General features: G+C 68.5%; 51 protein-coding genes and 1 tRNA gene (1 of these 52 cut by a window edge). 24 read left to right on the top strand and 28 right to left on the bottom strand.

The genetic code is table 11. The annotated features are described in order from the left end of the window. Window positions 1-53: the 3' end of a hypothetical protein gene (locus ACFVM3_RS00765; RefSeq protein ID WP_378434307.1), read on the top strand. Its footprint begins 1261 nt before the window's first position; 53 of the gene's 1314 nt are visible here — the last part of the coding sequence; its start codon lies off the left edge, out of view; the stop codon is at window positions 51-53. A gap of 70 nt (window positions 54-123) precedes the next feature. Here the strand turns inward: ACFVM3_RS00765 and ACFVM3_RS00760 are convergent, their stop codons facing one another. The 4 genes from ACFVM3_RS00760 to ACFVM3_RS00745 all read right to left on the bottom strand — a co-directional run bounded on the left by ACFVM3_RS00760 (window position 124) and on the right by ACFVM3_RS00745 (window position 4596). Beyond that, entirely contained in the window at window positions 124-1191 is a 1068-nt protein-coding gene (locus ACFVM3_RS00760) for a 2-oxoacid:ferredoxin oxidoreductase subunit beta (RefSeq protein WP_034310725.1), read from the bottom strand. Beyond that, on the bottom strand, window positions 1188-3095 hold the full coding sequence (locus ACFVM3_RS00755; RefSeq protein ID WP_378434305.1) for a 2-oxoacid:acceptor oxidoreductase subunit alpha: 1908 nt from the start codon (window positions 3093-3095) through the stop codon (window positions 1188-1190). The genes ACFVM3_RS00760 and ACFVM3_RS00755 overlap by 4 nt, the downstream gene beginning before the upstream one ends. A 288-nt stretch (window positions 3096-3383) precedes the next feature. Next, window positions 3384-4136, bottom strand: a complete 753-nt coding sequence (locus ACFVM3_RS00750) for an enoyl-CoA hydratase (protein WP_378434303.1) — start codon at window positions 4134-4136, stop codon at window positions 3384-3386. 13 nt (window positions 4137-4149) lie between these two features. Beyond that, window positions 4150-4596, bottom strand: coding sequence for an Lrp/AsnC family transcriptional regulator (locus ACFVM3_RS00745; protein WP_005151923.1), 447 nt, complete (start codon window positions 4594-4596; stop codon window positions 4150-4152). A 74-nt stretch (window positions 4597-4670) separates the two neighbouring features. Here ACFVM3_RS00745 and ddaH point away from each other — a divergent pair, with 74 nt between their 5' ends. The 3 genes from ddaH (at window position 4671) to ACFVM3_RS00730 (ending at window position 7033) form a co-directional block, all read left to right on the top strand. Next, complete coding sequence (gene ddaH / locus ACFVM3_RS00740; protein WP_378434301.1) at window positions 4671-5516, top strand: dimethylargininase; 846 nt, start codon at window positions 4671-4673, stop codon at window positions 5514-5516. Window positions 5517-5607: 91 nt separating this feature from the next. Beyond that, window positions 5608-6264: a polysaccharide deacetylase family protein gene (locus tag ACFVM3_RS00735; RefSeq protein WP_378434299.1), complete on the top strand. Its 657-nt coding sequence runs from the start codon at window positions 5608-5610 to the stop codon at window positions 6262-6264. Between the two features lie 106 nt (window positions 6265-6370). Next, window positions 6371-7033 (top strand): glycoside hydrolase family 75 protein, encoded by a 663-nt coding sequence (locus tag ACFVM3_RS00730; protein WP_378434297.1) that lies wholly within the window; start codon window positions 6371-6373, stop codon window positions 7031-7033. A gap of 67 nt (window positions 7034-7100) precedes the next feature. Here the strand turns inward: ACFVM3_RS00730 and ACFVM3_RS00725 are convergent, their stop codons facing one another. Then, a complete protein-coding gene (locus tag ACFVM3_RS00725) occupies window positions 7101-8507 on the bottom strand; it encodes a hypothetical protein (RefSeq protein WP_378434296.1) in 1407 nt (468 codons plus the stop codon). A gap of 297 nt (window positions 8508-8804) precedes the next feature. Between ACFVM3_RS00725 and ACFVM3_RS00720 the strand changes: the two genes are divergently transcribed. The 11 genes from ACFVM3_RS00720 to ACFVM3_RS00670 all read left to right on the top strand — a co-directional run bounded on the left by ACFVM3_RS00720 (window position 8805) and on the right by ACFVM3_RS00670 (window position 26058). Continuing rightward, entirely contained in the window at window positions 8805-10121 is a 1317-nt protein-coding gene (locus tag ACFVM3_RS00720; RefSeq protein WP_378434294.1) for a nucleotide sugar dehydrogenase, read from the top strand. After that, window positions 10102-11289, top strand: a complete 1188-nt coding sequence (locus tag ACFVM3_RS00715) for a glycosyltransferase family 4 protein (protein WP_378434292.1) — start codon at window positions 10102-10104, stop codon at window positions 11287-11289. The genes ACFVM3_RS00720 and ACFVM3_RS00715 overlap by 20 nt, the downstream gene beginning before the upstream one ends. A gap of 111 nt (window positions 11290-11400) precedes the next feature. Further along, entirely contained in the window at window positions 11401-12723 is a 1323-nt protein-coding gene (locus ACFVM3_RS00710) for an exopolysaccharide biosynthesis protein (RefSeq protein WP_378434290.1), read from the top strand. Beyond that, complete coding sequence (locus ACFVM3_RS00705) at window positions 12720-14324, top strand: Wzz/FepE/Etk N-terminal domain-containing protein (protein ID WP_378434288.1); 1605 nt, start codon at window positions 12720-12722, stop codon at window positions 14322-14324. Before ACFVM3_RS00710 ends, ACFVM3_RS00705 begins: the two co-directional genes overlap by 4 nt. A 156-nt stretch (window positions 14325-14480) precedes the next feature. Further along, window positions 14481-16382 (top strand): asparagine synthase (glutamine-hydrolyzing), encoded by a 1902-nt coding sequence (asnB, locus tag ACFVM3_RS00700; RefSeq protein WP_378434286.1) that lies wholly within the window; start codon window positions 14481-14483, stop codon window positions 16380-16382. A gap of 199 nt (window positions 16383-16581) precedes the next feature. After that, window positions 16582-18750: a bi-domain-containing oxidoreductase gene (locus ACFVM3_RS00695; RefSeq protein WP_378434284.1), complete on the top strand. Its 2169-nt coding sequence runs from the start codon at window positions 16582-16584 to the stop codon at window positions 18748-18750. Then, window positions 18750-20681 (top strand): alginate lyase family protein, encoded by a 1932-nt coding sequence (locus ACFVM3_RS00690; protein ID WP_378434283.1) that lies wholly within the window; start codon window positions 18750-18752, stop codon window positions 20679-20681. Before ACFVM3_RS00695 ends, ACFVM3_RS00690 begins: the two co-directional genes overlap by 1 nt. Beyond that, on the top strand, window positions 20678-22198 hold the full coding sequence (locus ACFVM3_RS00685) for a right-handed parallel beta-helix repeat-containing protein (protein ID WP_378434281.1): 1521 nt from the start codon (window positions 20678-20680) through the stop codon (window positions 22196-22198). The genes ACFVM3_RS00690 and ACFVM3_RS00685 overlap by 4 nt, the downstream gene beginning before the upstream one ends. 64 nt (window positions 22199-22262) lie before the next feature. Next, window positions 22263-23444, top strand: a complete 1182-nt coding sequence (locus ACFVM3_RS00680; RefSeq protein ID WP_378434586.1) for an O-antigen ligase family protein — start codon at window positions 22263-22265, stop codon at window positions 23442-23444. After that, window positions 23441-24634 (top strand): glycosyltransferase family 4 protein, encoded by a 1194-nt coding sequence (locus ACFVM3_RS00675; protein WP_378434279.1) that lies wholly within the window; start codon window positions 23441-23443, stop codon window positions 24632-24634. Before ACFVM3_RS00680 ends, ACFVM3_RS00675 begins: the two co-directional genes overlap by 4 nt. Next, on the top strand, window positions 24631-26058 hold the full coding sequence (locus tag ACFVM3_RS00670) for a methyltransferase domain-containing protein (protein WP_378434277.1): 1428 nt from the start codon (window positions 24631-24633) through the stop codon (window positions 26056-26058). Before ACFVM3_RS00675 ends, ACFVM3_RS00670 begins: the two co-directional genes overlap by 4 nt. A 449-nt stretch (window positions 26059-26507) precedes the next feature. Here ACFVM3_RS00670 and ACFVM3_RS00665 read toward each other — a convergent pair whose 3' ends face one another. The 15 genes from ACFVM3_RS00665 to ACFVM3_RS00595 all read right to left on the bottom strand — a co-directional run bounded on the left by ACFVM3_RS00665 (window position 26508) and on the right by ACFVM3_RS00595 (window position 43448). Continuing rightward, window positions 26508-27977: a right-handed parallel beta-helix repeat-containing protein gene (locus ACFVM3_RS00665; protein ID WP_378434275.1), complete on the bottom strand. Its 1470-nt coding sequence runs from the start codon at window positions 27975-27977 to the stop codon at window positions 26508-26510. A gap of 55 nt (window positions 27978-28032) precedes the next feature. Beyond that, window positions 28033-29343, bottom strand: coding sequence for a glutamate-1-semialdehyde 2,1-aminomutase (locus tag ACFVM3_RS00660; protein ID WP_378434273.1), 1311 nt, complete (start codon window positions 29341-29343; stop codon window positions 28033-28035). Window positions 29344-29347: 4 nt separating this feature from the next. Further along, window positions 29348-29896 (bottom strand): dTDP-4-dehydrorhamnose 3,5-epimerase family protein, encoded by a 549-nt coding sequence (locus tag ACFVM3_RS00655; protein WP_378434271.1) that lies wholly within the window; start codon window positions 29894-29896, stop codon window positions 29348-29350. Next, window positions 29893-31116 (bottom strand): polysaccharide pyruvyl transferase family protein, encoded by a 1224-nt coding sequence (locus ACFVM3_RS00650; RefSeq protein WP_378434269.1) that lies wholly within the window; start codon window positions 31114-31116, stop codon window positions 29893-29895. Before ACFVM3_RS00650 ends, ACFVM3_RS00655 begins: the two co-directional genes overlap by 4 nt. Then, window positions 31113-32054 (bottom strand): glycosyltransferase family 2 protein, encoded by a 942-nt coding sequence (locus tag ACFVM3_RS00645; RefSeq protein WP_378434267.1) that lies wholly within the window; start codon window positions 32052-32054, stop codon window positions 31113-31115. The genes ACFVM3_RS00650 and ACFVM3_RS00645 overlap by 4 nt, the downstream gene beginning before the upstream one ends. Continuing rightward, the gene (locus ACFVM3_RS00640) at window positions 32051-33301 is read right to left on the bottom strand and encodes a hypothetical protein (RefSeq protein WP_378434584.1); all 1251 of its coding nucleotides are present in this window, start codon (window positions 33299-33301) and stop codon (window positions 32051-32053) included. The genes ACFVM3_RS00645 and ACFVM3_RS00640 overlap by 4 nt, the downstream gene beginning before the upstream one ends. Before the next feature lie 56 nt (window positions 33302-33357). Then, entirely contained in the window at window positions 33358-34638 is a 1281-nt protein-coding gene (locus ACFVM3_RS00635) for a DUF4910 domain-containing protein (RefSeq protein WP_378434266.1), read from the bottom strand. Then, complete coding sequence (locus tag ACFVM3_RS00630) at window positions 34638-35660, bottom strand: NAD-dependent epimerase/dehydratase family protein (protein ID WP_378434264.1); 1023 nt, start codon at window positions 35658-35660, stop codon at window positions 34638-34640. Before ACFVM3_RS00630 ends, ACFVM3_RS00635 begins: the two co-directional genes overlap by 1 nt. Before the next feature lie 5 nt (window positions 35661-35665). Beyond that, entirely contained in the window at window positions 35666-36319 is a 654-nt protein-coding gene (locus ACFVM3_RS00625; protein WP_378434262.1) for a PIG-L deacetylase family protein, read from the bottom strand. Continuing rightward, window positions 36316-37113, bottom strand: coding sequence for a sugar phosphate nucleotidyltransferase (locus ACFVM3_RS00620; protein ID WP_378434260.1), 798 nt, complete (start codon window positions 37111-37113; stop codon window positions 36316-36318). The genes ACFVM3_RS00625 and ACFVM3_RS00620 overlap by 4 nt, the downstream gene beginning before the upstream one ends. Then, window positions 37110-38345 carry a class I SAM-dependent methyltransferase gene (locus ACFVM3_RS00615; protein ID WP_378434258.1) on the bottom strand — a complete coding sequence of 412 codons (1236 nt, stop codon included), beginning with the start codon at window positions 38343-38345 and terminating at the stop codon, window positions 37110-37112. The genes ACFVM3_RS00620 and ACFVM3_RS00615 overlap by 4 nt, the downstream gene beginning before the upstream one ends. A gap of 334 nt (window positions 38346-38679) precedes the next feature. Beyond that, window positions 38680-40605: a S8 family serine peptidase gene (locus ACFVM3_RS00610; protein WP_378434256.1), complete on the bottom strand. Its 1926-nt coding sequence runs from the start codon at window positions 40603-40605 to the stop codon at window positions 38680-38682. A 137-nt stretch (window positions 40606-40742) separates the two neighbouring features. Then, on the bottom strand, window positions 40743-41204 hold the full coding sequence (locus ACFVM3_RS00605; RefSeq protein WP_378434255.1) for an acyl-CoA thioesterase: 462 nt from the start codon (window positions 41202-41204) through the stop codon (window positions 40743-40745). A gap of 63 nt (window positions 41205-41267) precedes the next feature. Then, window positions 41268-42455, bottom strand: a complete 1188-nt coding sequence (locus ACFVM3_RS00600) for a BtrH N-terminal domain-containing protein (RefSeq protein WP_378434253.1) — start codon at window positions 42453-42455, stop codon at window positions 41268-41270. 24 nt (window positions 42456-42479) lie between these two features. After that, on the bottom strand, window positions 42480-43448 hold the full coding sequence (locus ACFVM3_RS00595) for a YncE family protein (protein WP_378434251.1): 969 nt from the start codon (window positions 43446-43448) through the stop codon (window positions 42480-42482). Window positions 43449-43581: 133 nt separating this feature from the next. Here ACFVM3_RS00595 and htpX point away from each other — a divergent pair, with 133 nt between their 5' ends. From htpX to ACFVM3_RS00580, 3 genes are all read left to right on the top strand, one after another. Continuing rightward, complete coding sequence (gene htpX, locus ACFVM3_RS00590) at window positions 43582-44448, top strand: zinc metalloprotease HtpX (RefSeq protein ID WP_378434249.1); 867 nt, start codon at window positions 43582-43584, stop codon at window positions 44446-44448. 276 nt (window positions 44449-44724) lie between these two features. Then, on the top strand, window positions 44725-45786 hold the full coding sequence (locus ACFVM3_RS00585; RefSeq protein WP_378434247.1) for an LLM class flavin-dependent oxidoreductase: 1062 nt from the start codon (window positions 44725-44727) through the stop codon (window positions 45784-45786). Window positions 45787-45789: 3 nt separating this feature from the next. Then, window positions 45790-47106 (top strand): NtaA/DmoA family FMN-dependent monooxygenase, encoded by a 1317-nt coding sequence (locus ACFVM3_RS00580; protein ID WP_378434245.1) that lies wholly within the window; start codon window positions 45790-45792, stop codon window positions 47104-47106. On the opposite strand, the gene rfbA is transcribed toward ACFVM3_RS00580, so the two are convergent. Both rfbA and ACFVM3_RS00570 read right to left on the bottom strand, forming a co-directional pair. Further along, the gene (rfbA, locus tag ACFVM3_RS00575) at window positions 47096-47977 is read right to left on the bottom strand and encodes a glucose-1-phosphate thymidylyltransferase RfbA (RefSeq protein ID WP_378434243.1); all 882 of its coding nucleotides are present in this window, start codon (window positions 47975-47977) and stop codon (window positions 47096-47098) included. The genes ACFVM3_RS00580 and rfbA overlap by 11 nt on opposite strands. Window positions 47978-48030: 53 nt before the next feature. Further along, window positions 48031-49179: a sialidase family protein gene (locus tag ACFVM3_RS00570; protein WP_378434241.1), complete on the bottom strand. Its 1149-nt coding sequence runs from the start codon at window positions 49177-49179 to the stop codon at window positions 48031-48033. A gap of 184 nt (window positions 49180-49363) precedes the next feature. Here ACFVM3_RS00570 and ACFVM3_RS00565 point away from each other — a divergent pair, with 184 nt between their 5' ends. After that, entirely contained in the window at window positions 49364-49990 is a 627-nt protein-coding gene (locus ACFVM3_RS00565; RefSeq protein WP_378434239.1) for a hypothetical protein, read from the top strand. A 49-nt stretch (window positions 49991-50039) separates the two neighbouring features. Here the strand turns inward: ACFVM3_RS00565 and ACFVM3_RS00560 are convergent, their stop codons facing one another. Beyond that, window positions 50040-50531, bottom strand: a complete 492-nt coding sequence (locus ACFVM3_RS00560) for a YajQ family cyclic di-GMP-binding protein (RefSeq protein WP_378434237.1) — start codon at window positions 50529-50531, stop codon at window positions 50040-50042. Window positions 50532-50650: 119 nt separating this feature from the next. On the opposite strand from ACFVM3_RS00560, the gene ACFVM3_RS00555 reads away from it, so the two are divergent. The 3 genes from ACFVM3_RS00555 (at window position 50651) to ACFVM3_RS00545 (ending at window position 52785) form a co-directional block, all read left to right on the top strand. Then, window positions 50651-50732 (top strand) — tRNA-Tyr (locus ACFVM3_RS00555). Between the two features lie 95 nt (window positions 50733-50827). Further along, entirely contained in the window at window positions 50828-51397 is a 570-nt protein-coding gene (locus tag ACFVM3_RS00550) for a TetR/AcrR family transcriptional regulator (protein WP_378434235.1), read from the top strand. Continuing rightward, a complete protein-coding gene (locus ACFVM3_RS00545; protein ID WP_378434233.1) occupies window positions 51394-52785 on the top strand; it encodes an MFS transporter in 1392 nt (463 codons plus the stop codon). The genes ACFVM3_RS00550 and ACFVM3_RS00545 overlap by 4 nt, the downstream gene beginning before the upstream one ends. On the opposite strand, the gene ACFVM3_RS00540 is transcribed toward ACFVM3_RS00545, so the two are convergent. From ACFVM3_RS00540 to ACFVM3_RS00520, 5 genes are read right to left on the bottom strand one after another with little or no spacing between them, the layout of a single operon-like run. Continuing rightward, window positions 52733-53494, bottom strand: coding sequence for a class I SAM-dependent DNA methyltransferase (locus ACFVM3_RS00540; RefSeq protein ID WP_378434231.1), 762 nt, complete (start codon window positions 53492-53494; stop codon window positions 52733-52735). The genes ACFVM3_RS00545 and ACFVM3_RS00540 overlap by 53 nt on opposite strands. A 34-nt stretch (window positions 53495-53528) precedes the next feature. Beyond that, window positions 53529-54107, bottom strand: coding sequence for a dihydrofolate reductase family protein (locus ACFVM3_RS00535; protein WP_378434229.1), 579 nt, complete (start codon window positions 54105-54107; stop codon window positions 53529-53531). 41 nt (window positions 54108-54148) lie between these two features. Continuing rightward, window positions 54149-54571 carry a PPOX class F420-dependent oxidoreductase gene (locus ACFVM3_RS00530; RefSeq protein WP_378434227.1) on the bottom strand — a complete coding sequence of 141 codons (423 nt, stop codon included), beginning with the start codon at window positions 54569-54571 and terminating at the stop codon, window positions 54149-54151. Further along, a complete protein-coding gene (locus tag ACFVM3_RS00525) occupies window positions 54568-55782 on the bottom strand; it encodes a DUF4241 domain-containing protein (RefSeq protein WP_378434226.1) in 1215 nt (404 codons plus the stop codon). The genes ACFVM3_RS00530 and ACFVM3_RS00525 overlap by 4 nt, the downstream gene beginning before the upstream one ends. Before the next feature lie 39 nt (window positions 55783-55821). Continuing rightward, the gene (locus tag ACFVM3_RS00520) at window positions 55822-56460 is read right to left on the bottom strand and encodes a TetR/AcrR family transcriptional regulator (protein ID WP_378434224.1); all 639 of its coding nucleotides are present in this window, start codon (window positions 56458-56460) and stop codon (window positions 55822-55824) included. Window positions 56461-56557: 97 nt separating this feature from the next. On the opposite strand from ACFVM3_RS00520, the gene ACFVM3_RS00515 reads away from it, so the two are divergent. After that, window positions 56558-56701: a hypothetical protein gene (locus ACFVM3_RS00515; RefSeq protein WP_158073309.1), complete on the top strand. Its 144-nt coding sequence runs from the start codon at window positions 56558-56560 to the stop codon at window positions 56699-56701. Window positions 56702-56748: 47 nt separating this feature from the next. Then, window positions 56749-57129 carry a VOC family protein gene (locus tag ACFVM3_RS00510; RefSeq protein ID WP_378434222.1) on the top strand — a complete coding sequence of 127 codons (381 nt, stop codon included), beginning with the start codon at window positions 56749-56751 and terminating at the stop codon, window positions 57127-57129. Window positions 57130-57272: the final 143 nt, after the last annotated feature.

Here is a 57272-nt window from a genome sequence, read left to right as displayed (position 1 = left end):
GGTTCCGGTCCGCCGCCGACGCGGAGCGCGTGGGTTTCCGTCCCCTCACCTGACAAACGCTATGAAAGGTCCTTTCCTTGCAAAATTTGCAAGGAAAGGACCTTTCATAGCGTTCGGGACCGGCTAGCTGACGACGGTCCAGGTGTCCTTGCCACGCAGCAGACCCTGCAGATCGGGCTTCCGGGCGGCCTGGGCCTCCGCGACCTGGGCACGCGCCTGGTCGTCGTAGGTGGGCCGCTCGACCTGCCGCAGGATGCCGGTCGGCACGTGGTTCAGGTTCTGGTCGCCGATCCGCGAGAGCGCGAACGCGTACGAGGTGTCCTCGATCGCCGGATCGTGCACGACGAGGTTCTCCTCGCCGATGTTCGCGACCTTCCCGACCTCGAGACCCGCCCAGCCGCTGCGCGTGACCCCGTATTCGCCCTGCGGCCCGAACTTGATCGGCTCGCCCGCCTTCAGCGGGATGAGCCGGGTCGCGGCCTCGTCCTTGTCCTTGAGGACGTCGAAGGCGCCGTCGTTGAAGATCGGGCAGTTCTGGTAGATCTCCACCAGCGCCGACCCGCGGTGTTTCGCGGCGGCCTCCAGCACCTCGGTCAGCCCCTTGCGGTCCGAGTCGAGCGCGCGGCCCACGAACGACGCCTCGGCGCCGATCGCCAGCGAAAGCGGGTTGAACGGGGTGTCGACCGAGCCCATCGGCGTGGACTTCGTGACCATGCCCGGCCCCGACGTCGGCGAGTACTGGCCCTTGGTGAGGCCGTAGATCCGGTTGTTGAACAGCAGGATCTTGATGTTCACGTTGCGCCGCAACGCGTGGATCAGGTGGTTGCCGCCGATGGACAGCGCGTCGCCGTCACCGGTGACGACCCACACCGACAGATCCGGCCGCGCGGTCGCGAGTCCGGTGGCGATCGACGGCGCCCGGCCGTGGATCGAGTGCATGCCGTAGGTGTTCAGGTAGTACGGGAACCGGGACGAGCACCCGATCCCCGAGATGAACACGATGTTCTCGCGCTTGAGGCCGAGCGTCGGCAGGAACGACTGCACGGCGTTGAGCACGACGTAGTCCCCGCAGCCGGGACACCAGCGGACCTCCTGGTCCGACTTGTAGTCCTTGGCCTTCTGCGGTTCGGTCTCGGTCGGCACAAGGTCCAGGCCGCCGAGGGTGGGGATCCCCAGATCGATCGCGGTCACTTCGTCCCCTCCGTACTGGTGATGATCTCCGTGAAGACGCCTTGCAGCTCCTCGGCTTTGAAGGGCAGCCCGGCGACCTTCGTGTACGACTTCACGTCGACGAGGTACTTGGCCCTCAGGAGCATCGAAAGCTGGCCGAGGTTCATTTCGGGGACGACGACGGTGTCGTACGAACGGAGTACGTCGCCGAGGTTGCCCGGGAACGGGTTGAGATGGCGCAGATGCGCCTGCGCGATCGGCATGCCGTCCTTGCGGACGCGGCGGCACGCGGCGCCGATGGGCCCGTAGGAGGAGCCCCAGCCGAGCGCCAGCACCCGTGCCTTGCCGCCGCTCGGATCGTCGACGACGAGGTCCGGGACGTCGACGCCGTCGATCTTGGCCTGGCGCAGACGGACCATCTTGTCGTGGTTGTCGGGGTCGTAGGAGATGTGGCCGGTCTTGTCGGCCTTCTCCAGCCCGCCGATGCGGTGCTGGAGGCCGGCGGCGCCCGGCACCGCCCACGCGCGGGCGAGGGTCTCGGGGTCACGCACATACGGCCAGAATTCCCCGGAATCGTCCTCGGCATTCGGCTCGGTGGCGAATTCCACGCGCAGATCCGGCAGGTCCTCGACGTCCGGGATCAGCCACGGCTCGGAGCCGTTCGCGATCGCGCCGTCCGACAGCAGGAACACCGGGGTGCGGTACTTCAGCGCGATCCGGGTGGCCTCCATCGCCGCGTCGAAGCAGTCGGCGGGGGACAGCGGCGCGACGATCGGCACCGGGGATTCCCCGTTGCGGCCGAACATCGCCTGCAGCAGGTCGGCCTGTTCGGTCTTGGTCGGCAGGCCGGTCGACGGGCCGCCGCGCTGGACGTCGACGACGACCAGCGGCAGCTCGGTCATCACCGCGAGACCGATGGCCTCGGACTTCAGCGCGACACCGGGCCCGGACGTCGAGGTGACGCCCAGCGCGCCGCCGTAGGAGGCGCCGAGCGCGGCGCCGATACCGGCGATCTCGTCCTCGGCCTGGAAGGTGAGGATGCCGTAGTTCTTGTGCTTGGACAGCTCGTGGAGGATGTCCGACGCCGGGGTGATCGGGTACGTGCCGAGCAGGATCTGCAGACCGGACTGCTGCCCCGCGGCGACCAGCCCGTACGCCAGCGCGGTGTTCCCGGTGATCTGGCGGTACGTGCCCTGGTTCAGCTTCGCGGGCGCGACCTCGTACGTCGTCGCGAACGACTCCGTCGTCTCGCCGTAGTTCCAGCCCGCGCGGAAGGCCAGGATGTTGGCCTCGGCGATGTCGGTCTTCTTCGCGAACTTCTCGCGCAGGAACCGTTCCGTGCCCTCGGTCGGCCGGTGGTACATCCAGGAGAGCAGCCCGAGCGCGAACATGTTCTTCGCGCGTTCGGCGTCCTTTTTGGACAGACCGGTCTCTTCGAGCGCGCCTCTGGTCAACGTCGACATGGCCACCCGGTGGACTTGATAGGCCGAAAGGGTGTCGTCGTCGAGGGGATCGTTCTCGAAGCCGACCTTGACCAGGTTCCGCTTCGTGAACTCGTCGGTATTGAGGATGATCGTCCCGCCGCTCGGGACGTCGGCGAGGTTCGCCTTCAGCGCGGCGGGGTTCATGGCGACCAGGACGTCCGGCCGGTCGCCCGGCGTCAGGATGTCGTAGTCGGCGAAGTGCACCTGGAAGCTCGAGACGCCGGGGATGGTGCCCTGCGGCGCGCGGATCTCCGCGGGGAAGTTCGGCATGGTCGACAGGTCGTTGCCGAAGGCGGCCGCTTCGGAGGTGAACCGGTCGCCCGTCAGCTGCATGCCGTCACCGGAGTCACCGGCGAACCGGATGACCACCCGGTCCAGCTTGGCGACCTCGGTGGGCCTGACGGCCGACAAGGAGCCGTTGCCGTTCGCACTCGTGCTCATAGGTCAGGGATTCCCTCTCTCCCGACGTGCGTCGTCCCCGGCCGTGCCGGGGATCGGCGTGCCTCGCCCGGCTGTCGGCCAGGTCACAGGTGCCATGTCCCGAGGTTAGTCCTCGGCACACTTTCCAGGTTGCCGTAAAAACGGCCTGGACCTACTCCTGGAGTGTCCTGAGCTCGCCGCTGAGCGGGGGTTATCCGGTTTATCTGTTACCGATGGTAACGGTCGGCGATGCGGCTCGATTGTGAGCCGTATCTCCTTCCAGCGTAGTGAAGTCCGGTCGAGGAACGGTCATTGGCCGGTGATCGAAGCCCTGAGCTTCGCCAGCCGTTCGGTGAAAGCGGGTGCGGTGAGTGACGCCAGTTGCGGTTCGATCTCGGCGTCGACGGCGGCCGAATGGTCGGTCAGCGACGAGGTGTGCCGGAGCGTGCGCTTCGTCGCGAGAAGGACGTCGCGCGGGGCGCCGACGGCGGGTTTCGCCAGTTCACGGGCCGCCTCGACCAGATCCCCATCGACGAGCCGGAGCGCCAGCCCACATCCGACGGCGGCTTCGGCGCCGACGATTTCACCGAAGAGCGTCATCGCCGCGGCCTTCTGCGGTCCGACGAGCCGCTGGATCATCCATGTCATCCCGCCGCCGGGATGGATGCCCAGATCGAGAAATCTGGCCACGAATTTGGCCTTCGGTCCCACGATGCGGACGTCCGCGGCGAGCGCGAGGTTCAGCCCGGCGCCCACGGCGGCACCGCCGACCGCGGCGATCGTGGGCAGGGAACACCGCGCAACCGAGAGGAATCCGTCGTAGATGGCGCGGAGCCCGTCCTCGCGGGCGCCGGCGAGCGTGTCCAGGTCCGCGCCGGCGCAGAAGGCGGGCGGCGCGCCGGTGATGACCAAAGCGTGGACACTTTCGTCGGCTTCGGCGCGCGAGACGGCCTCGGCGAGCTGCGCGGAGAGGTCGAGGGTCAGTGCGTTGCGGGTCGCGGGCGCGTCGATGGTGAGCACGGCGACGCCGCCGTCGTGGCTGGAGTGGATCTGATCGGTCACGGGGACGAGGGTGTCACGCTTCGGGTGTCGGCGGGCGCTCCAGCAACCGGGACAGGACGACGGTGGACACCGTGCGGTCGACGATCTCCAGCCCGCGCAGCCGTTCCAGCGCGGTCTCCAGATGATGGATGTCCGACGCGCGCAGATGGACGATCGCGTCGGCCGCGCCCGACACCGTGTACGCCGCGACGACCTCCGGCAACGGCTCCAGCCGGGCGCGGATCCGCGCCGGGGTGATGTTGCCGTTGCAGGTCATCTCGACGAACGCCTCGGTGCCCCAGCCCAGCGCCTCCGGGTCGACGACCGCGGTGAACCCGCGCAGGACCCCGGTTTCGAGGAGTCTGTCGACCCGCCGTTTCACCGCGGGCGCGGACAGGCCGACCACCTTGCCGATGTCGGCGTAGCTGGACCTCGCGTTGGCCATCAGGCATGAAACGATTCGCTGGTCGATGGTGTTCACACGCAATGTTTAGCAGGTATGTGCGCAGCGAACAGCGATTGATTGCGGAATTAGGTAAGCCTTACCCTTCGGGTATGCCGGAACTGGAGCAGCAGCCCCGTGTACCCACGACGCGCCGCTACCTCATGTGCCCGCCGCGGTACTTCGCGGTGGACTACGTCATCAACCCGTGGATGGACCCGTCGGTCCCGGTCAGCGTCGACACCGCGATGGCGCAATGGACCGAACTCCGCGACACCTATCGACGCCTCGGCCACACCGTCGAGGAGATCGAGCCTCAGCCCGGCCTGCCTGACATGGTGTTCGCCGCGAACTCCGGCACCGTCGTCGACGGCCGCGTCCTCGGCTCGCGGTTCCGCGCGCCGCAGCGCACCGCCGAGGCCGAGCACTTCCGCCGCTGGTTCGTCGAGCACGGCTACCGCGACATCACCATGCCCGAGAAGATCAACGAGGCCGAGGGCGATTTCGCGTGGACCGGCAAGGTCCTGCTCGCCGGCACCGGCTTCCGGACCGACCCGGCCGCGCACGCCGAAGCGCAGGAGGCCCTCGGTGTCCCGGTCGTGTCGCTGCGGCTGATCGACCCGAGCTACTACCACCTCGACACGGCGCTGTTCGTGCTCGCCGAGGCCACCGACACCACGTCCGCCCAGATCGCCTACTTCCCGGAAGCGTTCTCGGCCGGATCGCGGAAGGTGCTGGAGCGGATGTTCCCGGACGCGGTAATCGCGGACCGGGCCGACGCGGAGTGCTTCGGCCTGAACGGGGTGTCCGACGGACGCAACGTCGTTCTGCCGGTCGAGGCGACCGGATTGGCGGCACGGCTGACCGAACGCGGCTACGAAGTCGTCTTCCTGGACATCTCCGAGCTTCGGAAGGCGGGCGGCGGCCCGAAGTGCTGCACCCTGGAGATCCGCAAGTAATCCATTAGTGGACACCTTGCGGGATCGTGTAACTACTCCGTTCGCCAATTCGATTAATCGGGAAACACACTCGGTCCCGAATGAGGCGCGGATGGTGATCCTGGCGATAGGCGGCGTGGGCAAACCCGTGCGCGCGCTGGATCCTGGCGAGAACGAAACTTGGGTGACCGTCGAGCAGTTCGAGCGCGTGCTCGACACCGTGGCCGGGCGCGAAGACGTCGGGCTCACCTTCGACGACGGAAACTCCTCGGACGTCGAGATCGCGCTCCCCAGACTGGTGGAGCGCGATCTCACGGCCGAGTTCTTCCCACTGGCCGGCCGGATCGGGCAGCGGGGTTTCCTCGACGCCGACGGTCTCCGCGAGCTGGTCGAGGCGGGGATGTCGATCGGTTCGCACGGCTGGGAACACCGCGACTGGCGCCGGCTGGACGCCAGGAACGCCCGGCGTGAACTGGAAACCGCGCCGAAGCTGCTCGCGGACTTGAGCGGGAGACCCGTGCGCGCGTACGCGCCGCCGTTCGGCGCCTACGACCGGCGGGTGCTCAGCAGGCTCCGGCGTTCCGGCGCGACGCGGGTCTACACGACCGAAGGCGGCGGGGCTTCGCGCGACGGCTGGTTGCGGCCGCGGATCGAGGTCCGGCACGACGTCGATCAGGAATGGATCGACAGTGTGCTCGGTGAGCGGGAGGGCCTGTACCGCCGAGCGGGACGGCTCATGGCGCGGGTCGCCAGGCTTGCCCGCTTTTGACCGATTTTCTTTGTGCGGTGGGAAAATAACCCTTGAGCCGAACCGACGGCGAAGGCATTCTGAGCACCCTGGATAAAGAAGTCTTATTAACAAAGGGGTATTCGGTATGCGGAAATCGCTCCTGTTCTCGGCGATGGTCGTTGCGGCCGGGTTGGCTCCCGCGGCGACCGCCGCCGCATCACCGGAAGCCGCCCCGACCGCGCAGCAATTGCTGGCGAAGACCACCAGCTGCAAGCAGGTGTCGAACGGCAAGTACAAGACCGACGAGGAAACCGGCCGGACCATCGCGGTCTGCGACGCGGGGAGCGCCGTGTTCTGGAAGGCCGACATGGACATCGACTGCGACGGGCAACCGACCGCGCGGTGCAACAAGAACACGGACCCGTGGTTCCAGGACGGCACCGCGTACCCGCGCTCCGACGGCAAGGCGCTGATCGCCGACCAGACGCCGTATGTCGTCGTGCCGAGCATCAGCGGCACGTGGAACTTCGAAAAGGCCGGTCTCAAGGGCGCCGGTTCGTGCGCGGTGATCTACAACGACAAGGTGCTCTACACCGTCATCGGTGACACCGGCCCGAAGAACATCATCGGCGAAGCGTCCTATGCGGCCGCGAAGGCGCTGGGGATCAACCCGGACCCGAAGAACGGCGGCGTCGACTCGGGGGTCACGTACATCTGCTTCAAGAACTCGAAGGTGTCGCCGATCGAGGACCACGGGAAGTCGACCTCGGTCGGGCAGGGCCTGGCGGCGAAGTTCGTTCAGGGCTGACGGAAGTGCGCCCGATGTGGCAGGGGAGACGCTGAAGGTCTCCAATGCCACATTGGGCGCACTCAGCTCAGCGGGGCTCCATTTGCACCCACGAGTCCCACCCGTAGGGCGGCGCGACGTGCCGGACCGTCGAGTCGTGGACCGCCTTCCACGGTCCCGTCACACGGAACACGTATTCGCCGACGGCGACCCGTGGGAAGGTCACGAAGCCCTTGGCGTCGGTCTTGCCGAACGAAACCAGCCGGTTGTCCTTTGTGGACAGGGTGGCGGTGATGCCTGCCAAGCCTTCACCGTCGTCCGGCGTCCAGTTGCCGTTCTTGTCGACCCAGGCCAGGACGCGGGCGTCGGCCCGCTTGCCGGGCACCTTGGCTTCGGCGGACACCTGCGGACCGGACACGGAGGTCTTGCCGTTGAAGGAGCAGTAGAGGGACGTCTCGCCGAAGTACAACGCCTTTTCCGGCACCTGGGTGGTCAGGGTGAGCACCAGTCGCTGTCCCGGGGCCAGCGCGCCCGCCTGCGGGGAGCCGAACGCGCCCCACTGTTCCTGCGGGACCTTCAGTGCCGTTTCGGTGCCGTCGTCGCTGCATGTCACGAAGAGGCCGGAGAGCGGGTGGGCGCCGCTGTTCGTCAGCGTGACCGTCGCCTTCGCCGTCTCTCCAGGCGCATAACTCGTCTTGTCGAGTTCGAGCTTCGCTTGGAGCGCCTGGCTGAGCGGCTGCTGGCCCCGGATGCTCAGTGCTTCGTACTTACCGCTGCCATCGAGGCGCATCAAGGTGCTTTCCGGCAACAGCCAGCCGTCGGGCACGTTGTGGAAGTACACGATCCGGGTGGCGCCGACCGGGACGGCGTCGAAGGAGAACCGGCCGGCGGCGTCCGTGAGCACCGACAGTTCCGTCGGCAGTCCGGGGCCGCCCACCAGGGTCTTGATCCCCGCCAGTTCCTCACCTGGGGAAAGGACGCCGTCGCGGTTCTTGTCCCCGTAAACCTGGCCGGCGACGCGTTCGGTGGTCTCGGGTGGGATCACGTCCACCGGGACGTCGACCCTGTTGTCCCCGAAGTCGGTGTCGGCCGGGGTCGCCACGTCGAGTCTCACCACGGGATTGCCCGCTTCGGCACCCCAGATTCGACCGGTCAGGCGGTAGGTGCGGCTTTCGCCCGCCTGGAAGGTCGCTCCGGGCCCTTCGTGGCTCAGCTCTCCCCAGGTGTTCAGGTCGAACCCGTAGTAGGGGCCGGAGTAAGTACTTCCCTGCGCCTTGACCTCGGTCGCCGTGGCGTCGCCGATATTGGTGATCGTCAGGTCGATCGGAATGGTGTCGTCCCTCAGCCAGCGCCCGTCCGGCACGGCCGCCGTGACCTTGAGGTTCGGACCCGGATCGGCGTACGCGGGCACCGCGGACACCGTGCCGGCGAGGGCGAAGGCCAAGGTCAGTGCGCCGACGGCGCGAAGTGATCTTCTGGACAGGGTTCTACGCATCGGGCTCCCCAGGTGCTCGTCGTTGACGAAATCAACCTAAAAGTGGCGTCGACGGCCTGACCAGTACGGAACGTTCCGGAGTCGCCGGGAGGCAACCGCGAGGCCGTTTCGCGCGTGTACGACGGATCGAGACGAAACCCTTACGCGTCGCCTGTAGCGTTTCGCGCCCCGTGGACGATGAGTAATTCCCTTGCCGCACAGGCATTCCGCCAAAAGCAGGCGAACGACGGACAGCGGTAACGAACCCGGCCGTCCCGCCGACCAACGGGCAGCGGAACGCGGCTGGAGGAATTCGTCATGAAGATCAGTGTCTTCGGGCTCGGTTACGTCGGTTGCGTGTCCGCGGCGTGCCTTGCCGGGCGCGGGCACGAGGTCGTCGGGGTCGATGTGAACCCGGTGAAGATCGAACTCGTCTCCAGCGGCAAGGCGCCGGTGGTCGAAGAGCGGATCGGGGAACTGACCGCGGAGGTGGTCGCCCAAGGCAAACTGAGAGCGACGACCGACGTAAGACAGGCGATCGCGGACAGCGAGGTCTCCCTCATTTGCGTCGGTACCCCGTCGGCGCCGAACGGCAGCCTCTCGACGGCGTTCCTGGAGCGCGTCGCCGAGGAAATCGGCGAAGCGCTCAAGAACAAAACGCGAAGACACACGGTCGTCTTCCGCAGCACGATGCTCCCCGGCACCTGCCTGGACCTGCTCGTCCCCATCCTCGAGAAGTCGTCCGGCCGCACCGCTGGCGTCGACTTCGGGGTCGCGGTGAACCCCGAGTTCCTGCGCGAGGGGAGCAGCGTCAAAGACTTCTTCGACCCGCCCAAGACCGTCATCGGCGAGCTCGACGCCGCGAGCGGTGACGTCGTCGCGGCGCTTTACGAAGGGCTTCCCGGCGAGGTCTTCCGCGTCCCGATCCCGGTCGCCGAGATGACGAAGTACGCCGACAATTCCTTCCACGGGCTCAAGATCGGCTTCGCGAACGAGCTCGGCGCCATCTGCCGCGCGCTGGGGCTCGACTCGCATCAGGTGATCGACGTCTTCCTCGCCGACCGCAAGCTCAACATCAGCCCCGCCTACCTTCGCCCCGGATTCGCTTTCGGCGGCTCGTGCCTCCCCAAGGATCTGCGCGGCCTGGTCTACGCCGCGCACCGCGCGGACGTCGCCGTCCCGATCCTGTCGCATGTGCTGCCCTCCAACGACGAACACCTCCAGCGTGCCTTCGATCTGGTCGCGCGCACCGGGAAACGCAAGGTCGGACTGTTCGGCCTGTCGTTCAAACCCGGCACCGACGATCTGCGGGAGAGCCCGCTCGTCGAGCTTGCCGAGCGCCTGCTCGGCAAGGGATACGACCTCCGCATCTACGACGCCAACGTCAGCCTTTCGCGGCTGATGGGCGCGAACCGCGAGTACATCGAGGGCAGGTTGCCGCATCTCGGCCAGCTGCTCGCCGGCTCCGTCGGCGAGGTCGTCGACCACGCCGAGGTCTGCCTCATCGGCTGCACCGATCCGGACGTCCTCGCGGCGCTCCCGGCGGGTGGCGGCCACACCATCGTCGATCTCGTCCGCGTACCCGACGCCGACCGTCGCCGGGCTGAAGAGGGATATGTCGGTCTTGCCTGGTAAAGCTCTCATCCTCGTCGAGAACCTGTCCGTCCCCTTCGATCGCCGCGTCTGGCAGGAGTGCCAGACGCTCCGCGACGCCGGCTGGGAAGTCCACGTCATCTGTCCACAAGGGACGAAGCGGGACACCGAGGCCGAAGTCACCATCGACGGCGTCCACATCCTGCGGTACCCGCTGAAGGCCGCCACCGGTGGTCCGGCGGGGTACGTCCAGGAGTACGGCTCCGCGCTGTGGCACACGCTGCGCCTCGCCCGCAAGGTCGGCAGGGTCGACGTCGTGCACGCCTGCAACCCGCCGGACCTGCTGTTCCTCGTCGCGCTGTACCTCAAGCGCCAGGGCGCGAAGTTCATCTTCGACCAGCACGACCTCTGCCCCGAGCTGTACCTTTCGCGCTTCGACCGCGGCGAGGACTTCCTGTACCGCGCGGTCCGCGCGCTGGAGCGCCGCACCTACAAGACGGCCGACGTCGTCATCGCTACCAACGAGAGTTACAAGGACGTCGCCGTGAAGCGCGGCGGCAAGTCGCCGGACGACGTCTTCGTCGTGCGCAGCGCACCCGTGGTCGAGCGGTTCCACCTGGTCCCGGTCGAGCCCGAACTGAAGAAGGGCAAGCCGCATCTGCTGGCGTACCTCGGTGTGATGGGCCCGCAGGACGGCGTCGACTACGCCTTGCGCGCGCTCGCGTCGCTGCGTGACGAGGTCGGTCGCACCGACTGGCACGCCGTGTTCATCGGCTCCGGCGACGCGTTCGACGCCATGGTGGCGTTGTCCAAGGAGCTCAAGCTCGACGACCAGGTCGAGTTCACCGGCCGGATCTCCGACGAAGATCTGTTGCGCTACCTGTCCGCGGCCGACGTCTGTCTTTCGCCGGATCCGTTGAACCCGCTCAACGACGTGTCGACCATGAACAAGATCATGGAGTACATGGCGATGAGCCGTCCGATCGTTTCCTTCGAGCTGCGGGAGGCCAGGGTCTCGGCAGGAGAGGCCGCCCTTTACGCCCCGGCGAACGACGAGCCGGAGTTCGCGAAGCTGATCGCGCATCTGCTCGACTCGCCGGACCAGCGGACCGCCATGGGTGAGCTGGGACGGGCGCGCGTCGCCGGTCCGCTCTCGTGGGAGAACTCCCAGAAAGCCCTGCTCGCGGCCTACGCGGCCGCGGTCCGGTGATCGACTTCCCGGTCGCGTTTTGAACAAGAGTCGGGCAAGCCTGTAACCAACGCGGTGGCCGGTCCGACGGGATTCATGCACACCCCCACGCACCGGACGGAGATCCCGGCTTTGACTGACGACACGGTGCGCCTGTCCATGATCGGACAGGTCCTGCGCGGGCGGTGGCGGACCCTGGTGGCCCTCGCCGTCCTCGGCGCCCTGGTCGGCGCGGGATCGTCGGTGATCCTTTCCCCCGGTTACCGGACGACGTCGAACGTGCTGCTGCAGGGCCCGCGCGAGGCGGACGAACTGCTCACCCAGGCCGAGGTGGCGACCAGTTCGGTGGTGCTCGACCGGGCCGCCGCCGTCCTCGGCCGCGGGAGCGGCGCCGACCTGCGTGACCGGGTGAGCACCACGGTCGCGCAGGGCAACGTCATCACCATCGCCGCGACCGACGACTCCGCCGAGCACGCGCAGCAGGTCGCGGACCAGGTCGCCCAGGAATTCGTGAAGTACTCGACGCAGGTCCTCGCCAGTACCGGCGACGCCGCGGTCAAGGTGGCGCAGGAACGCCGCGAGACCCTGCGCCAGCAGGTCGCGCAGACGAACCAGCGGATCTCCGAGCTGGCGGAGAAGGTCTCCGACGGGACGACCTCGGTGGAGACCGTCCAGCTGCGTACCGAGCTGGCCGCGTTGCGCTCGTCGATCGAGCAGGCGATGTCCACCCTCAACGCCACCGACACCACGAGCGGCGGCCTCGGCAGCATGGTCGTCATGGGCGCGGCCGAGCGGCCGACTTCGGCGGCGGCGCCGACCTTGCCGCAGCTCGCCCTCGGCGGCGCGGCGCTGTTCTTCGTGTTCGGCCTGCTCGGTCACCTCTTCGCGGCCCGCACCGACCGGCGGTTGCGGGACGAGCAGGAGATCGGCGCGGCGCTCGGCGGGCCGGTGCTGGCCACCGTCGATATCGCCGACGAGCCGGACCCCGAAGCGAATCGGAGCCTGCGGGCGAAACTGCTGGGCGACGACAAGCCGTGGAACATCCGGCGGATCGACGTCACCCCCGATGAGATCGACGGCGACGTCCACTACCGCCGTCTCGTATCCCGGCTCCCGCGGCGTCGGCTGCTGGTGCTCGTGGCGGAGGGCGATCACGCCGCGCGGACCGCGGCCGCCAGGATCGCCGGACTCTCCGGCCGCCGGTTCACCGTCGTCACGGTGGCACCGGGGCGGCCGGTCGTGGAAGACGAAGCCGCCGAAGGTGTGCTGGTCGTGCTCGGTCTGGGCACGCGAACCGCGTGGGAACTGGTCGGTGTCGCCGAGGCGTGCGCCGACGCGGGGCTGACCGTGGTGGGTGCGGCCCTGATCCGCCCCGTCCGGCCGACCCGCGCCCCGGGCGCGAAGCCAGGGAAGAAGGCCGAGAAGGATCGAGAAGCACTGGCAGGTACTCCGTGACGACCGCCGAAAAAGAGAAATCCGAGCCGCTCATCGATCTCCAGCGGCTCGTGGTCTCGGTCCGGCGGCGCCGTCGCCTGTGGCTGGCCACCGCCCTCGCCGGGCTGATCGCCGGCGGGCTGGTGGCGATGTTCCTGCCGTCGCCGCCCACGGCCGTGGCGAAGATCCTGGTCGTCCACGCGGACGATTCGCCCAGTGACAGCGGCACGCTGATGGAGACCGACGTCGCCGTGATGGAGACGACGAAGATCGCCGGCGACGCGCTCAAGAAGCTGAACAGCACCCAGCCACCCGAAGAGTTCCTGAAGGACTACACCGCGCTCGGCGTGACGAACAACGTCCTTCAGGTGACGGTCAAGGGCAAGGACGACGCCGACGCGATCGCCCGAGCGCAGGCGCTTTCGGACGCCTTCATCACCGAGTACGTCGCACGCAACCAGGCGGGCGCGGCGGCCGAGCAGAAGGCCTTGCTCGATCAGCGCAATCAGGCGCAGACCGAACTCGGCACCATCCAGAACGACATCGTCGCCGAAGAAGCGAAGCGGAACCCCAACCCGGCTCAGCTGGAGCGGCTGTACTCCCGCCGCGCGGAGCTGACGTCCAAGATCTCCGACTACGACGGCCGCGCGCAGGAAGCGGGCATCGGCACCCCGAAGGTCGGCGCGGGGACACAGATCGTGGACGCGCCGCGGATCCTGCCGAAGTCGCTGCTGAAATCCACCGGCACCGCCGCCGGGATCGGCCTGGTGCTCGGGCTGCTGGCGGGTCTCGTACTGGCCGCCATCGGCAGCGTGGTGAAGGACCGACCGGTGCTGCGCCGCGAGCTCTCCCGTCATCTCGGCGCTTCGGTGATCGCCCAGCTGCCGAAACCGCCCCGCTGGTTCCGGAAGCGCCGCGCGCTGGAGGAACGCAAACGCGTCGCGAAGACGCTGATCCGCACGATCCGCGAGGACGACGGGACCGTGTCGCTGCTCGACCTCGGCGCACGCACCACGACGGCCGCACTGGCCGTCGACATCGCGAACGAGCTCGCGGAGCAGGCGCCGGTCACGCTCGTCGACGAGCTGCCGAGGGCGGGCCTGCGCGCGCTGGCCGCCGGATCCAAGGTCCGCGTCCTGGACCGCGACGAGCCCCGGGTTCCCGGTGAACGCCGGATCGGAGCCGGCTCGATCGAGCCGGGGACCGCGTGGACGGATCTCGAACACCTCGGCGCGGAGGCGATCCTCGTCGTGCGCGCCGGGCAGGCGAACACCGAATGGCTGCACACCGTCGCGCGTCAGCTGGCCGAACGGCGGATCCCGATCATCGGGGTCGTGCTGGTCGACCCGGATCCGCGCGACCACACCGACGGCACCCTGTGGGACGGCCTGCACACCGCCTTGCGCGGACGGGCCGCCGAGCCCGCGCGCGGCCCGCAGCCGAAGCCGGTCGAGATGTTCCCGGACGACGAGCCCACCGTGCGGCGGCTCGCGGTGGCGCCCCCCGAGCCCGCCCCGAAACACCGCCAGCCGACGCCGTACAAGCGGGCCGACGAGCACGACGCCGACCAGCCGACGACCCGATTCGCACCGGTCACGCAGGACAACGCCGAAGCCTTGTAGGGACGGAGGGCGGAGCAGAGGTGCAACTCGATGAAGGGACGACACGCGTGAACCCGCCATGGCCGAAGGCTCCGCGTGACGTGAAACGCCGACCAGCGCCCTGCCGACGTCGGCCGCGGTCGCGGGTTCACCTCTAGACAAGGGGAGCGAAAGCAGATGTGCGGCATCGCAGGGGCCTACCACTGGCCGGACGGGGGACCGCTCACGGATCGGCTCACCAAGACCCTCGCCCACCGGGGGCCCGACGGTTCGGGCCGATACGACCACGGGGAAGTCCATTTAGGACACCGGCGGCTGTCGATCGTCGACCTGACCGAGACCGGCGCGCAGCCGATGGTCAAGGACGGGCTCGCGCTGACCTACAACGGCGAGCTGTACAACGCGCCGGAGCTGCGGAAGGAACTCGAAGCCACCGGTGTGCGCTTCCGGGGCACGTCCGACACCGAGGTCCTGCTGGAAGCCTGGCGCGCGTGGGGCACCGAGGGTTTGCGCCGGCTACGCGGCATGTTCGCGTTCGGTGTCTTCGACGAGCGATCCGGCGAGCTGGTGCTGGTCCGCGACCAGCTGGGCATCAAGCCGCTCTTCGTGGTGCGCCGCGGCAAGGGCGTCGCCTTCGCGTCCGAACTGAAGGCGCTGGCCGCCGAACTGGGCGGCTCGCTGACCGTCGACGACACCGCGCTCGTCGCTTCCCTGCTCTACTACTGGGTCCCGGACGGCCGCTGCGCGTTCAAGGAGGCCGAGAAGCTGCCGCCGGGCAGTTGGGCGCGGTTCCGGCCGAACGGCGACGTCGAACGCGGCACCTTCTGGTCGCTGCGCCAGGTCGCCGAGGAAGGCGCTGCCTACGAGGGCGACTTCGACCTCAACGCCGTCATCGAGGACTCCACGCGTAAGCACCTGATCGCGGACGTGCCGGTCGCGACGTTCCTCTCCGGTGGGCTCGACTCCAGTTACCTCACCGCGATCGCCGCGCGCGAGCGGCCGGGGATCTCCGCGTACACCATCGGTTTCCGGGCCGAGGACGCGAAATTCGAGGCGATGCCGGACGACCTCATGTACGCGAAGAAGGTCGCCGCGAAGTTCGGCGTCGACCTGCACGAGATCGAGATCGCGCCGCAGGTGCTGGATCTGCTGCCGCGGATGACGTACCACCTCGACGAGCCGATCGGTGACCCGGCGGCGATCAACAGCTACCTGATCTGCACCGCCGCCCGCGAGGCGGGCGTCAAGGTGATGCTCTCGGGCATGGGCGCCGACGAGTTGTTCGCCGGGTATCGCAAGCATCTCGCGAACACGCTCGCCGTGCGGTACCAACGGGTTCCTGGCCTCGTGCGGCGTCCCGTCGAGTCCCTTGTGGACAGATTGCCGGTGGCGACGTCGAAACGGGGTTTCCGGTCGGTCCGGTTCGCCAAGCGGTTCCTCTCGTTCGCGGAGCTGCCCGAGGAGACCGCGTTCCGGCGCAGCTACACGATGTACGACCAGGCCGAACTCGTCGGCCTGCTGAACCCGGACCTCGCCGGCGCGGTGGACGACGTGATCACCGAACACGCGGACACCTACCACGACAACACGTTGTCGGATTTCGTGAACCGCATGTGCCTCGCCGACTCCCGGCTCTTCCTGCCGGGGCTCAACCTCGCCTACACCGACCGGTCCAGTATGGCCGCCTCCACCGAGGTGCGGACGCCGTTCGTCGACATCGAGGTCGTGAAGGCCGCGTTCCGGATCCCTGGCGACCGGAAGATCGTGAAGCGGCAAGGAAAGATGGCGCTGAAGGAAGCGGCGCTGTCGATCCTTCCCGCCGAAATCGTGCACCGGCCGAAGGGCCTGTTCAGCGCGCCGCTGCGGGCCTGGATGAGCCGCGACCTCGCGCCGCTGGTGCGCGAGGTGACGAACGAAGGTGAATTGGTGAAGGCCGGGTTCCTCCGTCGGGAGGCCCTGCGGAAGCTCGTCGACGAAGACGCGTCCGGGCAGCAGGACCGGTCCAAGCATCTCTGGCACATCTTGACCCTCGAGTACTGGTATCGCGGCGCCGTCGCGGGTCGGCAAGGTGGGTCATGAGTGGCGATTCATGGCCAGGGCGACACCGTCGCTGGGTCTCGTGCAGGGGCACAGTGGGTCGGCAGCGCCAGGGGCAGGGGTGAAGGGGACTTTCCCCGCATCCGATGCGGCGAAAGTCCCCTTCACGACACCCGACACCTTCGCCATCCCGAAACGCCACTTACGACCCACCCGAACCACCTGATCGCTGAGGAGCGAAGTGAAGCAGGTAGTGCAGAACTACAAGAGCGGGGAGCTGGCGCTCCTCGACGTCGAAGTGCCCGCGTGCAAACCGGGGGGTGTGCTGGTCCGCACCGCCTATTCGCTGATCTCCACCGGCACCGAGATGATGAAGGTGTCCGAGGCGAGTCTTTCCCTCGTGGGCAAGGCGAAGGCCCGGCCGGATCAGGTCGCGAAGGTGATGCAGAGCGTCGCGACGAACGGGCTCGGCGCCACGTACCGCAAGGCGATGAACAAACTCGACTCGTACACGCCGCTGGGGTACTCGCTGTGCGGTGTCGTCGAGGAGGTCGGCGCGGGCATCGACGACGTCGCCGTCGGGGATCACGTGGCGTGCGCGGGGAACGAGCACGCGCTGCACGCGGAACTCAACTGGGTGCCCAAGAACCTCTACACCAAGGTGCCTGACGGCGTCGACCCTCGGCACGCGGCGTTCGGCACGGTCGGCTCGATCGCGATGCAGGGCGTCCGCCAGGGCGAACCGCAGATCGGCGACATCGCGCTGGTCATCGGGCTCGGCCTGATCGGCCAGCTGGTCGTGCAGTTGCTGGTCGCCTCCGGGGTCCGCGTGGTCGGCGTCGACCCGGATCCGGGGCGCTGCGCGCTCGCCGAACGGCTCGGGGCGCTGAAATGCGGTGATCCCGGTTCCGGCGTCATCGACACCGCGGTCGCGGAGATCAGCTCCGGGCATGGCGTCGACCAGGTGTACCTCGCCGCGGGCGGCAGCACGAACGAGCCGGTGGAGCTGGCCGCGAAGCTGGCCCGCGACCGCGGCCGGGTGATCGACATCGGCAAGTGCTCGCTGAACCTGCCGTGGAACGCCTACTACGAAAAGGAACTCGACGTCCGGTTCTCCCGTTCGTACGGCCCCGGCCGCTACGACCCGGAGTACGAACTCGAAGGCCGCGACTACCCGATCGGCCAGGTCCGCTGGACCGAGCGCCGCAACCTCGAATGCGTCGTCGATCTGATGGGCAGCGGCCGTCTCGACGTCGAGCCGCTGATCTCGCACGTCTCGGCCTTCTCCGACGCCGTCGAGACCTATCGGAAGCTGAACGAGGGCGAGCTCAAGGCCGTCGCGGTGTTGTTCGAGTACGAAAAGCGTGCCGCCACCACCACGGAGCCCGTCACCTCGGCCGCACTCCCGAAACCGGTGACTTCCCGTGCGATGCCGAAGATCGACACCCTGCGGGTCGGCTTCATCGGCGCCGGCAACTACGCGTCCTCGATGCTGCTCCCGCATCTCGTGGAGATGGAGTACCTCGACCTCTTCGAAGTCGTCACCACGTCCGCGCTCTCGGGCGCGAACGCCAAACGCAAGTTCGGCTTCGCCCGCGCCTCCACCGACGTCGACGCGATGCTCGAAGACGACTCGATCGACGCCGTGTTCATCGTGACCAGGCATAGTTCGCACGCCGAACTGACCAGGCGCGCGCTACTCGCGGGCAAGGCCGTCTTCGTCGAGAAGCCGCTGGCGCTGTCGGAGAAGGAACTCGAAATCGTGCTCGGCGCGATCGAGGAATCCGGCAACGACCGGCTCCAGGTCGGGTTCAATCGCCGGTTCGCCCCGCTGCTGAACGAGTCGGTGCGCCAGTTCGGCCCACGGATCGGCCCGGGTTCCGTGCGCTATCTGGTCAACGCCGGGCAGCTCGACGCGAACAGCTGGTACAACCAAGCCGACAGTGAGGGCTCGCGATTCGCGGGCGAGGGCGGGCATTTCATCGACACGGTCAGCTGGCTGCTGGGCTCCGACCCGGTCTCCGTGTACGCCACCGCGACGCCGGGGCACCAGGACCTCCAGATCCTGCTGCGTTATCCGGACGGCTCGACGGCGTCGATCGCGTACACCACCAACGGTTCGTCGGCGTTTCCCAAGGAAACGATCGACCTCACCGCCGACGGCAAGGTGCTGAAGTTCGACGACTTCGCGCGCGCGTCGGTGTTCGGCCGCAAGAAGTGGGCCAGCTCCCGGATCCCCAAGGGGCGCGACAAAGGGCAGGCCGCCGAACTCGAAGCGTTCGTCGACGCGCTGAGCACCGGTGTCGCGATGCCGGTCTCGGTCGAGTCGCTCGTTTCGACGACGCTGGCCACGCTCGCGGTCAACCGCAGCCTGGAGACCGGGATGCCGGTCCGGATCGGACTCGGCTGATGGATCCCTCCTGGTACCTCCGAAGACTGTCGCGGATGGGGCCCGCCGAGATCGCGGGCCGGGTCACCGACGTCGTGCGCAAACGCCAGTGGCGTGGGGTCGCGGGGGAGAAGCCGTCCTGGTTGCCGGTTCGCCGGTTCGTGACGGTGCCCGGCGAAGACGTCCTCGCCGCCGTTTCGGGTGAAGCGGTGAAGGATCTGCTCGTCACCGCCGACCGGTTGATGGACGGGCGCGCCGAGTACTTCGGCGTCGAGCGGGACGATCTCGTCGCCCCGGACTGGTCGTACGACCCGAAGACCGGCCGCCGCGCACCGTCCGATGTGTACTCCTTCGACATCCCGTACCGGAGCGAGGAGGCCGTCGGCGACATCAAGCAGATCTGGGAGCCGTCGCGGCACCAGCACCTCACCGTGCTGGCCGCCGCGTATGCCCTGACCGGCGAGGACCGGTACGCCGAACGTGTCGCCGCGCACCTGAACTCGTGGTGGGCGGCCAATCCGCCGATGCGCGGGGTGCACTGGGTCAGCGGGATCGAGCTCGGCATCCGGCTGCTGTCGTGGGTGTGGGTCCGGCGCCTGCTGGACGGCTGGGCGCGGACTCCGGCGCTGTTCGAGGACAACCCCGTGGCGCTCGGCCAGATCTGGCACCATCAGCGCTGGCTGGCGGCGTTCCCGAGCCGGGGTTCGTCGGCGAACAACCACGTGATCGCCGAGGACGCGGGACAGCTCGCCGCGGCCTGCGCGTTCGCCTGGTTCCCGGAATCCGCCGGGTGGCGGGACAGGGCCCTCGCGTCGCTCGACAAGATGCTGCGGCACAACACTTTCGACTCCGGGCTCAACCGGGAACTCGCCACCGAGTACCACGGCCTCGTTCTGGAGCTGGGGCTCGCCGGGGCGCTGGAGGCGAAGGCCGCCGGGGTCGCGGTGCCCGAGTCGACCTGGCTCGTGCTGCTCCGGATGACCGACGCGCTGGCGTCCATTGTGGACAATAAGCTGCGCCCGCCGAGGCAGGGTGACGCCGATGACGGCTTCGGGCTGATCGTCGATGGTGACGAGACGAGCCGCTGGGCGTCGCTGCTCGGCACCGGATCCGTCCTTTTCGGACGGTTGGACTGGTGGCCGGAAACGCCGGGCGGGGGCGTCCGCACACAGCTCTTCTCCGCGCTGGGCAAAGACATCCAGGTCGACACGCGGCGTCCGGTGCGGCGGCGGGACGACTTCGCCGACGCCGGGATGACCATCCTGCGGGACGGCGGGATCTGGTGCCGTTGCGACGGCGGGCCGCACGGTTTCCTGTCCATCGCCGCCCACGCGCACGCGGACGCGCTTTCGGTGGAGGTCCGGCACGACGGCGTCGACATCCTCGCCGACCCCGGGACCTACTGCTACCACGGCGAAGCGAAGTGGCGGTCGTATTTCCGGTCCACGGCCGGGCACAACACGCTCGAACTCGCGCGCACCGACCAGTCCGTCTCCGGCGGCCCGTTCCTGTGGACGAAACACGCCGCCACCACTGTGCTCGCGGCGGGCACGCCGTCACGCTGGAGCGCGGAACACGACGGCTACACGCCGTCGATCCACCGGCGTTCGGTGGAACTCGACGGCGCTGAGCTGCGGATTCTCGACGAGGTCCGCGGTGGGATCCGGCCGTGCCGTCTCGCGTTCCACTTCGGCCCGGCCGTCGACGTCGTCCTCACCGGGGCGACGGCGAAGCTGTCCTGGACGGCCGACGGCCGGGAACGGAGCGCTTCGATGGAACTCCCGCCGCAGCTCAGGTGGTCCGCGCACCGCGGCGACACCACTCCGCCGCTCGGCTGGTACTCGGCCGGGTTCGGCCGTCGCGAGCCCGCGTGGACGCTGATCGGCGCCGGGACCGCATCGACCGAGATGACCACCGTGCTCACCTTCGACGCCGAGGGGCCTCCGTTGTGACGGTTCGACCGCACCGCTTCCTGCCGATCCTGCTGGTCGCGGCGGCCTTGGCCGCTTGCACCTCGGGCCCCGCCGACGAGGCGGGCGCACCGCCGGACCCCGGGCGAGCGCCGTCCGGCGGCGTGGCCCAGGTGTGCGGCAAACTGCCGCCGGGTCCGGCGGCGGCACCGGCGGGAGCGGTGACGGTCGATCCGGCCGTCGCGGGCGATCTCGTGGCGAAGACCAGGGCGAACGGGCCGGGTACGACGTTCTGGCTGGCGCCCGGCACGCACCGGCTCGGCGACGACCGCTTCGACCAGGTCCAGCCGAAGGCCGGGAACGTCTATCTCGGCGCGCCGGACGCCGTTCTCGACGGCCGGAAGATCAACCAGTACGCCTTCACCGGCAGTGCCGCCGACGTCAAGATCCAGTACCTCACCGTGCGCGGATTCCAGGCCCCGCGCGACGAGGGCGTGGTCAACCACGACTCGGCCCCCGGCTGGGTCATCGAGCACAACACGGTGCAGGACAACGAAGGCGCGGGCCTGATGGCGGGCGCGCGGCAGCAGGTGCGGGGCAACTGCCTGCGGAACAACGGGCAGTACGGGATGAACGCCTACGAGGGGCAGAACGCGATCACCGGTCTTGTCGTCGAAGGCAACGAGATCACCGGGAACAACACCGGTGACTGGGAGAAGAAGGTCGACGGCTGCGGCTGCACCGGCGGCGTGAAGTTCTGGGCCGTCGACGGCGCCGACGTCCGCGGCAACTGGGTGCACGCCAACCGCGGCGCCGGGTTGTGGGCCGACACGAACAACAACGACTTCCTGATCGAGGGCAATCTCGTCGAGGACAACGACAGCGCCGGGATCATGTACGAGACCGGCTACAACGCAGTCATCCGCGGCAACACCCTCCGCCGCAACAACCGCGTGGACGGCAAGACCTTCATCGACCGCGGCGACAGCTTCCCGGTGGCGGCGATCTACATCTCCGAATCCGGCGGCGAGCCGAGGGTGAAGGCGCGGACGGACAAGGTGGAGATCGCCGGGAACGTCCTCGAGAACAACTGGAACGGCATCACGCTCTGGGAGAACTCGGACCGGTTCTGCAACAGCCCCGCCAACACCTCGTCCGGCGCGTGTACGAAACTGGTGCCCGACCACGAGACCTGCGCCCGGCCGGCGATCGCGTCCGGCCCGCTGTTCGACGACTGCCGGTGGAAGACCCAGCGCGTCGAGATCCACCACAACCGGTTCGTCCTCGACCCGGCCGTGGCGGGCTGCGAGAACACCTGCGCGCGGATGGCCGTGCTCGCGAACTTCGGCACGTACCCGGACTGGTCGCCGTACCAGGGCGAGGTCGTGCAGCAGGCGATCACTTTCGCCCAGGGCAACAAATGGCGCGACAACACCTACGTCGGCCCGTGGAACTTCGTCGCCTTCGAACCGAGCCGGAACCTGAGCATCGGAGAATGGCAGGGCGCGCCGTACCACCAGGACGCCGGGTCGACCTACAGCCGTCAAGGGGGAGGCTGACATGCGGCAGAGAACCCGCTTCCCGCATCTGCCCCGGGGAGAACGCCCCTCCCAGTCGCCGGACATGCCGAAGGCGGTCGCCTTCGTGTGGGCGCTGCTCATCCTGAACACGCTGGGCTCCACCGGCGCGACGACCGTCATCCCGATCCCGCGTTCGGTGATCCAGCTGGTCACCATGGGCTCGCTCGTGCTGGCGTTCTGCATCGCGCTCGCGTTGAACGCCCGGCTCCGGATCCGGCCGAGCGCATACCTGCTGCTGCTCAGCATCCTGGTGGTGCTCAGCCTGATGGCGAGCCTGAACCTCGAAGTCGGGTACGGCGCGCTGTTCCGCTGCTTCCGGTTCGGCGTGTTCGTCAGCACGCTGTGGCTGCTGACCCGCTGGTGGGACGGCGGGATCCGGCTCGTGCGGCACCACATCCGGACCTACTCGGCGGTGCTGCTGACGGTCGTCATCGGGCTGGCCGCGGCACCGGGGATCGCGCTGGCCGAGGAGTACGGCGGACGGCTGACCGGCACCATCTGGCCGCTGACCCCGCCACAGGTCGGACAGTACTCGGCCGTGGTCATCGGGCTCACACTGCTGCTCTGGCTCGGCGGTGAACTCGACCGGCTGAACGCGCTGATCGTCATCGTCCCCTCGATCGGCATCCTGCTGCTGACCCACACCCGCACCGCCACGCTCGGCCTGATCGCCGGCGTGCTGATCGCGCTGCTGTCCCTCTGGATGTCCAGCGCGCGGGCCAGGAAGGTGTTCGCCGGGGTGGCGCTGATCGGCGCGGTGTCCGCCGTCGTCCTCGGTTCGCTGCTGCAGGCCTGGTTCCTGCGCGGCCAGAGCTCGGAGAACTTCTCCAGCCTCACCGGCCGCGCGAAGGTGTGGGACGCGCTGCTGTCCGACCCGCGAACCCTCGGCGAGTACGTGTTCGGCGTCGGGCTGACGAACAAGTCCTACATCGGCCTGCCCATCGACAACAGCTGGCTCGCGGTCTACCACGAACAGGGCTACGTCGGGATCGCGATCGTCGCGGCCTTCATGCTGGTGCTGATCGTGGTCGCCGCGCTGCGGCCGCCGTCGCTGGCCAGGGCGTGCGCGATCTTCCTGATCACCTACTGCGTTTCGGCGTCCTACACCGAGGCTGGTCTCGGTGACGCGTCGCCGTACCTGCTGCATCTGGCGCTGGCGGCGTCGCTGCTGGTGAGGGTGCCTGTCACCGAGAAGAATTTCGTCCCGGCCAAGGAGCCTGCGTGAAGGTCCTCGTGGTCCACAACCGCTACCGGTCCGAGCAGCCGAGCGGGGAGAACAACGTCGTCGACCAGGAGGTCGCGCTGCTCGCGGCCGCCGGGCACGACGTCGGCCTGTTCGAACGGCGCAGCGACGACATCTCCGCGATGTCGTTGCCGCGCAAGGCCGTCGTTCCGCTTCAGGTGCCGTGGAACCGGGCGGCGCGCGCCGACCTCGCCCGGCGGCTGGCCGAAGACCGGCCGGACGTCGTCCACGTCCACAACACGTTCCCGCTGCTGTCGCCGTCGGTGCTGGCGGCGTGCGCGGACGCGCGCGTGCCCGTTGTCGCGACCGTGCACAACTACACCCTGATCTGCCCGCCCGGCACGCTGTACCGCGACGGGCACGTGTGCACGGACTGCGTCGGCCGGACGCCGGCGCCCGCGGTGCGGCACGGCTGTTATCGCGGTTCGGCGCTCGCGACCGTGCCGATGGCGGCGAGCCTGATGATCAACCGGCGTCGCTGGTGGTCCGGGGTCTCCCGGTTCTTCTGCATTTCGCGGGCACAGCGCGAGGTGCTGGTCGCCGCCGGAATGCCCGCGGAACGACTGGCGGTGAAGTACAACTTCGTCGCCGATCCCGGCATCCGGCGCTCCGGTACCGGCGAGCACGTGCTGTTCCTCGGCCGGATCACCGCGGAGAAGGGCATCGGCCTGCTCATGGCGGCCTGGGACCGGATCGCCGCGACCGGCGGGCTCGGCATGCCGCTGGTGATCGCGGGTACCGGTCCGATGCAGGACGAGGTCGCCCGCTGGGCGGAAGGCCGCGACGACGTCCGCTACGAAGGGCTGCGGAGCAAGGCGGAATGCGCCGAACTGGTCACTCGCGCGGCCGTGGCGGTGGCGCCGTCGGAATGGCTGGAGACGTTCGGGCTGGTGGTCGTCGAGGCGATGGCCGCCGGGGTCCCGACCGTCGCGGCCGCGCACGGCGCGTTCCGCGAACTGGTCGAGGACGGCGTGACCGGGCTGCTGCACGAACCCGGCGACGCCGAGTCGCTGGCGCGGCGGCTGCGGGAGGTCGTCGGCGACGCCGGCCGGAACCGCGAACTCGGCCAGGCGGCGCGGCTGGTCTACGAACAGGAGTTCACCCCGGAAGTGGGGTTGGAGCGGCTGATCGACGGCTACCGGGACGCGATCGGGCGGGTGGCCGCGGAGTGAAACCGGCTCTGCCGCCGGTGCTCCGTCCGGCCGCGTTCGTCCTGGCCGTGGTCGGCGGGCTCGGCGCGCTGGTGCTGGGCCTGGTCTACGCCGGGACGTCCGGGGCGACCGGGCCGGACGCGACGCTGGTCGACGCGCTCGCCTGGTCCGGCGACCCGTGGTGGACGATCGCGACGGTGATCGACTTCGTCGGCGAGCCCGTCGGCGCGATCGTCACCATGGTCGTGTTCCTCGTCTGGTGCCGGTTCTCGCGGCGGCCGCGCACCGCCGTCACCGGAGTGGTGGCCGTCCTGATCACCGTCGGTCTGACGAGCGGGCTGAAACCGGTCACCGGCCGGTACATTCACGGCGAATTCCTGGCGTATCCCAGCGGGCACACCGGTTTCGCCGTCGCGTTGACCTTCACCGCCGCGTTCGGCGCCCTTCGCCGTGGCCCGGCGTCGGTGCTGCTGGTCGTCTGCGCCGGGGCCGCGATGGGCTGGGCCGAGGTAACGATGGGCGCGCACTACCCGACTGACACGCTGGGCGGCCTCGGTGTGGCACTCGCGGTGGTTCCGGTGACCGCGTTGCTCGTCGACGTAGTGGCGACCCGGTATTCCTCGAGCACAGCGAAAGGAACGGCCATGTCCCTCATCGATACCGCCAAGAAGATAGCCGCACGGGCGGAGGACCTCGGCCAGCGCGCGCTGGCGACGGTCGGTGCCAAACAGTCCGAGTCCGCCATCTCGGCCGACGCACAGGGTTATTGGAACTCGCCCGGCGAGAAGAGATGGAAGGACAATTCGCACTGGCGCGAGTCCGACACCTTCGACGGCAACGACCTTTGGGCCGAAATCGGGAAACGGCACCTCGACATGTTCGAGGGTGGAGCCCGGCTCGCGGGCTTCGACCGGCCGTGGAATCGCGTCATCGAATGGGGCTGCGGCGGTGGGGCGAACGCCATCCATTTCGCCCCGCGCGCCCGGGAATTCATCGGCGTCGACATCTCCGCCGAGACGCTCGCCGAATGCGAGAAGCAGGTCGCCAAGGTCTGTGACACCCCGTTCCAGGCCGTCGAGATCGACGTCGCGAATCCGGAAGCCGCGCTCTCGGCGGTGACGGAACCCTGCGACGTCTACGTGAGCTTCTACGTTTTCGAGCTGATCCCGACGCCGGAGTACGGCGAACGCCTGCTCCGCATCGCGCGGGAACTGCTCGTCCCCGGCGGCCTCGCGCTGATCCAGGTCAAGTACGACCCCGGCACGTGGCGGACCCGGCCGCGCCGTCGTTCGTACCGCTCGGGGCTGGCGGCGATGACGACCTACCGCGTCGACGCCTTCTGGCAGCTGGCGGAGCGGTGCGGCTTCACGCCCCACGCGATCCAGCTGGTACCGAAGAACGAACTGGACGAGCGCTACGCCTACTTCTTCCTGACCAAGTCCTGACTTCCGCGTTCAGCCGACTAAATGCGCCGCTTTCGTGCCGGGCCCGGCGTCGCGAAAGCCACTTTCGCGACGTCTGATGTCCCGAAAGTGGCTTTCGCGACACGGCCTCGGGTCGAGGCGGTCGCGTTCAGTCGACTACTTGGGTGCTTGAAGACGTAACTCGCGTGATCAGCCCCGTAACTCGCGAGATCAGACGGACGACACGCGTGATCAGATGGACGACACGCGTGCTTGCGCGGACGCCACGTGCACGCGGCCCGGGCCACCACGAGTCGGCCGTCTGGACACACGTGTCGTCCCTCCAATCACGCGTGTCGTCCATCGGATCACGCGTGTCGTCCGTCCAAGCACGTGAGTTACGCCTCCAAGCACGTGAGTTGCGCCTTCAAGCACGCGAGTTACGGCTCTGATCACGCGAGTGCGGCGCCTGATCACGCGAGTCGCGCGAGTCACCGAGCCGGGCAGCCGCCGGCACCGTCGAACGTGCTGCAAGGGTCCTGCCCGTAAGGTGCCGCCCGCCAAGCGGCCACGTCCAGCGACCGCGAAGCGTCATGCGCCACGAACGACCAATGCCCGACGTAGGTGTTCGAGAACCACTCGTTGTCCTGAGCGAACGTCACCGCCTCGGACACGACGTTCCCCCGATAAGGCGACCACGACGGATAGGTGCCGTAATTCGACAGCACCGCCATCCGCCCGCACAGCCCCGTGCAGTCGGGCGCGCTCTGGAAGACGTTGTCGTGCACGTTGACCCGCTGCGTCTTCCACCGGCAATCGTCGTACGCCGGTGGAATCGCGATCGTTTCGGGCGCGCAGTCCGACGGCGAGGCGACGACCCGGGTGCAGGTCCCGGTCGAGGTGTTCGAGGGACTGTTGCAGAACCGGTCGGCGTTCTCCCACAGCGTCAGGCCGCCCCAGTTGTCCTCGAAGACGTTTTCCGCGATCTCGATCATGTCGGTCCGCGCCCAGATCCGCGGCTCGCCGCCGGACTCGCTCAGATACACCGCGGCGATCGGGAAGTTGTTGCCCCGCGCGGCGAAATCGCGTCCCAGCACCAGGGCGTTGCGGCGGAAGGTGTTGCTGCGGATGATGAGGTTGTAGCTGATCTCGTAGAACAGCGCCTCGGCGTCGTTGTCCTCGATCAGGTTGTCTTCGATGATGAAGTCGTTGTTGTTCGTATCCGCCCAGAGCCCGGCGCCGTGGTTGTGGTGCACCCAGTTTCCCCGGATGTCCGCGCCGTCGACGGCCCAGAACTTCGCCCCGCCGCTGCACCCACAGCCGGGCTGCCTCTTCTCCCAGTCGTCGGTGTTGTTCCAGGCGATCTCGTTGCCCTCCACCACGAGCCCGGTGATACCGCCGCCCGCGCGGTAGGCGTTGATCCCGTACTGCCCGTTCTTCCGCAGGCAGTTCCCGAGGACCTCCTGCCGCGGCCCGGCCATCATCGCCGCGCCCCGGTTGTCCTCGATGACGTTGCCCTCGATCAACCAATGCTCGCCGGAATCGTGGTTCACCACGCCCTGGTCCTGCGGCGCGGCGAAACCGCGGATCGTCAGCCCGCGGATCACCACGTCCTTGGCCTGCTGGGTGAACGCCGCCCGGTTGATACCGCGGCCGTCCAGAACCGCGCCCGGTGCGCCGACGTAGACGTTGCCGTCCTTCGGGATCACCTGGCTGTACGGGTCGTCGGCGAGGATGTGCCTCCCGGTGCTGAGCCAGAACGTCGTCCCCGGCGGATGCGCGGAGGTCTCGATCGCGAGGTGTTCGCCGGGATCGACGACGACGGCGTCCGCCGGCTTCGGGAAACTCGCCGGTCCGGACGCGCAGACGGCCGGCGCCTCGGCCGCCGATGCCACGGCGGTGAAGGAGCCGGCCGTCAAGACCACCGACAGCGCGAACGCCGTCGTTCTCGCCCGATTCATACGATTCAAGGTAAGTCACCGCGCACTGCAGAGGAGGGACACGAACGAGTGGTCCTCAGACGTACTTGCGGAATACCGGTTTCACCGGCCGGCCGCCCGTCCACTGCGCCGGGTCATGGAATTCGAGGGCCTTCCGGTACGTGGTGCAGGCCCGCGCGACGACGTCGATCGTCTTGTCGATGTCGGCCTCGGTCAGCCCGGCGCTGACCACGAACGACGGCCCGATCACTCCGCCGGTGATCAGTTCCCGCAGGAACAGCGTCCGGTACGGCTGCGACGGCTCGCCCTTTTCGTCGAGCGTGGCGAAGACCAGGTTGCTCGCCCTGCCGCGTACGAGCACGTGCTCGCCGACCCCGGCGCTCGCGGCGACCTCGCGGACCCCCGCCGCGAGCCGGTCGCCCAGCGCGTGCAGCCGCGCGGTGATCCCTTCTTCGGCGTAGGTGTCGAAGACGGCGATCGCCGCGGCGAGGGAATGCGTCTCGGCGCCGTGTGTGGTCGAAAGCAGGAAGACCCGTTCGCGGTGATCGCGCAGCCCGCCGAGTTCCATGTACTCCCGTTTGCCCGCCAGCGCCGAGACCGCGAACCCGTTCCCCAGCGCCTTGCCGAACGCCGAGAGATCCGGGGTGACGCCGTACAACCCCTGCGCCCCGGCCTCCGACCAGCGGAACCCGGTGATCATCTCGTCGAACACCAGCAGACAGCCGTACCGGTCACACAGGTCGCGCAGCCCGGCGAGATACCCCGGAGGCGGCTCGGTCTGGGTCGCGGGTTCCAGGACGAGACAGGCGACCTCGTTTTCCCGTAGCAACTCCTCCGTGGCCGCGAGATCGCCGTAGGGGAAGGAAACCGTCAATTCCGTGGTCTCGGCGGGAATCCCGGCCGACATCGGCGTGGTCCCGATGAACCAGTCGTCGGTGGAGAAGAACGCGTGATCGCGGCAGATCGCCACGAGCGTCCGTCCGGTCGCCGCCCGTGCCAGCCGGATGGCGGCCGTGGTCGCGTCCGAGCCGTTCTTCGCGAACTTCACCATCTCCGCGGTCGGCACGGCGGCGAGGAACCGCTCCGCGGCCTCGGCCTCGATGATGGACGGCCGGACGAAGTTGCTTCCTTTCTCGATCTCGGCCCGGACGGCCTCCAGGACCCGCGGGTGCGCGTGGCCGAGGCTGACCGCGCGAAGCCCCGAGCCGTACTCGATGTACTCGTTCCCGTCGACGTCCCACACGTGGCCGGCGAGGCCGCGCGCGATGACCGGTGAGAAGTCGTCGGGGTACTGGTCCTGGCCCTTGGCGTAGGTGTGCGCACCACCGGGGATCGCCCGGTGCAGTCGTTCGTTCGCCTGATCGGAGCGCGGCAAAGGGCGGTTCACGGGATCACCTCGTGGTCGTCAGTGCGGCGGCGAGCGGAGGGGCGTGGGCGTCACGTTCGGACACCGCGCTGATCGCGAGCGGCCAGGGGATGGCCAGTTCCGGATCGGCGTACGAGATCGCGATGTCCTCGGCCGGATCGTGCGGCCGGTCGATGCGGTAGGAGATGTCGGCGGGATCGGTGAGCGCCTGGAACCCGTGCGCGCACCCCGCCGGGATGTACAGGGAGACTTGGGCCTCCCCGGACAGTTCGAACGCTTTCACGGCCCGGAAGGTGGGGGAGTCCGGCCGCAGATCCACGATGACGTCGAAGATGGCGCCGGACGAGCAGCGGACCAGCTTGGCCTCACCGCGTCCGCCGCGCAGGTGCAATCCGCGCACGACTCCCTTGCGGGACCGCGAAATGCTGTCCTGCGCGAAGCCGGCGGGGTCGATGCCCACCGAGGCGACGACCTCGCTGTCGAAGGTGCGGCTGAAGAAGCCGCGCTCGTCGGAAAACGGTGTCGGCGTGAAGAGGTAGGCCCCTTCGATCTCGGGAACCGCTTCGACCTTCATCGGATCTCCTCGGACTCACGGAACAGCGTCCTGTCGAGGACGTCGTACTGCTTCTCCAGCAGTTTCCCCTTGGCGGCGCTCCGATCCCGCAGGCGCTGCCAGAATTCCTCCGGTTTGGCCTCGAGTTCGGCGAGCTGCCGGACGAGCAGGTCGACGTCGACGGCGCGCGCGGACTGGCAGTACTCCGCCAGCCCCATGTTCGCCATGATGCTGTCCATCTTCTGCGAATAGCTGATCGAGATCGTCGGCTTCGCGAGCTTCAGCGCGCACAGGACGTTGTGATAGCGCGTCCCGACGACGGCGCCGAGCGCGGCGATCTCGGTGATGAGGTCGCCGAGCGTGGGCAGTTTCGCCGCGGTCACCCGGTTCGGGTCGAGGCCGGGCCGGTGTTCGCGCAGGTCGGCGAAGATCTCCTCGACGACGGGGTCGTCGATCTCGTCGCCGGTCAGCAGCCGGATCTCGCGCCCGTCGTCGACCAGCCTGCGCACGAACCGTTTCATCGCGTCCACATAGGACGAATGGATCTCCTCGCTCCGGCGCCGGTCGTCGTTGCCCCCGTGGAATTCCATGACACCGACCCCGACGACGTCCGACGGCCGTCCTGAGGGGATCGGCAGGGCGAACGCCAGATCCGGGTAGAGGTCGTCCTTCGCGGTGTCGAGGCCCATCTCGCGCCAGGCGTCGCGGGACAGCTCGTCGCGGAAGGACCGGTAGTGCGCGGAGCGGGCGGCGATGCGGTAGAGCCGCCGCGTGGTCCGCTGGCGGATGACGTTCGAGCCGACGTTGATCAGCGCGACCCTGGTTCCCCACAGCCTGCCCGACACCCCCAGTAGTGCCATCGCGTACGGGAAACCCCAGGGCCGCAAAGGAAGCGTTGTTTCGAGGACACCGGCGCCGGGCACGATCACCACGTCGCACCGGCGGGTCCAGGAGAGGATCTTGAGCGTGTCGGCGACCTTGCCGACGGCCTTCAGCAGGGCCGCGAGTACCCCCGTCGTGTCGCGGTTGCGCGAGTGGTACCAGAGCAGTGACTCCGCTTTGACGCCGTAACGCGCCTCGACCAGTTCCGGGCCGGAGCAGAGGCAGCTGAGCTCGGCCTCCGGATGTCTCTGGCGTACGTACGCGAGCACCACCTCAAGTGATCCGTCATTACCGATGTTCCCTGCCCCCAGGAGACCGAAGAAACCGACCTGGGTTCTCGCTCCGGAGCGAGAGGTCACAACGTCCTCCTCTGCCGTCCAGGGACCACGGCGTCGATGTTCATTCCGTCGATTTCCGGTGCCGCGTCCTCGGCGCGGTCCTCGTTCCGGCCGCGGGACCGGTCGGCCAGCCAGGCCGCGAGGTGCCGGTAGCACTCGCGCCGGTCCGCCGAGGAGAGCGGCGCCCGGCGGATACCGCCGATGAAGCCGCCGATGTACTCGCCGATCAGCCGCGCCATCGGGTTGCGCACCGGGTCGGCGCGCCGCGGGTCGAGGTTCGAGCAGCGCTTCCGGATGCTCGGGTTCGCTCGCTCGGCGCGGCCGGGGTGGTCGCGGCGGAAGTACTGCACCTCGGGAACCTGGTGGAACGGGCCGTGGAGGCTCAGTTCGGCGACATAGGTGCGGTCGGCGTGGTGGTAGCTGTCGAGCGGTTTGACCCGGCGGAGCACGTTCGTGCGCATCACGCCGTAGAAGTCGTCGCCGCCCGTTTCGAACAGCAGGCTGCGGAACCGCGTCGGCGCGTGCGGCGAGTCCGTCGCCAGCGGGTAGTCGAGTTCGTGGGTCACCACGCCGTGGTCGTCGATGATGGCCTGCCAGCTGTGGGCGACGATCATGTCCGGCCGCTCGTCGAGCGCCTCGATGCACAGTTTCATCAGGTCACGGCCGTAGAGGTCGTCATGCGACGCCCATTTGAACAGCTCGCCGCGGGCTTCGTCGAGAACCCGGTTGTGGTTCGGTGAAGCGCCGACGTTCTTCGGCAGCCGCAGATACCGGATCCGGGCGTCACGGCGCTCGTAGTCCCGGCAGATCTCTTCGGTGCCGTCCGTCGAAGCGTTGTCCGAAATGATCAGCTCGAAGTCCTCGTAGCTCTGGCCCAGCAGGGCGTCGAGCGATTCGGACAGGTACTCCTCGCCGTTGTAGACGGGCAGACCGATGCTGAGCCGCGGAATCTGGGTCATACCGTTCCCACCTCTTCGTTGTCGGTGCGCGGCGCGGCCGGCCGGTACTCGCGATACGCGACACGCAGCTGGTACCACCACATCGCAGCGCCCAGCCAGACCGAGAGCATCGAGCCCCACGCGGCACCTTCGGCGCCGTCGAGGTAGGCGCCGACGATCCCGAAGACCACGTAGCCCACCGAAGCGACCAGCTGGGAGCGGAGGCTGCGTTTGGCGTTGCCGAGGGCACGCAATCCGGCGGCCGCGCCCGCGATGAAGCCCGCGGCGGTGACCGACAGGGTGACCGGCAGGATCAGCGGTTCGGCCGCGTCCCAGACCGAGCCCATGATCCAGCGGCCGACGTCGTGCGGCACCAGGAGCAGCAACCCGAGCCCCCACAGCAGGGCCGCCCCCGCTTGGCCACCGCCGAGCACCACGCAGAAATGCTTCAGCCGGTGCGGGGCGCGGTGCAGGACGCGGGCGCCTTCGGCCACCGTCGTGAGCGAAAGCCCCATCAGCAGGGCGAGGAACGGCCCGAGCAGCTGCTCGGCGCCACGGACCGCGCCGACCGCCGTGATCCCCGCGATCGCCCCGAGCCCGTAGGCGCGCAGCTGCGACGAACCGGCGTTGCTGACGTTTTCGATCAGGTAGCGCACGCTCAGATCGCGCTGCTCCTTCACCCAGCCCGTCATCTCGGAGAGCTTCGGCACGATGCCGGTCTGGAACAGCCCGTAGACCGCCGCGACCGCGCCTGCCAGCCCCCAGGCCAGCACGAACGCGACCACGGTGCCGAAATGCGAGGCGATGCCCAGCGCCGGGATCAGCGCGACACCCCACACCGTGTCGTTGACGAAGGCCTTCCTGCCGTCACCCTTGGCGAACAGCGCGAACCGCCACGCGTCCTGCAGCATCAGCCCGGGGAGCACGACGCCGAGCGCGACGAACACCCCGCCCAGCGGCCGCACCGCGAGGAAGCCGACGATCACGCTGACCAGGCCGGTCGCCAGGCCGACCCCGATCGCCGTCCCCGCCGCCCGCGACACCGCCCGGCGCCAGGCTTCCTCCGACACCGCCGAGAAACGCACCATCATCGGGTCGGTGGCCAGGCCGCGCGAGAGGTTGAGCACCACGCCGTAGGTCACCCACGCGAGGCTGAACATGCCGAAGGCGAACGTGCCGAGCGAACGCGCGACGACCAGCCCGACCGCGAAGTTGGTCAGGCTCGAAACGGCCTGGTCGCCGAGGCCCCAGCTGAGCCTGCCCGCCATGGCGCGTACGGCCCCGGAGGCCAGTGTCGCCCGATGTCTGCCACCTGCCACCGGCGTCACTCCTTCAGCAATCCGGCGCCCTGCAGCGCGTGGGCGGCGGCGACGACGGAATCGAAGGGGAGACCGGATCGCTGGGCGACGTCGAGCAGGCTGTGCTCGCCGTCCGAAAGGTTGAGCACCCAGAGCATCGCCATCTGGGCCGCCTTGGCGTCACTGCGGCCGCCGAGGGAGTCGTAGAGCCCGCGTTTGCCGAGCTGCGGCTCGCCGTACGGGCTCAGGTTGACGTAGCGGCGGTTCCGGTCCAGCACGGAGAGCGCCTCGCCCAAGGTCGCGAGGGTGTCCTCCATCGCCTCGGTGGACACGAAATCCAGGTTGTCCGCCGAGGTGTGGTACTCGGGATAGCCGGCGTACGGCGTCCTGGTCAGCGAGCCGACGCCGAGGTTGAACCCTGGCGAGCAGAACTGCCGCTCGTCGTAGCCGTACGGCGAGAAGTCCAGGACCTTGTGCGGTTTCCCGGCGAGGACGAATTCGAGCACCTTGTCGATCTCGGCGTCCCCGCGCCGGCTTCGCTTGTAGGTCAGCGATCCGGGGTCGCCCGCGCAGGCGAGCACGATCCCGGCCTTGACCTTTCCGAGCCGTTCGGTGTTGCGCGCGAGCCAGGTGATCGCGCCGATCGTGCCCGGCATGAAGAGGAACCGGTACGTGAAGTGCGGTTTCCCCGCGGCCAGCCGCTGCGCGAGCGCCGCGGCGACGGCGATACCGGCGAGGTTGTCGTTGGCCAGCGACGGATGGCAGGTGTGGCACGACACCAGCACCTCGTCGGTGACCTCGCCGGGGACCACGTGTTCGGCGTAGGTCAGGTGCCCGTCGTCCAAAGTGGACTCGATGCGGACCTCGTAATCGCCGTCCGGCAACGCGTCGAGGGTGTCCTGAGCCAGACAGAAGCCCCACGTCGGCGCGTAGTAGCTCGTGCGGTACGGCACCAGCGACGGCTGCTCGGGCAGCGTGTGGAGATGCTCACGCAGCTCCGCCAGCGGCATCGTCTCGGCCACCGGGACGCTGTAGCCGACGACGTGCAGGTTCGACTCCCGGAAGTCGACGACCTTCCGGCCCGCCGGGTCCTTCACCCAGGCGTCCTGGATGTTCCACTCCTGGGGAACGGTCCAGTCGAGCACCTGGGTCCCGGTCGGCACCTCGTGGACGTCGAGCGGGATGTGCTCGCCGAGGATCTTCAGCGTGGCGCGGACGCCGTCGCCGGTGATGCTGCGGCAGAGCGGATACAGGCGCTCGACCAGCTTCCGCAGGTCGGCGCCCGTGTCCAGGGGTTTACGCGTCATCACCGTCGCCGCAGGGTTTCGTCGATCTCGCCGGCGGCGGTCCGCGCGTTGAGCGTGGCCAGCCTGGTGAAGCGGTTCTTGAAGTCGTGCGCGGTCAGGCCGTGCGTGCGGTAGGCGTAGATCAGGTCGAGCGCGCCGTCCTTGACCGACCACTCGCATTCGAAACCTGGGATCGCCTCGCGGAAGCGGGAGAAGTCGACGCGGTAGGAGCGCGGGTCGCCCGCGGACTCGCCGGTGATCCGCAGCTTCGCGCTGGGGACGGCCTCGACGACCTGCTGCGCGATCTCGGCCACGGTCACGTTGTTGCGTTCGGTGCCGATGTTGAACGCCTTGTCGTGGACGGCCTCCTTGGGGGCGACCAGTGCGGCCTCGAAGGCGCGCGCGATGTCCTTGGCGTGCACCAGCGGCCGCCACGGCGTCCCGTCCGACAGCACCAGGATCTCGCCCGAAACGTGGGCGTGCGCGGTGAGGTTGTTGAGCACGATGTCCGACCGCAGCCGCGGCGAGAAACCGAACGCGGTGGCGTTACGCATGTACACGGGGGTGAAGTCGTCATCGGCGAGTTCGTGGAGATCGTCCTCGACCCGCACCTTCGACTCGGCGTACGGCGTCACCGGGCGCAGCGGCGCGTCCTCGTCGACCAGGCCGTCTCCGCCCGAAGCGCCGTAGACCGAGCACGTCGAGGCGTACAGGAACCGTTTGACCCCTGCGTCCTTCGCCAGCTTCGCGAGCTTGACCGAGGCGTGGTGGTTGATGGCGTAGGTGAGCTCCGGCGCCAGCGAGCCCAGCGGGTCGTTGGACAGCGCGGCGAGGTGGATCACCGCGTCCACCCCGGTCACGTGCTCGGCCGTGACGTCGCGGAGGTCGACTTCGTAGCCCTTGGGATCGTCGGGCTGCGGGCCCAGCACGCAGGTGTCGAAGAGACCGGAGTCGAGGCCGACGACCTCGTGGCCTTCGGCGGCCAGCACCGGGGCCATCACCGTGCCCAGGTAGCCCTTGTGCCCGGTCAGCAGCACACGCATGGCTTTCAGCCTTTCGGAGTGAGGTCGAGCGTCAGTTTCTTGAGGTCGAAGGCCTCCGCGTAGCGCTGCCCGCATTCGATTCCGCGGATGCGGGCCAGGCCGAGGAAGGCTTCCCGGTCGTACCAGGGCCGGTGCCGCTGGGAGGAGTAGTGCTCCTGCAGCAGCCGGACCTTTTCTTCGGCGATCTCCGGGGTGAGCGGCACGTACGCGGTGGGTTTGGCGAGGTCGCCGTCCCATTTCGCGATCTCGTACTCCAGTTGGAGATGGGTGCGGAACACCGTCGGCACCAGCGTCGCCAGCCCGCGGTGGTCCTGGTGCGCGTCCGCCGTGCGCGGGGAGAGGACGAGGTCCGGGTCGGTGCGGCGGCGCAGCTCTTCCAGGCTGTTCTTGGCCTCTTCCCAGTGGGCGGGGAACCGGCCGTCGGGCAGTTTGAGCACGGTGACGTCGACGTCGGCGCCCTGGCAGAAGGCCGCGAGCGCGGCGCGCTCCTCGGCCTCCCGGTCGGTGCCGCCGCCGGAAAGGACGAGCGCGTCCACTCGGAGACCCGGGTTTGCGGCGCAGAGGGTCAGCAGTGTGCCGCCCGCCCCGATGGCGATGTCGTCGCAATGCGCGCCCAGCGCGACGATCCGCTCGAGCCCGCCGGTACCGAGTCCGATCACGCGATGCCCACCGGAGCCGGTTCGTGTTCCCACAACGCCCACGGACGGTCGCCGTGCGCGTAGGCGTCGTCCAGCTGGACGCGTTCCTTGACGGTGTCCGTCGGCTTCCAGAACCCGCGATACGGGTAGGCGAGGAGCTTCCCCTGCTTGGCGAGTTCGCCGCAGCCGTCGGCCACCAGGTCGCCGCCCTCGGGGATGTGGTCGAAGATCTCCTGGCGCAGCACGAAATACCCGCCGTTCTCCCACAGCGGCATCTCGCTCACCGGGGTCAGCGCGCCGATGCGGCCGTCCTCGCCCATCTCGACGCAGTGGAACGACGACTGCGGCGGCACGACCATCATCGACGCGCCGGCGTCGGATTCGGTGAACCGCTCGATCATGTCCGGCAGCGGGGCGTCGGTGAGGACGTCGGCGTAGTTGGCGAGGAACATCTCGTCGCCCTGGAGGTACGGGCGCACCCGGCGCAGGCGCTCGCCGATGGCCGATTCGAGGCCGGTCTGCACGAAGGTGATCGACCAGTCCGCGATGTCGGTCGACAGCAGTTCCGCCTTGCCGTTGCGCAGAACGAAATCGTTGGAGGTGGTCTCTTCGTAGTTGAGGAAGAACTCCTTGATGTGGTGCGCGCCGTAACCGAGGCAGAGAATGAACTCCGTGTGCCCGAAATGCGCGTAGTACCGCATCACGTGCCAGATCAGGGGTCTCGGGCCGACCATGGCCATCGGCTTCGGCACGTCGGACGCGTCACCGTTGCGCATCCGCATGCCGTAGCCGCCGCAGAAGAGGACTACCTTCACGACTTCACCTCGACGATTTCCAGGCGGGGGATGGGGAAGACCAGCTTCCCGCCCCATTCGTCCACAAAGGACAACTGGGCGGTCAGCTCCTTCCGGAGGTTCCACGGAAGGACGAGCACGTAATCGGGCTTGTCCGCCTCGATCCGCTCCGGCGGCAGGATCGGGATCCGGGTGCCGGGGGTGAAGCGGCCGTGCTTGTACGGGTTCCGGTCGACGGTGTAGCGCAGCACGTCCGGGCGGATACCGCAGTGGTTCAGCAGCGTGTTGCCCTTGCCGGGGGCGCCGTAGCCGACGACGGTCTTGCCTTCGAGCGCCGCGTCGGTGAGGAACTTGTTCAGCTCCAGGCGGACCTTGGTGACGCGCTCGGAGAATTCGGTGTACCCGGACATTTCGTGCAGTCCGGCGGCCTTCTCGGCGTCGAGGACCTGAGTCATCCGCTCGCTCGGCTCATCGGCGACGGCCTCCGGACGCGCCCACAGCCGGATCGAACCGCCATGCGTGGGCAGGAGTTCGACGTCCACAACGGACAATCCGCCGCGCGCGAGGGCCCGGCGCGCGGATTCCACCGTGTAGTACTGGAAATGCTCGTGATAGATCGTGTCGTACTGGTTGTCCTGGATCAGCGTCAGCAGGTGCTGGACCTCGATGCTGACCCAGCCGTCGTCGGCGACCAGGGCGCGGAGCCCGTGCGTGAAACCGATGATGTCCGGGATGTGCGCATAGACGTTGTTCGCCACGACGAGGTCGGCGGGACCGTGCTCGTCGCGGACCTCACGTCCGGTCTCGGGACCGAGGAAAGCGGTCTTCGTCGGCACCCCGGCGTCACGCGCGGCTTGGCCGACGTTCACCGAAGGTTCCACGCCGAGACAGCGGATCTGCTGCGCCACAACGTGTTTGAGCAGATAACCGTCGTTGCTCGCGACCTCGACGACGAACGACGAATCGTCGAGCCCGAGCCGCTCGACCGCGCCGTCGACGAACGTCTTCGCGTGCTCGACCCAGGAAGCGGAATATGACGAGAAGTACGCGTATTCGGTGAAAGTCTCTTCCGGGGTGATCAGCGGCGGGATCTGGGCGAGCCGGCATTCGGTGCAGACCCGCAGGTGCAGGGGGTACGTCGGCTCCGGCTCCGCGAGCTGCTCCGCGGTCAGGAACCGTTCGCACGGCGGCGTCGCCCCGAGGTCGACGACGCTGGCGAGTCGGGCCGAGCCGCAGAGTCGGCAGGTGGTCATCGAAGAGGCTCCTTGGCTCGCGTCACGTATCCCAGACGTCGGCACCTCGGGTCGCCTCGTTACATGCCTTCCAGGGGTCTCACGCTTCCGTCTCACAACCGAAACCTGTCGTCTCGGCCATCGGCGCAGAGGCCTCCGCCATCCGGGCGCGGGCAACCTCCCCGACTCGCGTTTAGCCCGCTAAACGCGACGCGCGATTCCGGCCCGGACGTCGCGAAAGCCACTTTCGCGACGTCTGATGTCCCGAAAGTGGCTTTCGCGGCACCGGCACCCCATCGCCGCGCCCGGCCGGATCGCGTTTAGCGGGCTAAACGCGATCCGGCCTGTCACGCCGTCAGGAGACCACCAGCGCGTAGTCCGCGTCCGTGGCCGACGTCTCGGGGTGCCCGTCGGCGTTCACCTGCGTCGCCACGACCTCCACCGTCCACGTACCCGCGGCCGGCTTCTCGAGGATGACGTTCTCCACCGTGTCGACCGTGTTCGGCGATCCGCCCGCGGTCGAGAAATTGCCCGCCTTCAGCCCGTTGTTGCCGTAGTAGACGGTCCCGTTCGGCGCGGTGACCTTCAGGGTCAGGTCGTTGACCCTGGCGACCGACGCGCTCGGGGAGCCCGCCGGGTCGGTGTAGGCCAGCGTCGCCTTGAACTGCTTGGTCCCGTTCACCGCGACCGTGTACTTCTTCGACTGCCCGGTACCCAGCAGGTCGGTCTCGTTCACCAGCACCGGCAGTTTCCACCCGTTCGCCTTGGCCTGGTCGTGCAGGTACCGCACGTTCGCGGTGCCCCAGCCCTGATGCGTCCTGGTCATGTCGTGCGACGTGCCGCTGAACGCGAACTGGTCTGCCCCGTTGACCAGCAGCGCCTTCGCGGTCGCCGCGTGCGGGCGGCTCGCGAAGACGTCGCGGGCCTTGCCGGGACCGCCGTCGAACACGCCGTCGGCCCACATCTGGAACAGCAACCCGGCGTTCCCGCAGGTGATCGGGGTCGCGCCGCTCGTGCCGCCGAACGACGTCGTGTACGAGGTGTCACTCCCCGACGACGTGGTGTCGATCCGGTCGTAGTAGTTCGACAGTTCCGGTTTGATCCGGCCGTCGGCGGCCGGGCCGATGCTGGCGCCGCCGCTCCACTTGTCGTCGGTGCGGCCCAGCGTGTTGTAGTGGTACTGCCCGCCGACCGAGAGCACGTTCTTCGACCAGGCCTGCGGCCGCGACTGCTGGGTGCCCGCGTTGCTCTGCGACTGGCAGATCAGCAGGTCGTGATCGAAGACGATCTTGTCGAGTTCGGCGGAGACGGAGTTGTACGCCGTGGTCAGCCCGCCGCCCCAGCTGTTGCTCTGGAACACCGCGCGGTACTTGCCCGCCGGGTCGACCAGTTCCTTCGTGTGGGCGTAGCGGTCCGGCTTGTTGTAGGTGGCGAAGATCCCCTGCCCCTCGGGCAGCAGCCCCCGTTGTGGCGCGCTCACCCCCGACGCGAAGATCTGGCCGTAGGTCGAAGTCCCGTGGCTGGTGCTGGTGGAGTTCGAGCCGTGCATCACCGTCGGCCGCGCTTTGAACTCCTGGTGCGTGACGCGCAGCCCGCCGTCCATCACCTCGCCGCGCACGCCCTGACCGCGGTAGCCGCCGACACTCTCGATGTGGTTCGCGCCCCCGCTCTCCCTGGCGTTGGCCATGTCGGTTTCGGGGGCGGTGATCGCGCCGACCGCGAGCACCTCCGCCCCCTGCGCCACGGCGGCGACCTGCCCGGAGCCGAGTTTCGCGACGATGTGCTGCCCGCTCTGCGAGATCGCCTCGATACCGCCGCCGAGCCGCAGGATCCGCTCGGCCACCGCGCGCTGGTCCCGCGCGTCCGGCTCGACCAGCGTCACCAGGTGACTCCCGGTCGCGGCCGTCGACATCTCCCTCTTGTCGTCCGGCCGGTATTCACCGAGCCAGCGGACGAAAGCCAATTCCGCCACCGATTCACGGTTCTCCGGTTTCAGCCGGACAACGTAGGCGAAATCGGGAATGTAGGTCCCGATCCGCACGCCGAGTGAGCGCAATTTCCCGCGTTGCGCGTCGGTCAGCGCGCTTCGGACCTGGAGCAGATACGCGCCCTTCCAGTCCTGGCTCGCCGCCGTGCGCTGGCTCAGCGGGTCGAAGGTCCTGCTGGCCAGACGGATGAACTGGGGGTCTTCGGCGGCCGGGGCGGCGACGGCCGCCCCGCTCGTCAGTAGCATCGCGCCGATCATGGGCGCGAGGAAGCGGACAGACTTCGGCCGTGGCATGAAATACCTCCGGGGAGCTCTGCAGGGGAGAGAGGTCTTTCGAAGGTACCGGCCGAAAAGCGTGATGATCAGCCGCTGAACGGCCCAGCCGTTTTCCGGTATTGCGGGAAATGGAGCATAAACGGTTAAAAACTGCTTCAGGAGATCTCGTCGAACGCCCCGCTGAACCGCGTCAGCCGATCGCGTTCCTCTTCGTCGAGCCGCCGCGTGCTGCCTTCGGGCAGGGTGCACGCGACCCAGATGGTGCGGCAGCGCGCGTAGACGGCCCGTTCGTCGCGCAGCCTGCTGTTCACCACGACGTCGCAGGTGCCGATCCGGCCGACCACGGTCTCCACCGCGACCGGGTTGTCACGGAACGTCAGCCGCCGCAGGTAACTGACGTTGTGCTTCGCGATCAGGTACGCCGGTCCCTTGGCCTGGAAAAGGTGCTCACGCCGCGGGTCGAGCAGCGCGATCTGGGCTTCCTGGAAGTACTCCAGCAGCCGCGCGTTCCCGACGTGACCGAGACAGTCCAGGTCGGCGACACGCAGGCGATGGCGGTGGAGGTGGATCTCGGGAGCGGGACGCGCACTGGTCGTCCCCAGCGGATGTGCGTGCACGAAGTGGATCTTCAACGATCGCGCGGTGTTCCGGCCGCGCGGCGCAACGGACGTCGGCCCGGTTCACTCCATCAGGGCTTCGGACAGCTCCCGGATCGCGGCGGTCTCGGCGGTGTGGATATCCCGGATCTGGGCGCCCATCGTGCCGAAGAGTTCACGGACTTCACCGTCGGTGAACGGTGTTTCGTCGTTGTAGTGCGCGCGCAGTTTCCACATCTCCGCACCGGCCGCCGCGGCGGCGTCCTGCCCCGCGTCGCCCTCCCTGACCCCCGCCGACACCGCGCTGACCAGCCCGCGCACCCAGGCGAACTCCGCGTTCGACGCCGGGACGGCCGTCTCGGCCAGTTCGGCCCAGCGTTCGCCGATCCCGCGCCAGGTCGACGCCTGTTCGGCCAGCGCCGGGAGTTCGAGCAGGACGGCGGCTTCGGTGAGCGCGTCGGCGAACAGCCCGCGCAGGTGCCCGCCCTCCATCCCGGCCGGGGTGACGCTCTCCCAGACGTTGAACAGCGCCCCGACGAGCCCGCGCCGCTCGCCGAACGCGCGCGGCCAGCCCTTCGGGTCACGTTCGTCGGTCATCGCCTTCGCCCAGCGCCCCCACGCCGGCAGCGAGAACGACTTCGACGGCGCCGAGAGATTCCGGACGCAGTCCGTCAGCCCGTCGCGCACGGCCGTCCGCCAGTCGGAGACTTCGCCGGGCCGGATCGTCGCGAGCAGGTTCTTGTACGAGCCGACGCGGCCGCGCGCGGCGTCGAACGTCTTCCGGTCGACCGTCAGCGGGGCGAGGTTCCGGTCGTCGACGAGCACCCGGCCGTCCTCTTCGCCGTACGCGACGACGAAGTGCCCGCCACCGCCGGACATCTCCGGCGGCAGATGCCAGTAACCGAGCGATTCGCGGTCGGGGAGGACGATCACCGGCCGCCCCGCTTCGAGGTCGGTGGTGAGCCGTTTCGCGGCGGCGCGTTTGCCGCCGGTGGTGTGGAGATCGACGCCGAGCCCGAGACGGTCCACTGTGGACTTGAGCCAGTCATGGGGATACTGCCAGCGCGCGCGGAAACCGAACACGATCGTCGACATCGTCTCGTGCGCGAAGTCCCACAGGATGTAACCGGCCCCGATCCCGCCGGAGACGGCGAAGACCAGCGCTTCGCCGGGCGCTTTCCCGTCCGGCCCCTCGACACCGTGATGCGCCAGTACGGCGGTCACGGCCGAGACGTCCGGTTGCAGCCCGCCGCGTAATTCGTACTCGGTCACCCCGCCATCATGCCCGCTCCGGCCTCAGAAGTCTCTGATCAGGGAAACCCTGCCGCGCAAGGGATCCGCCACGTACACCGTTCTGGTGCGCTGGTCGATCGCGACCGCGCCGGGGTTCACGCCGAGTGACAGGTCGCCGGTGAGCAGGCTCGTCCTGCCGTCGATCCTGGCGAGGCCGTTCGGTCCTCCGTTGGAGTACACGGTGTTCGATCCTTCGTGGACGGCGAGCGCCGAAGACTCCGAGCGCAGCAGCACGGTCGCCTTCTCCTTGCGCGTGCCCATGTCCACGATGGACAGATGATGGATCGCCGAATTCGCGACGAAGACCGTGCCGGACGCGCTGTGCACGGCGACCCCGGTCGGCGACTTGCCGACCGGGATCCCGCCGGTGAACTTGCCCGCGCCGATGTCGAAGACCTCCAGGGAGTCGGTGGCCGTGCTGGTGCAGTACGCGAGCTTGCGTCCGCTGTCGACCGCCGTCGACGACAACCCCCGCGTGGGGCCGGGGACGAGGTCCAGCAGGCGGCAGCCGACGCCGTCGATGACGGCCAGCGTCCCGGTGAGGGCGCTGGCCGCGTAGACGCGGTTCGCCTGCTCGTCGACGTCGACGCTGGACGCGCCGGGGCCGGCGGGCACCACGCTGACGACGTCGCTGGTCCGCCCGTCGATGACGAGGACGGTCCCGCCGGGCGGGTTCGCGACGAAGATCCGGTCGGTCGCGGTGTCCACGGCCAGCCCGGCGGGCTCGCCGCCGACCGGGATCACGTCGCCGACCGTGCCGGACCGCGAGTCGAGGACGACGATCGTGCCCGTGGACGGGTCGGAGACATACGCGAAGCCGGTGACGGAATTCACCGCGACCGCCTCCGGAGTGCCTCCGACCTCGACGAGAAGCACCTTTTCGGCTCTGGCCGCCGGTGCGAAGGCGACCGCGGAGGCGCCGGCCGCGGCCAGGGTGAGCAGGGCTCGGCGGCTCAGTTCGGGTCCTCGCACAGGCGCCTCCCGATGATCGTCCGGGGTTCGACGATAACCCGCTGGCCGAGCACGCGAAGGAACTTCGCGTCCCCCGATCGCGTTGTTTCCGATGAGTAACCCCCACCCCTGAGAAAGGAAGGAGCAGGACGCCGTGCACAAACACCAGAACGGGCTCAAGACCGTCGTCCTGCTCGGCCTGCTGTCCGCGCTCATCGTCGCGATCAGCGGTTTCTTCGGACGGGGCGCGCTGGTCATCGGGCTGGTGGTGGCGCTCGGGGTCAACGCGTACGCCTATTTCAACTCCGGCAAGCTGGCGCTGCGGGCCATGCGCGCCCGACCGATTTCGGAGGCCGAGCACCCGGCGATGTACCGGATCGTGCGGGAGCTGGCCACCACCGCGCGACAGCCGATGCCGCGGCTCTACGTCAGCCCCACGCAGGCGCCGAACGCCTTCGCCACCGGCCGCAGCCCCCGGCACGCGGCGGTGTGCTGCACCACCGGCATCCTCGACCTGCTGGACGAGCGCGAACTGCGGGCGGTGCTCGGGCACGAGCTGTCCCACGTCTACAACCGCGACATCCTGATCTCGTGTGTCGCGGGCGCGCTGGCGAGCGTGATCAGCGTGATCGCCAATATCGCGATGTTCACCAGCGTCTTCGGCGGCAGCAACCGCGAGGACGGCGAGAGCCCGCTGGTCGGGCTGCTTCTGGTCGTGATCGGGCCGATCGCGGCCGCCGTCGTGAAGCTCGGGGTGAGCCGCTCGCGGGAATTCCAGGCCGACGCGTCGGGCGCGGAACTCACCGGCGACCCGCTCGGGCTGGCGTCGGCGCTGCGGAAGCTCGACCAGGGGACGCGCGCGGCGCCGCTCGTGCCGGAACCGAAGCTGGTCTCGCAGTCGCACCTGATGATCGCGAACCCGTTCCGCCCGGGCGAAGGCCTCACGAAGCTCTTCTCGACCCACCCGCCCATGGCCGAACGCATCCGGCGCCTGGAAGAAATGGCGCGCCACCCCCACTGACCAGCCGCGTCGCGTTTAGCCCGCTAAACGCAGGTGGCCCCCAGATCGCGTTTAGCCCGCTAAACGCGATCCGGCCCGGACCCCTGCCCCGATGCGGCTTTGGAGACACTCACCGCCCCCGATGTCACATTGGGCGCGCTGACCAGGCGGATCGCGATTAGCCCGCGAAACGCAGGTCGCCCTCCGGATCGCGATTAGGGGGCTAAACGCAGGTCGGCCCGGCGTCCCAGCTCGTGGGAGCGGGAATCGGGGCATCGGCGCGCGAGTTGCCCGGGCATGGCTTCCGCACAGCAGTTGCACCTCGGGGTCGCGCTCGACGGGGCCGGGCAGCATCCGGCCGCCTGGCGGGTCTCCGACGTCCGCCCGGCCGCCTTGTTCACCGCCGCTCACTACCTGACCCACGCGAAGCTCGCCGAAGCGGCTTCGCTCGACTTCGTCACTCTCGACGACACCCTCGCGCTCCAATCCGGCGGCGAGGAGGTCGTCCGAGGCCGGCTCGACGCGCTACTGACCTTCGCCGCGATAGCCCCGGTGACCAGCGGAATCGGCCTCGTCCCGACGGTGACCACCACACACACCGAGCCGTTCCACATCTCGACGGCCGTCGCTTCGCTCGACTTCGCGAGCCGCGGCCGCGCAGGCGTCCTCGCGGTGCCTTCGCGCACCGAAGCCGAGGTCGCGCACTTCGGCAGGCGCCCCCTCCCGTCCGAGGCGGACGCCGAAGCGGAGAACGCCGAGGTCGTCGACGTCATCGCACGCCTCTGGGACAGCTGGGAGGACGACGCGATCATCCGCGACGAGCCGACCGGCCGCTTCATCGACCGCGAGAAGCTCCATTACGTCGACTTCGATGGCCGCTTCTTCAGCATCAAGGGACCTTCGATCACGCCGCGTCCACCCCAGGGGCATCCCGTCGTCGCGGTGTACGGCGACTCGCCGTACGCGCACGGCGCCGACCTCGTCCGGATCGGCGAGCGTCGCGAACGCTTCCCGGATGCCAAGCTCCTGGCGGGCCTGTCGATCGTGCTCGCCGAGACCGAGCAGGCCGCCCTCGACCGCCGCCGGACGCTGGAGACCTACGCGCCCTTCCCGCCGGGCTGGAGCTTCACCGGCACTCCCGCCGGCCTCGCCACCGAACTGCCCCGCCTCGCGGCGTCCAACGGACTCGACGGCTTCCACATCCGCCCCGCGGTCCTGCCCGACGACCTGGCGCTCTTCACCGCCGAGACCGTCCCCGCGCTCCAGGCCGCGGGCGTGTTCCGGCAGGCCTACACCGGCACCACCCTGCGCGACCATCTCGGCCTCGGGGTCGCCGCCAACCAGTACGCGGAGACGTGACAGATGCCCAAACAGGTCAAACTCGCCGCACACTTCCCCGGCGTCAACAACACGACAGTGTGGAGCGACCCACGTTCGGGTAGTCAAATCGACTTTTCGTCCTTCGAACATCTCGCGCGCACGGCCGAGCGGGGCAAGTTCGACTTCCTCTTCCTCGCCGAGGGCCTGCGCCTGCGCGAACACGCGGGCAAGATCCTCGACTCCGACGTCGTCGGGCGGCCGAACACCACCACCGTGCTCGCCGCGCTGTCGGCGGTCACCACCCGGCTCGGGCTCGCGGGCACGCTGTCGTCGACGTTCAACGAGCCGTACGAGGTCGCGCGGCAGGTGGCGAGCATCGACCACCTGTCCGGCGGCCGCGCCGCGTGGAACGTCGTCACCTCACCGGACGCGTGGACGGGACAGAACTTCCGCCGCGGTGGCTTCCTGAAACGCGAGGACCGCTACCGCCGCGCCGAGGAGTTCCTCGCCACCGTGCGTGAGCTCTGGGACAGCTGGGCACCCGACGCGCTGGTGGGGGACAAGGAGAACGGCGTTTTCGCGCGCGGCATCGGACGCTTTGTCCACAGTGGACCACAGTTCGACATCCGCGGCGAGTTCACCGTCCCGAGGACCCCGCAGGGGCAGCCCATCGTCATCCAGGCCGGGGATTCGGACGAGGGCAGGGAGTTCGCCGCCAAGACCGCCGACGTCATCTTCAGCCGCCACGGCTCGCTGGAAAGCGGCAAGGAGTTCTTCGCCGACGTCAAGCGACGGCTACCCGCGTACGGCCGCGAACCCGGCGATCTGCTGATCATGCCCGCGGCGACGTTCGTCCTCGGCGACACCGAGGAGGACGCGCACGAGTACGCCCGCGAGATCCGCTACCAGCAGGTGCGCCCGGCGACCGCGATCCAGTTCCTCGAACAGATCTGGAGCCGAGACCTCTCCGCCTACGACGCCGACGGCCCGCTCCCCGAGATCGACCCGGACCCCGACGCCGAACCGCTGACCTGGGGCCGCATCCGGCACGAGAAGGATCCACTGGCCGTGGCCGCGAAATGGCGGGCGATCGCGGCGGAGAAGAAGCTCTCCATCCGCGAACTCGTCATCGAGGTGACCGCGCGCCAGCAGTTCGTCGGTACCGCCCGTCAGGTCGCGGAGTCGATCGACGAGTACGTCCAGAGCGACGCCGCCGACGGTTTCGTGCTAGTGCCGCATCTGACCCCTGGTGGGCTGGACGCGTTCGTCGACGACGTCGTTCCGCTGCTGCAGGAACGGGGTGTCTTCCGGACCGACTACACCGGCGACACCCTGCGCGAGCACCTGTTCAGCCGGTAGCACCCTGGGTGCGCGCGACGTTCATCAGATATTCGCCGTAGCCGGACTTCGCCAGCTTCGCGCCGAGCGCGTAGCACTGTTCCGCGTCGATGAAGCCCATCCGCAGCGCGACTTCCTCGAGACACGCGATCCGGACACCCGTCCGGTGTTCGAGGACCTGCACGAACTGGCCTGCTTCCAGCAGCGAGTCGTGCGTGCCGGTGTCGAGCCAGGCGAACCCGCGGCCGAGGTCGATCAGCGTCGCGCGGTCCTGCCGCAGGTAGGTGAGGTTGACGTCCGTGATCTCCAGCTCCCCGCGCGGCGAGGGCTTGAGGTCACGGGCGATCTCGACGACCTGGTTGTCGTAGAAGTACAGGCCGGTGATGGCCTTGTTCGACTTCGGCTTCGCGGGTTTCTCCTCGATGGAGAGGAGCTTGCCGTCGGCGTCGATCTCGCCGACGCCGTACCGCTGCGGGTCCTTGACCGGGTAACCGAACAGCACACAGCCGTCGAGCGCGGTCGCCGCGGCCTGCAGCCTGCTGGAGAACCCCTGGCCGTAGAAGATGTTGTCACCGAGCACGAGCGCGACGTCTTCGTCGCCGATGAAGTCCGCGCCGATGACGAACGCCTCGGCCAGCCCGTTCGGCGCGGCCTGCTCGGCGTAGCTGAAGCTGAGCCCGAACTGGCTCCCGTCGCCGAGCAGCCGCCGGAAATGCGGCAGGTCGACGGGGGTCGAGATGATCAGGATTTCGCGGATCCCGGCGAACATCAGCACCGAGATCGGGTAGTAGATCATCGGTTTGTCGTAGACCGGTAGCAGCTGTTTCGATATCGCCTGGGTGATGGGATGCAGACGCGTCCCACTGCCCCCCGCCAGCACGATGCCCTTCATGCGATGCCCCCGCTTCGTAGCCGATCGCTCGGGACCTCACACTACCGGGTGGCTCAGAACGCCGGGCCCTTCGCGAAGTACGCCTTGCAGCCGAGGTTGTACTCCGTCGAGATCTGCAACACGTTCTTGCCGCCGTCGACCGGCAGCAACGTCGAGCTGTAGTTGGGGCAGAAGTTGTTGTGGATCCCGACGATGTGCACCGGGGCCGGAAGCTCGTACCAGTGCCCGGCGCCGAAGTTGTCGTTGGCCAGCAGGACCTTGCCGTTCTTGTCCTGCGGCACCCCGGCGGCGTTGGTGTAGATCTGCCCGACCATCACCAGCCGCACCCCGTTCGGGCCGCCGGGGAACAGCGTGATCGTCTGGGCGTGCTGGAAGTAGTTGCCGTTCGCGGTGGTGACGCGGGTGCCGGGGTCGAGGGGATCGCCCCAGTTGGCGCCGTCGGAGGAGATCTTGAAGTACGGGTCGCAGTACCGGTCGCGGTAGTTGCAGATCTCGTAGGCCAGGTAGTACCGGCCGTCGGGGAGGCGCCGGATGATCGGCATCCCCGGCCGCACCCGATGGGGCGGGATGGCCATCGTGCGCTGCTTGGTGCCCCAGTTCACCCCGTCGGTGGACGCGACCCGGTTCATCACCTGCGCGAACTGCGGCGCCTCGGTCTCGTCGGCGTAGTGGAGCCACAGCGTGCCACCCGCGTCGACGACGAACTCCGGCTCCCAGATGCCGTCGTGATTGTGCGAACGAGCCGCCTCGGACAGGAAGCCCCATGTTCGGCCGGCGTCGCGGCTGGACCAGATCCGGATGCCGATGCGCCGCTGCGGACCGGCGTCCTGCCGGTAGCTCGCGGCCCACAGCAGGGTGCCCGCGCGGAGCCTGCCGACCCGTTGCGGCAGTTCGTACAGCGTGCCGCAGCACATGCCGCGGCGGCCGTCGCGATCGCGGATCTCGCCGATCTTGTGGAAGCTCTTGCCCTCGTCGGTGCTCTCCATGATCGGGGTGAACTTGCCGCTCGCGTCCTCGCTGGTCAGCGACGCGAGGATGCGGCCGCGGCCGATCGCGGAATGCTCCAGGCGGATGAGTCGCGGGTAGGAGCCGTAGCCGGGCACGAGCTGCTGGCGCTCGGCGGCCTGCGCGGAGGTGAACAGGGACGCGATCACTGTGAGTGACAGCGCGAAGGCGAGTGTGGAGCTGAAACGGCGCTTCATCGTGACCTTCCTCGAACGCGATCGCCGGATTACAACACGGGCTTTTGTCCCTTTCGGGCTCCCGTGAAGGCGTCGCGGCGGAATCCCACGTCCGGGTGGCCTGAATCGCTCGCCCGAGTGGTCCGGTAACGCTGGGCTATCGGCGGGCGAAGATCCGGTGACGGGTTCGACCAGGGGGAAATTCGTGATCAAGCGCTTGTGCGCCGCCGTACTGCTGACCGTGGGCCTGGTGGCCTGCTCACCGCCGAACCTGGGCCGTGTCGTCCCGCAGGCGGCCGCTCCGGAAGGGCTGAGCACACCTTCGCCGACCCCGACGACCACCCCAAGGCCCGGCCCGCAGCCGGTGGAGAAGCACTCGGGCAAGGGGAACGCGTCAGTCCCCATGGCTTGGCCGACGCGCCTCGGCTTCGTGACCTTCGACTGCCCGAAATGTTCCGGCCACGTCGCGGTCAACACCGAGAACGAGCTGATCGTCAACGACATCGGCCCGTACAAGGGCACGCAGTGGATCAACGACATGCCCGGCCGTCAGGCGAAGACGTTCACCGTCAAGGCCAACGCCCCCTGGACGCTGACCATCACCGACGAAAGCGGCCTGCCCGTCCTGGAGCCGGGCAGGCCCTTGTCGGGCAAGAGCGAAGCGGTGTTCGCCGTGCCCGACGGCGTCACGTCGGTCGCCGTCGCCACCAAGAAGAGCGGCCGCACCGCGGTGTGGGTGCACAGCGGCGACTACACCGGCAGCGTGCCCGTGTCCGGTCCGGCTTTCGTGTCCGTGGAAGGCGACGGGATCTGGACGGTCACCGCGTCCTAGACATGGCGAAGGCCACCTTCCGCGGAAGGTGGCCTTGTCGTCGCCGCGATCAGCGGTAGTTCGTGAACTGCAGCGCGATCTCGAAGTCCTTGCCCTTCAGCAAGGCGATCACGTCCTGCAGCTGGTCCTTCTTCTTGCCGGACACCCGCAGCTGGTCGCCCTGGATCTGCGCCTGGACCCCCTTGGGGCCCTCGTCGCGGATGAACTTGGCGATCTGCTTCGCCTTGTCCGACGCGATCCCCTGCAGGATCTTGCCGCCGATCTTGTAGATCTTGCCGGACAGTGCCGGCTCGCCCGCCTCGAAGGCCTTCAGGGAGATGCCGCGCTTGATCAGCTTCTCCTTGAACACCTCGACCGCCGCCAGTGCCCGTTCCTCGGTCTCGGACTCGATCGAGATCGCCTCCTCACCGGACCAGTCGATCTTGGTCCCGGTACCCCGGAAGTCGAACCGTGTACCGAGTTCCTTGCTGGCCTGGTTCAGGGCGTTGTCCACCTCCTGGCGATCGACCTTGCTCACCACGTCGAAAGAGGGATCCGCCACGTGTTCTCACACCTCGTACTCGCTTGTCAGGAGCTTCCACCCTAGCCCTGCGGAACCCGGTTGACCGGCCCGCCACGGCATTGGGTATTCTTTCGTCTCGGCCGGGGGCACCCGGCCACGGCGAGTTGCCCGAGCGGCCAAAGGGATCTGACTGTAAATCAGACGGCACTGCCTTCGGGGGTTCGAATCCCTCACTCGCCACACCGGAGCGGCCTCGTGACCCAGTCACGGGGCCGCTCCTTTGTGTTGCGCAAGACACCTTTGGTTAGTGGTTAGTAACCAGTAACTTCAGGGCCATGGCACGGATGAGCGGACCCGAGCGACGTGCCCAGGTGCTGGCCATCGCCGCGGAGGAGTTCGCGGAGCACGGGCTGCACGGGGCGTCGACGGAAGCGATCGCGAAGACGGCGGGGATCACGCAGGCGTACGTCTTCAGGATGTTCGGGACGAAGAAGGCCCTGTTCCTGGAGCTGGTCCAGGCCGCTTTCGAGCGGCTCAGTGACGCGATGCGAGACGCGGGCGAAGGGGAGACCGGCCTCGGCGCGCTCTCGGCGATGGGCGCCCAGTACTTCGACCTGCTGGCCGATCGGACCGGGTTGTTGTTGCAGCTTCAGGGCTTCGCCGCGTGCGGCGATCCGGAGGTGCGGGACGTGGTGCGGTCGTGTTTCGCGCGGATGTGGGACACCGCCGAGAACGGCACCGGACTCGACCCGGTGACCGTGAAGGCGTTCCTAGCCTTCGGGATGCTGCTGAACGCCGGCGCCGCGATGGACGTCGAGCAGGTCGACGCGAGCTGGGCCGAGGGGGTTCGTACCCGGATCCAGCCGGGTCTGTTCACGCACGTCACCACCGAGACGAACCGATGAGTGCCCCGGCCCGGCACGACGGGCGGCTGAGCGCCGCGCTGGTGTGCACGGCGTTGGCGGGGGCCGTGATCGGCAGCGTCGGGGCGCCGCTGATCACCCCGGTCGCCACCGGGCTGCGCGTATCCCTCGACGCGGCACAGTGGACGTTGACGGTGACGTTGTTCAGCGGCGCGATCGCGGGCCCGATCCTGGGCAGGCTCGGCGGCGGCCCGTACCGCCGCATCACGATCCTGGTCACCCTGGCCCTGGTCACGGCCGGCGGGTTGCTGACGGTGCTCCCGCTTCCGTACGCGGCGTTGCTGATCGGACGCGGCCTGCAAGGGCTCGGGGTCGCGGCCGGGGCGCTGTTGATGAGCGTCGCCCGCGCGCACCTGCCGCCCGAGCGCTCGACCTCGACGATCGCCGCGCTGTCGGTCGCGTCGACCGTCGGCATCGGGGTCGGCTACCCCGTGGTCAGCCTCCTCGATCAGCTCGCGGGACTGCGCGTCGCGTACGGGTTCGGATTCCTCCTCTCGACTGTCGCCTTCCTCATCGCCTGGCGGATGCTGCCTGTCGAGGCGCCCGGCGAGCCGCCCCGGATCGATGTCCCCGGCGCGCTGCTCCTCGCTCTCGGCACGCTTGGGGTGCTCCTGCTCATCGCCGTGCCCTCGCTGTGGGCGACTGTGTGGCAGGCCGGTGGACTCCTCGCCGCTACGGCCACAGTCCTGGCCGCGTGGGCGTTCATCGAACTACGCACGACCGAGCCGCTGGTGGACCTTCGGTTGCTCGGCCAAGGCCCCGTCCTCCGCGCGAATCTGGCGATTCTCGTCGCCGGGGCGGGTCTATACCTGCTGTTCAGTCTCTTCACCCGCTACGTGCAGACACCTGCGGACGCCCAGTACGGCTTCGCGCTCCCCGGTGTCGCCGCCGGTGCGGCGCTTATCCCGTTCTCGCTACTCGGATTCGTTGCGGGAAAAGCGATTCCCCGCGTCGACGAGCGGCGGACGTACTTGGTCTCGACCATGATCGCGGTGGCCAGTGCGCTGTTGTTCGCCGTCGGCAGTCAGTCGTTCGTTCTCGTCCTCGCCGCGATCGCCCTCCTCGGTTTCGCCGTCGGCGGCCTCTTCGCGGTGATGCCCGGACTCGTGCTCGTCGGTGTGCCCCAAGGGGAAACGGCGAGCGTGCTCTCGATCAACCAGATCGCCCGCAGCATCGGGATGGCCGTGGGCAGCGCCCTCGCCGGTCTGCTGCTCGCCGCCGCCACGCCGGACGGCGCGCTGCTCCCCACCCGGGACGGCTATCTCACGACGGCACTGTGGGCGCTGCCGCTGCTCGCCGTCAGCGCGGCCATCGTCTTCACGGAGAAACGCGTTCCCACACGGACACGTGCTTGGTGCTCTCGGCGGTGAATTCCGAACGGTCCCAGTCCGCCCAGCGGTACTTCAGGCGCATCCCGGCGATGCGGGCCATGAGGTCCATTTCAGCGGGCCACGCGTACCTGAAGGGGATGCGGCGGAATCGCCCCTCTCCCTCCGGCGACACCGTGACGTGGTTCGAAGTGAACTCCTGCCTGACGACGTCGTACTGATCGAACCCCACGTAGCCGGGCGCCATCGCGAACGGGACGATGTCCTGCCCTGGCGGCAAGCGGCGCAGATCCGGCAGGCCGACCTCGACGAGGAACAGCCCGCCCGGTCGCAGATGCGCGGCCGCGTTGCGGAAGACGTCGACCTGACCGTCCTGGGTGGTCACGTTGCTGATCGTGTTGTACACCAGGCAGACCAGCGAAAATTCGCCCGCCACCCTGGTCTTCGTCATATCGCCGATCGTGACGTCGACCGCGTCGCCGCCTGGCTTGCCCGCTATCCGGTCCGCCATCGCCCTGCTCAGTTCGAGGCCGCTCACCGGTACCCCGCGTGCCGCCAGCGGGATCGCGATCCGTCCGGTCCCGACGGCGAACTCGAGCACCGGACCGTCCGCCAGGTTCTCGAGGACGTCCACCGCGGGTGTCACCACTTCGGGCGCGTTCGCGCCGCCCGGCGCGTCATAGCCCGCGGCCACACTTTCGGGGAACCAGCCGTCCGCCGGGTCGTCTCCCGTATCCGTCTCACTGTTCACGGTCGCCGACGCTACGCCCGCGACCGTGCGGTGTTCATCCCGTTTTCGGGGTGTCAGCTCGATAACGCAGCAGCACGATCCCCGACGCGAACGTCCGCTCCTCCGCCAGGCGAAGCTTCGGAACGCCGGTGGCGCCCTCGAACAGCCGGCGCCCTTCGCCCACCACGACGGGATAGACGAACAGCCGATACTCGTCGACGAGGCCCTCGGCGATGAGCGCCCGCACCAGCGAGATGCTCCCGGTCGTCACGATGTCCTTGCCTTCGGCGGCCTTCAGATTCTCGATCTCCGAACGCAGTTCACCGGAGAGCACTGTCGTGTTCCGCCACTCCGGCTCCGTCAGCGTGCTGGAGACCACGTACTTGTCCACTGAGTCGAGGTAGGCCGAAATTCCTGTCGTGTCATCGGTTTGCTTCGGCCAGTACCCGCGCATGTCTTCGAAGGTGACGCGTCCGAGGAGGAACGCGTCGGCGTTTTCACGTTGTTGTTCGAGCACGGCCAGGACGTCCGACCGGTCCACGTCCGGATCCGTGTCGCCCGGACTGAACCAGTCGCCCGCCAGTTCGATCACGCCGTCGATCGTGCAGTTCTCGGTGACGATCAGCTCCCGCATGGACCAGACCGTACCGCCGCCCCCCGACAAAAACGGTGCGATCACGCCTCGCCGTGCACCGCGCGCCTCGACGGATACCACGTCTCGCCCGCGGGTTCGCCCGCCATGTTCCAGCTCCACGACACCTTCGGCGTCACGCGCGCGTAGATGCCCGGGCCGACCACCCCCACCCGTTCGATCGGATCGGCGGCCTCGCCGTAGATCCGGATACCGCGGGCGATGAACGGGTCGAACGAGACCGTGTCGTCGACGACCACGGCGACTTTGCGCCGCCCCGCACGGATATTGCGGAACTTCCGGGTCGTGAGCACCGACGCGCCCACGCCGCCGACCCAGAAATACGTGCCGTCGAACTCGAACGCCAGCGGGACGACATCGGGCTGTTCGCCGTCCTCCGACAGGGTCGCGAAGCGGGCCAAAGGCTGCGAACGCAGGTATGCGATCTCCTCGTCTGTAAAGGTCATGACGCCATCATCCGGGCGCGGTTGAGGACCAGCATGTCGGTGACGAAGCAGACCGGCGTGCCGTCGGCCGACCGGCCGATCCAGGTCGGATAGCTGCCGTCGCCCCAGCCCGTGGTGAACGCGATGATGTTGCCGTCGGCTCCGTCCGGGGTGACGTCGACATACGGGTCCACCTCCTCGAACTTCTCCAGGAGGTCGTCGTCCATCTCCGCGGGGACGGCGGCCGCGTCGGCGAAGCAGCCCGTGCCGCTGTCCACGCCGTAGCCGTAGAACTCCCCGTCTCCGAGGAAAAGCGCGTTCTGCCCGGGCCAGAGCGCTGTTTCCCAGGTGGCGACGGGAACGTCGGCGACGACGAGTTTGGCGGCCGCGACCCGTTCGTGCGCGGGTTCGTCGACGAACCGGATCACGGAGACTTCGACCTGGTACTCACCGGGAGGCATGGTGACCGTGAAGTGCTCCGCGTCCGAGTCCAGGAACGCCGGATCCGCCGCGACGAGCCTGCCACTGGGCATGCGGAGCTTCCCGGCGTCCCGGAGCTCGACCTCGACGAGGCCATGGTCGCCGCTCAGCGAGAAACGCGTGCCCGCGGTGAACATCTCGTCCATGCCGGAAGGGCACAGCGGAACGGACGGCCGCCAAGGACGTTCGTCGGCGGGCAGCGGCGGATCGGTATCGGGAGCGTCCGGGGTCCGGAGGGCCAGCGGGCCCGAGTTCGCGAGAGGTTCCCAGTCACCGAACGCGGGCCTCGGCGTGGTCAGCTCCGACACCTGCTTGCTGACCTGACCGCTGCTGGAGCCGCCGCCATACCCCTGGGGCGCCTGATGCATCCAGCCCTTGCCGTCCGGGCCGAAGGACATCTCCAGATGGCCGGCGCTCTTCTTGTCGAACTCTTCCTGGTCGTCGAACCGGTAGGTCCACTGCTCGATCTTCATGAGGAACAGCGCGCCGTCCTCCAGCACGCGGAACTCGAAGAAACCCCGGCGCCTGCCCAGCTCGTCGAACAGCACCGTGCGGGCGAACGAGTGCTTCCACGCGATTTCGAGCAGCACCAGCGGCATCTCGGTGTCAGGGCGCACCAGAGCGACGGCGTACTGCTCTCCGGCGGCGTCTCGTCCGCGTGCGGTGCCGGACGAGAGCCTCCCGGTCACCGCCCGGGCGGCCGGATCCCAGCCTTCGCAGTAGACGACGTCCAGCAAGGTCCCCTCAGACATGAGGCGGAACCTAGCGGGAACCACCGACAAAACCCAGGGCTATTCACGAATCGCGTAGTCACCGAACGCCGGCTCCAGCAACTCGAAAGCCCGTTGTGTCGCCTTCGTCAGCGCTTCGGCGATCTCGTCGTTGCTCTCGCCCGCGTGCGAGCGCCGGAGGACCTCGCGGAAGAGGACGCGGTCGATCGCGTTGAGCTCGGCGGCGGCCATGATCGGGGTGACGTCGTCCGGGTCGGCTCCGGTCTCGCTCGCGAGCAGTTCGGCGAGCGCCGCTTCCCGCAGTTCGTGCAGTTCACGCAGCCGGGCGGTCAGGGTCGGGCTCTCCAGCACCATTTTGGCGAAGACCGGACCGGTGAAGCCGATCACCGGCGAATGCTCGGCCACCGCGTCCAGGAAGGTACGCCGTAGCGCGGCCAGCGCCGACTCGCCCGGCCTCCGGTCCCGGACGGCGTTCGCCAGCCCGTTCGTGAACTCCTCGTGCTGGTCGAGCGCCAGGTCCTCCTTGCGCGCGAAGTAGTTCGTGACGGTCTTCTTCGCGACTCTCGCCGCCGCGGCGATCTCGGCGATCGTCGTCTCCTCGAAGCCCTTCTCGATGAAGAGCAGCGTCGCCTGGTCGGAGATCAGCTGCCGTGTCTCCTGCTTCTTGAGCTCCCGCAAACCCACATCCGTGCTGGTCATGAGCGAAGTTTACCACCGTCGTAAAAATATCCTTGACTTACGGTGCGTCGGATGTAAACTTACGTCCGTACTACCGAACAGTGAGAGAAGAGGCTCCTTGACCGCTCGAATCCCCCAAGGCAACGAAGGCACCAACCGCGCCCAGGTCCGCCGGAACGACCGCCGTCACCAGCAGCCGTTCCCGGGCCGCTCGATGCCGGTGCGCCGCTCGATCGGCGTCCCGCGCCGCCGGTCGTACTGACCGACCGGCTCCTCCGAAACCCACCGCCGACCCGAAGGGGATAGCCCATGAACGTCCTTGCCTCCACCGTCTCGCTGACCGTCGACGACGTCGCCGCGTCCAGCAGCTTCTTCACCGAGCACTTCGGCTTCACCGAGCAGATGGCCGCGGAGGGTTTCGTCTCCCTCGGGCATGAAACCGCGAAGATGACCATCGTCCTGCTTCAGGCGGGGATCGAGGTCCTGCCGGAGAACCTGCGGCAGCAGCGCGCGTCCGGGGTGATCGTGGCCTTCACGGTCGAGAACCTCGAAGCCGAGGAGAAGCGCCTGCGCGACGAAGGTGTCGAGATCACGTTGCCGCTGCGGGAAGAGCCGTGGGGAGAGCGTCTCCTCATGGTCACCGACCCGAACGGCGTGCCCGTGGAACTCGTGGAATGGGTGCAGCAGTAAGGAAACTGCCTGAACCGAAGCGGGGCTTGGTGCACAGTGGGCCAATCCCCCCGTGCGTGGTCGGGGCTAATTAATAGTGGCGCGGTGGGTGAGGTTTGCGCACGGGTGGTGGTATAAGGGGGGTACCCCGGGGCCCCAGTGGA

Source organism: Amycolatopsis sp. NPDC057786 (assembly GCF_042797905.1).
Taxonomy (GTDB): domain Bacteria; phylum Actinomycetota; class Actinomycetes; order Mycobacteriales; family Pseudonocardiaceae; genus Amycolatopsis.
The sequence above is the reverse complement of the archived record's forward strand: the minus strand, read 5'-3'. Positions and strand labels throughout refer to the sequence as shown.

What these genes read in the sequence shown, in the direction of transcription:
- ACFVM3_RS00715 (WP_378434292.1), top strand. Translation starts at nt 10,102, where the DNA reads ATGTCGGTCTTGCCTGGTAAAGCTCTCATCCTCGTCGAGAACCTGTCC.
- ACFVM3_RS00550 (WP_378434235.1), top strand. Translation starts at nt 50,828, where the DNA reads ATGGCACGGATGAGCGGACCCGAGCGACGTGCCCAGGTGCTGGCCATC.
- ACFVM3_RS00730 (WP_378434297.1), top strand. Translation starts at nt 6,371, where the DNA reads ATGCGGAAATCGCTCCTGTTCTCGGCGATGGTCGTTGCGGCCGGGTTG.
- asnB (WP_378434286.1), top strand. Translation starts at nt 14,481, where the DNA reads ATGTGCGGCATCGCAGGGGCCTACCACTGGCCGGACGGGGGACCGCTC.
- ACFVM3_RS00645 (WP_378434267.1), bottom strand. Translation starts at nt 32,054, where the DNA reads ATGACCCAGATTCCGCGGCTCAGCATCGGTCTGCCCGTCTACAACGGC.
- ACFVM3_RS00640 (WP_378434584.1), bottom strand. Translation starts at nt 33,301, where the DNA reads ATGGCGGGCAGGCTCAGCTGGGGCCTCGGCGACCAGGCCGTTTCGAGC.
- ACFVM3_RS00725 (WP_378434296.1), bottom strand. Translation starts at nt 8,507, where the DNA reads ATGCGTAGAACCCTGTCCAGAAGATCACTTCGCGCCGTCGGCGCACTG.
- ACFVM3_RS00525 (WP_378434226.1), bottom strand. Translation starts at nt 55,782, where the DNA reads ATGTCTGAGGGGACCTTGCTGGACGTCGTCTACTGCGAAGGCTGGGAT.
- ACFVM3_RS00635 (WP_378434266.1), bottom strand. Translation starts at nt 34,638, where the DNA reads ATGACGCGTAAACCCCTGGACACGGGCGCCGACCTGCGGAAGCTGGTC.
- ACFVM3_RS00520 (WP_378434224.1), bottom strand. Translation starts at nt 56,460, where the DNA reads ATGACCAGCACGGATGTGGGTTTGCGGGAGCTCAAGAAGCAGGAGACA.
- rfbA (WP_378434243.1), bottom strand. Translation starts at nt 47,977, where the DNA reads ATGAAGGGCATCGTGCTGGCGGGGGGCAGTGGGACGCGTCTGCATCCC.
- ACFVM3_RS00585 (WP_378434247.1), top strand. Translation starts at nt 44,725, where the DNA reads ATGGCTTCCGCACAGCAGTTGCACCTCGGGGTCGCGCTCGACGGGGCC.
- ACFVM3_RS00610 (WP_378434256.1), bottom strand. Translation starts at nt 40,605, where the DNA reads ATGCCACGGCCGAAGTCTGTCCGCTTCCTCGCGCCCATGATCGGCGCG.
- ACFVM3_RS00545 (WP_378434233.1), top strand. Translation starts at nt 51,394, where the DNA reads ATGAGTGCCCCGGCCCGGCACGACGGGCGGCTGAGCGCCGCGCTGGTG.
- ACFVM3_RS00680 (WP_378434586.1), top strand. Translation starts at nt 22,263, where the DNA reads ATGCCGAAGGCGGTCGCCTTCGTGTGGGCGCTGCTCATCCTGAACACG.
- ACFVM3_RS00665 (WP_378434275.1), bottom strand. Translation starts at nt 27,977, where the DNA reads ATGAATCGGGCGAGAACGACGGCGTTCGCGCTGTCGGTGGTCTTGACG.
- ACFVM3_RS00630 (WP_378434264.1), bottom strand. Translation starts at nt 35,660, where the DNA reads ATGCGTGTGCTGCTGACCGGGCACAAGGGCTACCTGGGCACGGTGATG.
- ACFVM3_RS00535 (WP_378434229.1), bottom strand. Translation starts at nt 54,107, where the DNA reads ATGCGGGAGCTGATCGTCACCGAGAACTGCACGATCGACGGCGTGATC.
- ddaH (WP_378434301.1), top strand. Translation starts at nt 4,671, where the DNA reads ATGCCGGAACTGGAGCAGCAGCCCCGTGTACCCACGACGCGCCGCTAC.
- ACFVM3_RS00720 (WP_378434294.1), top strand. Translation starts at nt 8,805, where the DNA reads ATGAAGATCAGTGTCTTCGGGCTCGGTTACGTCGGTTGCGTGTCCGCG.
- ACFVM3_RS00530 (WP_378434227.1), bottom strand. Translation starts at nt 54,571, where the DNA reads ATGACCTTTACAGACGAGGAGATCGCATACCTGCGTTCGCAGCCTTTG.
- ACFVM3_RS00690 (WP_378434283.1), top strand. Translation starts at nt 18,750, where the DNA reads ATGGATCCCTCCTGGTACCTCCGAAGACTGTCGCGGATGGGGCCCGCC.
- ACFVM3_RS00570 (WP_378434241.1), bottom strand. Translation starts at nt 49,179, where the DNA reads ATGAAGCGCCGTTTCAGCTCCACACTCGCCTTCGCGCTGTCACTCACA.
- ACFVM3_RS00735 (WP_378434299.1), top strand. Translation starts at nt 5,608, where the DNA reads ATGGTGATCCTGGCGATAGGCGGCGTGGGCAAACCCGTGCGCGCGCTG.
- ACFVM3_RS00580 (WP_378434245.1), top strand. Translation starts at nt 45,790, where the DNA reads ATGCCCAAACAGGTCAAACTCGCCGCACACTTCCCCGGCGTCAACAAC.
- ACFVM3_RS00655 (WP_378434271.1), bottom strand. Translation starts at nt 29,896, where the DNA reads ATGAAGGTCGAAGCGGTTCCCGAGATCGAAGGGGCCTACCTCTTCACG.
- ACFVM3_RS00615 (WP_378434258.1), bottom strand. Translation starts at nt 38,345, where the DNA reads ATGACCACCTGCCGACTCTGCGGCTCGGCCCGACTCGCCAGCGTCGTC.
- ACFVM3_RS00510 (WP_378434222.1), top strand. Translation starts at nt 56,749, where the DNA reads ATGAACGTCCTTGCCTCCACCGTCTCGCTGACCGTCGACGACGTCGCC.
- ACFVM3_RS00755 (WP_378434305.1), bottom strand. Translation starts at nt 3,095, where the DNA reads ATGAGCACGAGTGCGAACGGCAACGGCTCCTTGTCGGCCGTCAGGCCC.